Source organism: Shewanella oncorhynchi (assembly GCF_012584455.1).
In the GTDB taxonomy this organism is placed as follows: Bacteria; Pseudomonadota; Gammaproteobacteria; order Enterobacterales; family Shewanellaceae; genus Shewanella; species Shewanella oncorhynchi.
The window spans coordinates 1-45,925 of record NZ_JABAEB010000021.1; the positions used below are offsets into that span (position 1 = coordinate 1).

The window sequence follows — 45,925 nt, forward strand, 5'->3', positions numbered from 1 at the left end:
ACGCATTTCCCGTTTCGCGTCAAGGAGTTTTTGCAAACTTTCTCAACACTCATCAATCAGTAAACTCATCGATGAACTGTCACATCAGGCTGCTTAACGCTGTCTGCCGTGTCAGTGGATGCGCATTATAGGCAGTGAAACTTTTTGTGCAAGGGTTTTTTAAATGAAAAAAGATCGCATGGCGATCTTTTAAACAACGGAGATTATTTTACATGCAAAGTGCCCATTAATTGGGCTTTTTGCTGCCTTTATCGATAAAACCTTGGATTAGCGAGACGGCTTTTACGTCATCCCAATCAACATAGGATCGAACAAAGGCAATTAATTGACCCTGTTGATCAAGAATAAAGGTCGCAGGAATCGTGTCGAGCGGAAAAACGTTCCCAAGACTTTGTGGTTGATCGTAGTAAGAGTTGAAATTCGCCATACCCAATGAACTTAAGAACGGCTGAACCTGCTGCTTACCTTCTGCATCAATAGAGATAGGCAGCACGACAAAATCTTCAGTCTTGAACTTAGTTGCTAACCTTTCTATTGCAGGCAACTCTCTGACACATGGCGGACACCAAGTCGCCCACATGTTAACCATAATGATCTTGCCTTTAAATTGGCTGAAGTCGATAGCTTTACCATCAACATCATTAAAGGCAACAGGCTCAATAGGAAAAGTCTTTGGCAGTACATTGATCAAATCAACCGTTGATTCCATCGGTTTAGCCGTTTGCTGCATACCAGGGTACGCATGCGCGACCCCAGCAACAAATACCGAAAGAATGGATGACAACATGAATGCCGTTATGACTTTATGCTTCATTTTGTATTGCGCTTTAGCAAGGTATCTAACTCGCGCTGATCTTCTGCGCTAATTTCGTTCGGCACATTACCGCCAATACGTTGCTTACGAATGAAGATAAATCCAATCACTAGACCCAGAAGTAATAAACCAATAGGACCTAACCAGAGAATGTAGGTCTTGGTTTCCATCTTAGGTTTATAAAGAACAAACTCACCGTAACGACTGGTCATAAACTCGATGATCTCATCATCCCCTTTTCCTTCATCAACCATCTTGAATACCTCAAGACGCAGATCTCGAGCAACGGGTGAATTGGAGTCGATCAAATTTTGGTTTTGACACTGTGGACAACGTAGTTCATGAGCCAAAGACAAACCGCGCTTTTGATTTTCAGGTGACTTGAATTCGTAAGTATCAACTGGTGTTGCCATGACGGCGGTCGTCATGCTGAACATCAGCACTAGACCACCTATGATTTTTATCAGCGTTCTCATGCTGCGCCATCCTTCGCTGCTTCAGCTTGTAATTGTTGGATCATAGGGTAAAGGGTTTCACTCCATACGCGTTGGTCTATTGGACCTGCATAACGGAAACGGATAATACCGTTATGATCAACAATAAAACTCTCTGGTGCACCATAAACGCCAAGATCTAATCCTAAACGCCCATCTTTATCATAGATATTAACGTTATAGGGATCGCCCTGACGTTTTAACTCTTCTAACGCAGGAACACGCTCATCACGATAGTTGATCCCGTAAATTGGCAGAAGATTTTTACGTTTTAGCATCACTAAGAAAGGATGCTCATATTTACAAGATGGACACCACGTCGCCCATACGTTAAGTAATGATACCTTACCTTTTAATTGCTCATTCGTTATGATCTCAGCCGGTGTTTCTAGGCGTTCCAGTTGGAAAGCCGGAATAGGCTTCCCTTCCAGTGCTGAATCCAATTGCTGCGGATTCAGAAATAACCCTTTATATAGAAACACCCCCATGGCGAGAAATATGACCAATGGGATAAACAGAACCAACTTCTTCATACATTCCCCAATTATTGAGCCGTTGCCAATTTTGCCTTTTCGGCCAAAGGCGCGACGGCTGCAGTGACTTTCGCACGGTAACGTTTATCCGATGCAGCGAAGAATCCACCTATCATCATGAAAATTGCCCCAAACCATAACCAACGCACGAACGGCTTATAGTTTAAACGAACCGCAAATTCAGTGCTGGTAATAGGGTCACCCATAGTCACGTACAAGTCACGGAATAGACCCCAGTCAATACCGGCTTCTGTCATATCCATAGTTCGCACATTATATTGACGACGATCGGGTTTTAGTAATGTCAGTAGCTCATCGCCCTTGTAGATCTCTATCTGTCCCTGCTGTGCAGTGTAGTTAGGACCCACTACGTTTTTGGTCTCGAGATACTTAAAAGTATAACCGGCGAGTTCTTGGCTTACACCAGGCCCCATACGAACACTTTTCTCAATCGAGTAATTTGACACCATAGTGGCACCAATTACAGAAACGGCAATACCAAGATGCGCGAAGATCATACCAAGCTGACTACGGCCCATGCGACTGATGCTGATATCACCTTCTTTCGACTTGACCATGTTATAGGCCGCTCTTGCGGTAGCCAGAATAATCCAAGCCGCGGCTGCAATACCAAAGGTAACCCAAATATTGAATACACCATCGACGATAAAAGGCGTCACAATACCGATAGCAGCAGCAATCATTGCTGGGATCAATAGCTGACGCTTAAGCTCGCCCGCTTTCGACTTTTTCCAACGAATAATTGGACCAATACCCATAAAGCCAAATAGCACTAATACGATAGGCACGAACACCGCATTAAAGTATGGAGGTCCAACAGAGATCTTACCCATGCCAAGTGCATCGATGAGCAATGGATATAATGTACCCAATAGTACCGTACCTGCGGCAACCGTCAGTAGCACGTTACACACTAAGAGCATAGTTTCTTTAGACTTAAGCTCGAAACGGGCTGGACTACTCATTTCACTGGCACGTAAAGCAAACAGTGTTAATGAACCGCCAACAGCTAAACCAAGTAACAACAGGATGAACATACCGCGGCTTGGATCGGCTGCGAATGAATGCACTGAGGTTAATACACCTGAGCGAACAATAAAGGTACCAAGCAAACTTAAAGAGAAAGCAAAAATAGACAGTAATACAGTCCAGTTACGGAAGGCGCCGCGTTTCTCAGTCACAATCAAAGAGTGAACAAGCGCAGTACCCACTAACCAAGGCATAAAAGAGGCGTTCTCAACGGGATCCCAGAACCACCAACCGCCCCAGCCTAATTCATAATAAGCCCACCAAGATCCTAGTGCGATACCGCCCGTAAGGAAGGTCCAAGCAGCCAATGTCCATGGACGAGTCCAACGAGCCCATGCAGAATCAAGACGGCCGCTCATCAGCGCAGCAATCGCAAATGCAAAGCTTACAGAGAAGCCCACATAACCTAAGTACAACATAGGAGGATGGAAGATTAATCCCACGTCCTGCAGCATTGGATTTAAGTCACGACCTTCGGCAGGGATCGGGAATAAACGTTCAAATGGGCTAGATGTGAGTAGCATAAACAAACTAAAGCCAATCACAATAAGAGCCAATACTGCCAGCACACGGGCAGTAAATACTTCTTCTAAACCTTTGCTAAACAAGGCAACCGCAGCCGCCCAAGTTGATAAAGCAAACACCCAAAATAACAGTGACCCTTCATGACCGCCCCATACGGCCGAGATCTTAAAGAAGATAGGTAACTGAGAATTTGAATGATGTGCCACATAGGCGACCGAGAAATCATCGACGGCAAAACTATAAGCCAGCACGACAACAGATAAGGTAATAAAAAAGAACATTCCGTACGTTAATGGCCAAGCGTACCTAACAAGGTATTGGTCTTTTCTGGCAACACCTATTAGGGGGACGCTGATTAATAAGAAGGCAAAAGCCACCCCTATTATCAACGCAAAGTGTCCAAGTTCTGGGATCATGGGTTTTCCTCAGTCTTCAATAATATGTTGATTTAGAAAGACTCTATCTCAACGCACAACATGCTATTCACGCAAATGCACGAAATTTTGCTCATTTTAGTATTTGCTATTGTTCCTGTCTGCCTCTTTCGTACAAAACTGGGTTACTTGTCTCATTCTCAATTTTAGAGGTCGATGAAAGTCACGGAAGAGGCTCAGTTCTGCATGTGACCGACAAATGACACTTAAGTTTCATACAAAATTTACAAGAAGAATCAATTTGTGAACCAGTGCCCAACTATAAGCTTTCAGCACTGGGATTACCTTATATTACTGTTCAATGAACAATCTTTACGTATAATCTTGCTTCCAAGCCTAGCGGTTACTCCGCTTTCTGCAAACTAAAGTGAATATAGAAACAATGACGACATTTTGGATTTTTATTGCGCTTGTTATGTTAGTCGGCCTGATGCTGATTTGGATCCCGCACTTCAGACAGCAAAAATTGCTGAAAACGGAAGAAGCTGGAGTTCGTAAACAAACGAACCTTGAATTGTTCAATGAGCGCTTAGGCGTTCTTGAAAAAGAATTAAGTGAAGAGCTACTCGATCAAGCCGAATTTGATGCATTGAAGAAAGAACTGGAAATCAGTCTACTCCAAGACATCAAACAAGCGAACGACGATTCACTGGTCAACCAAATAAAGCCAAAGACGATTCTGTGGCCGTCGATCATGTCAGTTTGTTTGATTGTCATCTCAGGCTATCTATATCAACACTTAGGTGCCTTCGAGAATATTGATAGTGCTCAACAACCTGCAAATCCACATGCAGGAATGGATACGGCTCAAATCATGATGCAACGCGTGCAGATGATGGAAGCTCAAGTTAAAGCCGAGCCAGAAAACAGCCAACTGTGGTTTAGCTTAGGTCATGCTTATGTATCAGCAAACCAATACGATAAAGCGATTGCGGCTTTCGATAAAGTAATCGAATTAGTCGGAAAGCATGCAGAATTGCTCGGTCCAAAAGCAACGGCGATGTATTACAAAGCGGGTCAACAAATGACACCGCAAATCCAAGCTCTTATCGATGAGTCCTTAGCTATGGATGCCCAAGATCCTTCAACGCTACTGCTCGTGGGTATGGATGCTTTCTTTACTGCTGACTACAAGAAAGCCATCACCTCTTGGCAAACGATTTTAGATAGCGGTCGTGCCGACGTTGATCGTGCTGCTCTTATGAATGCAATCGAAACCGCCAACTTACGCATGCAGTCGGAAACCGCTGGCATGCCAAATGATGATGCACATAAGCAAGTCAAAGCGAGTGCTAAATCGGTCAATGTCACTATATCTATCTCTGCAGAACTTGCGGCTAAAGCCAGTCCAGAAGACACCATTTTCATCTTTGCCCGTGCAACTGAAGGACCTAAAGTTCCATTAGCTGCAACCAAAGTCAGTGCGAAGTCTTTCCCGATTACAGTGACATTAGATGACAGTAGCGGTATGGGTGGTGATGTGAAGTTAAGCGATGCAGCCAATGTGGAAGTGATTGCAGTGCTGTCTAAACAAGGTAATATCAAACCGCAAACGGGTGATATTCAAGGCAAGATCAGTAAAGTCGCCGTAGGCGATACAGCGAACCTAGTACTTGATACTCAAGTGCAATAAATCGCAGTTAATTGCAGATATAAAAAAACCGGCTTTCGCCGGTTTTTTTATATCTGAAAAATTACTTAGCTGTAGACATAAATTTGATAGCAGCTTTGTAATCATCATCAGTACAATCAGTACACATACCGCCTGGTGGCATAGCATTCAGACCGGTTTTCACACTCTTCACTAGAGCGTCAACACCCTTAGCTAAGCGTGGTTCCCATTCTGCAGCGTTGTGTACTTTTGGAGCACCAGCAACACCCATACTGTGGCATACGGTACATGCCTTATTATAAATAGCCTCAGCATCTTGAGCTGAAGCGTTAACTGACATAGTCAAAGCAGCGACAGCAGTCATTGCTAAAAGTTTTTTCATGTTCAATGTTCCTAATGCAAATACGTACAAAGCTCGGCGCCGCCCTTACTTAGGCAGACTCATTATAGCCGACTAAGATTACTACAAACTTCAAGAAATCTCATCTTTTTGTGATTAGAATCTCAACACAAAATGAATCAGGCGACAAGGATGACAAATTCGTTAATATATTAGCAAGTCGTAAAAAAGTTCGATAAATATTGCGGTTATTGGAACCACATCATATTGCTGACATCTAGTGCAAACCAAGAGTAAACCCCCAATAACGTTTGTGTTAGAATGACTTGTGTTTCCTTCCGGCTTGAGATAGAGGGTTCAGTGACAAATATAACTAAAGAAACCACATTAGTGTCAGCCAGCAAGCTGACCTGTATCCGCGAAGAACGTATCCTTTTTGATGAGTTAAGTTTTGATATAAATGCCGGTGACATTGTTCAGATTGAAGGCCCTAACGGCGCAGGAAAGACCAGTTTATTACGCATATTGGCGGGCCTTTCTCGCCCCTATGCCGGACAAACTTTTTACATTAATGAAGACATAAACCGTTGCCGCGATGAATACAATGAAGACCTCTTGTATTTAGGCCATTTAGCTGGCGTGAAATGCGAGCTGACTGCCGAAGAAAACCTTAATTTCAATTTAAGAATCAGTGGTTATGATGACTTTGATACGTCAGAGATTTTAGCCAAAGTCAATTTAACGGGCTTTGAAGAAGCTCTCGCGGGGCATTTATCCGCAGGCCAGCATCGCAGAACAGCGCTATCAAGATTGTGGCATAGCAACTGTAAAATTTGGATCCTTGACGAACCTTTTACTGCAATCGATAAAAAAGGCGTCGAAGAACTGGAGCAGTTATTTATTCAGCATGCGGATAATGGTGGCTGTGTGATCCTCACAACTCACCAAGATATGGGCATTATCACAGATGATAGGCTTCGTAAAATTCGTCTCGATTATCGCTTCATATAAGGTCAGGCTCAATGAAAAGAGGCATCAGTTTTACCCAAGCATTTTTCACCTTGCTGCAGCGAGATCTTAAAATTGCTATTCGCCACCGCGGCGACATTTTTAACCCACTGCTATTTTTTATTATGGTCGTTACCTTGTTTCCGCTGGGAATTGGACCAGAGCCACAAATGTTAGCACGTGTGGCACCGGGGATTATTTGGGTAGCCGCATTATTAGCATCGATGTTGTCACTTGAAAGGCTTTTCAAAGCCGACTTTAGTGATGGTAGCTTAGAACAAATGCTATTAAGTCCACAGCCATTAGCCATTCTCGTATTAGCTAAAGTGTTAGCCCACTGGATTTTAACTGGTGTGCCACTGATTATTATCGCACCACTGTTAGCGGTATTACTCAATCTAGACGGCAACAGCTACGGTGCGTTAATTTCGACGCTTGCGCTAGGCACGCCAGTATTGTCGCTGTTAGGTGCTATCGGTGTGGCATTAACCGTCGGTCTAAGAAAAGGCGGCGTGTTACTCAGCTTACTTATTTTGCCCCTATATATCCCAGTACTCATTTTTGCAACGAGTGCTATAGACGCGGCAGGAATGAATTTACCCTATGATGGTCAGCTCGCTATAATAGGCGCTATGCTGGTCGGATCGTTAACCTTAGCACCTTTTGCAATTGGTGCATCTCTGCGAGTGAGTACTAACTAAAATGTGGAAATGGTTACACCCTTACGCGGATCCTGAACGCGCATATAAATTATCAGGAACGTTATTTCCATGGTTTGCGATCTTAGCCGGTCTATTGATTGCTGTTGGCACTACATGGGGACTCGTCTTCGCGCCGACGGATTACCAGCAGGGTGATAGCTACCGTATTATCTTTATCCATGTTCCTGCCGCGTCTATGTCAATGGCGGCTTATATGGGTATGGCAACAGCGGCCTTTATCGGTCTAGTTTGGCAAATAAAACTTGCCGACTGGGCTGCAGCATCTATTGCTCCCATTGGTGCAGTAATCACCTTTATCGCACTCTTTACTGGAGCGGCATGGGGCAAACCTATGTGGGGTGCTTGGTGGGTATGGGATGCACGCTTAACTTCTGAGCTGGTATTACTATTCCTATATCTAGGTGTGATCTCGCTCTATGCCTCATTTGAGGATAAAGTGCTCGCAGCTCGTGCAGCAGGGATCTTAGCGATCGTCGGTGTGATCAATATTCCTATCATCAAATACTCAGTTGAATGGTGGAGCTCATTACATCAACCGTCGACAATACGCATTACCGAGAAATCGACAATGTCGACGGAAATGCTCTATCCACTGTTAATTAACATACTGGGTTTCGGTCTTATGATTGGCGCCATCACTATTGTTCGTTTTAGAGCAGAAATTTTAGCAAGAAATGGCATGCGCCCTTGGGTCCGTGAACTAGCTAAAGCGGAGGAGGTCAAATGATGCAATTCGATTCAATCAGTGATTTTTTTAATATGGGCGGCTATGCATTCTACGTATGGCTATCCTACGGAGTGACCTTCTTCTGCCTCTCTACGCTCATCATTACCAGCGCACGCCAAAAGCGTAAGGTGTTAATTGATATCGCGAAAAAGATGGATAGAGAAGAACGCTTAAAAGAAACCAGGAGTACTAAATCGTGAACCCAAGACGCAAAAAAAGACTGACATTAGCTGTAGCATTAATCGGTGGCGTTGCTGCGATTACTTCGCTTTTGCTCTATGCGCTGAACTCCAACTTGAACTTATTCTATACTCCGTCTGAAATTGTCCACGGCAAGACAGACACTGGTGTAAAACCTGAAATTGGCCAACGTATTCGTGTCGGCGGAATGGTGACGGTAGGTTCTATGGTGCGAGATCCCAAAAGCTTGCATGTCGAATTTGCAGTACATGACTCCCTCGGCGGTGAAGTACTGGTCACTTATGACGACCTATTGCCCGATCTTTTCCGTGAAGGACAAGGCATTGTTGCTCAGGGTGTACTGGGTGCTGATGGCAAACTAGAAGCAACTGAAGTACTGGCCAAGCATGATGAAAACTACATGCCACCAGAAGTCGCAGAAGCCATGGGCCAAAAGCACGAAAAGTTAGATTATAGCCAGCAAAAGGCACCAGATACTAAGTAGGTTATTGATGGATCAGCAATAGCGTACAAACTAAGCCTCCTAGCTTAATAACTAGTGAGGCTTTTTTATTATCTCAATATGCACAATTAAAGGTGGACTATACTCTAGGCAGCGCCAATACCTAAGACTGTATATGATTCAAATAAGACAACTAAACTCTAGTTTGCAACACATTCTAAGCTTCCTAATTATCTGCTTGGTAGGCCTCTCTCAGGAAGCCAATGCTGCTAAAGTTGTTGTTATCGAAAGCTACCATCATAGCTATCAATGGGACCAAGAATACTATCAAGCGATTTATGACACGCTCAGCCCTCACCACGATGTTAGTTATTTCGAGATGGATACCAAACGCTTACCCGAAGAGCAATTTACTGAACGAGCTGACTTAGCATGGAAATACATTCAACAACAAGCACCTCAATTGGTTATTCTCGCCGATGATAATGCGGTTAATCTCTTACACCAGCGCCTAAATGACAGCCTAATCCCAGTAGTCTATTTAGGGGTGAACATGAATCCTAGAGAATATCATCTCAATGAACACAAACGCTTCACAGGCGTCATTGAGAGACCACTACTACGACGTTCTCTACTGCTCATTCAACGTTTACTACCGCAGACTGTACATAGAAAAATCTTAGTTCTATTCGACCAAGGAGTCACCTCTGACTCAGCGGCTGAATACATCAGTAAACAACACTCAAGCATGTTAGGCGATATCGAAGTTAATTTAGTGCAATTGTCACAGCTAACGGATTGGCAGCGGAATGTATTGACCGCGAAGGAACAGGGTTATAACGCTATAGTCGTGGCGCTATACCACACAGTTAGAGATGCAGATAATCGCTCAGTAGATGCAGATCAGCTCCTAAAATGGATATCTGAACATACTCCGGTACCGAATTTTGGGTTTTGGGGATTTAGTGTCTCTGCTGAAGGTAATATTGGTGGCTATGTTCTCGATGGCTATCATCATGGCAAGATTGCAGCGAATATGGCGACAAAAATACTCGGCGGCGAGAAACCCGAAAATATTTTCCCAGTAACAGATGATCTTGGAAAATACATGTTTAGCCAGAAAGGCTTAGCTAAATGGAATATCGTCCTCCCAAAAGAAATCGAGAAAACCACACTTTGGGTAAAATAGTAAAAAAGGCATAAAAAAGCCGGGCTAATGCCCGGCTTTTTAAAAGTGTAACCTTAATTACTCAGCAGCTTCAACATCAACAGCTTGAGCAGCTTCTGGGCGACCAACTAGCTCGATGTAAGCCATAGGGGCTTTATCACCAGCACGTAAACCGCACTTAAGGATACGGGTATAGCCACCAGGACGTTCCTGGTAACGTGGACCCAACTCAGTAAATAACTTACCAACGACTTCAGCGTCGCGAGTACGTGCAAACGCTAAACGACGGTTTGCAACGCTGTCACTCTTAGCAAGTGTTATCAGAGGCTCAACTACGCGACGCAGTTCTTTCGCTTTAGCCACAGTTGTCTTGATGATCTCATGACGAACTAGTGAACCGGCCATGTTGCGAAACATGGCTTGGCGATGACTGCTGTTACGGTTTAGTTGACGACCACTCTTACGATGGCGCATGACCTAATCCTTATAACCTAAATCTGTACAAACCTGAGACTTATAGGTCGTCTGCTAAACTAGCTGGAGGCCAGTTTTCCAAACGCATACCTAACGACAGTCCGCGAGAAGCTAAAACATCCTTAATTTCAGTAAGAGATTTCTTACCTAAGTTCGGGGTTTTCAGCAACTCAACTTCAGTGCGCTGTACCAGATCTCCGATGTAATGAATCGCTTCGGCTTTCAAGCAGTTAGCCGAACGTACAGTTAGCTCTAAATCGTCGACAGGACGCAGCAGAATCGGATCGAATTCCGGTTTTTCTTCTTTCAGCTCTGGCTCAGTCACGTCACGTAACTCTACAAACGCATCTAGCTGTTCAGCCAGAATAGTTGCAGAACGACGGATAGCTTCCTCAGGATCGATAGTACCGTTTGTGGTCATATCGATAACGAGTTTATCTAAGTCAGTACGCTGTTCTACACGTGCTGCTTCTACATTGTAGGCAATACGTGCAACTGGCGAGAAAGAAGCATCAACCAGCAAGCGGCCGATTGGGCGATCATCGTCTTCGGTCTGTGCACGAGCAGATGCTGGTACATAACCACGACCACGCTCAACGCGAATACGCATGCTGATATCATTGTTACCTGTCAGATGACAGATAATATGATCAGGATTCACGATAGTGACATCACCATCATGCGTGATATCTGCTGCGATGACAGGGCCTGCGCCGGACTTGCTCAACGTAAGCATAGCCTCGTCTTTACCCTCGATGGTCACTGCTAACCCTTTCAGGTTTAACAAGATCTCAAGGATATCTTCTTGAACGCCTTCCTTACTGCTGTATTCGTGCAGTACACCGTCAATCTCGACTTCGGTAACCGCGCAGCCGGGCATAGACGACAATAGGATGCGACGCAACGCGTTACCTAAAGTGTGGCCGAAACCACGCTCAAGTGGTTCCAATGTAACCTTGGCACGTGTTGAGTTAACCTGCTCGATATCAACGAGACGCGGTTTAAGAAATTCTGTAACAGAACCCTGCATTGTGTCCTCTCTTGTTTGTTAGCCTTACTTAGAGTAAAGCTCGACGATCAGCTGTTCGTTAATTTCCGCAGACAAATCGCTACGTTCTGGAACGCGCTTGAAAGCACCTTCCATTTTCGCGTTGTCGACTTCAACCCATGTAGGCTTCTCGCGTTGAGCTGCCACTTCTAAAGCCGCTTTAATACGAGCTTGAGTACGTGACTTCTCGCGGATGCTCACAACATCATTCGCAGACACTTTGAATGATGGAATGTTAACAACACGACCGTTAACCATAATAGATTTATGGCTTACTAGCTGACGTGATTCTGCACGAGTTGCACCGAAGCCCATACGATAAACAACGTTATCAAGACGGGTTTCTAAAAGCTGAAGCAGGTTTTCACCTGTGTTGCCCTTAGTACGTGCAGCATCTTTGTAATAGTTACGGAATTGTTTTTCTAACACACCGTAAATACGACGAACTTTTTGTTTTTCGCGTAACTGAGTACCGTACTCTGACAAACGTGGCTTACGAGCGCCATGTTGTCCAGGTGCAGTTTCCAGTTTACACTTTGAATCGATTGCTCTCACACCGCTTTTTAAGAAAAGGTCAGTACCTTCTCGGCGGCTGAGCTTGAGCTTGGGACCCAAGTATCTTGCCATGATCTTTCTCCAACTATCCTAATGAAACGGCGTTATACACGACGCTTTTTAGGAGGACGACAACCATTATGAGGGATCGGCGTCACATCGGTAATGTTGGTAATTTTATAACCAACAGCGTTCAGCGCACGAATGGCTGACTCACGACCTGGACCTGGACCCTTCACAAACACTTCAAGGTTTTTTAAACCGTAGTCTTGAGCAGCAGCACCTGCACGCTCAGCAGCCACCTGTGCAGCAAATGGAGTAGATTTACGTGAACCACGGAAACCTGAACCACCTGAAGTAGCCCATGACAACGCATTACCTTGACGATCTGTAATGGTGACAATAGTGTTGTTGAAAGAAGCATGGATATGAGCCATGCCATCTGCAACCTGTTTACGTACGCGCTTACGCGGAGAACGTGACGGAACTTTAGCCATTGCTTTACCTTCCCGTTACTTTCTAATAGGTTTACGTGGACCTTTACGCGTACGCGCATTGGTCTTAGTACGTTGCCCACGGAGAGGCAGGCTACGGCGATGGCGGAGACCACGATAACAACCAAGATCCATAAGACGCTTGATGTTCATTGAAATCTCACGACGTAAGTCACCTTCTACTAGGTATTTGGCGACTTCTTCGCGTAGTGTGTCTATTTGAGCTTCGCTCAATTCCTTGATCTTAGCAGTTTCAGCGATTGCTGTAGCCGCGCAGATTGCTCTAGCGCGAGTACGGCCGATGCCGAAAATTGCAGTCAATGCGATGACTGTATGCTTTTGATCAGGAATGTTAATGCCAGCGATACGGGCCACTATGCACTCCTTAAAGTTAAAGGCCAACTGCGAAAAGCCCGAAAGGATACTCGACAGTCGACAGATTTGCAAACAAAATTTTGTTCAGCCCAATTCATGGGCTGAACAAATTACTTTTTAGCCTTGACGCTGTTTGTGTTTTGGTTCAACACAGATAACGCGTACAACGCCACTACGCTTGACGATCTTGCAGTTACGGCAGATCTTCTTCACGGAAGCTCGAACTTTCATTTCATCACTCCGTAAAGCTACTTAGCGACCAAAGCGATCTAAATTCGCTTTGTTAACTAGGTTAGCTTTCTTCATCACAGACTCATACTGATGAGACATCATATGCGTCTGAACCTGAGCCATGAAGTCCATGATTACGACTACCATAATTAGTAGTGAAGTACCGCCGAAATAGAACTGTACTTTCCACGCAATTAACATGAACTCCGGAATTAAGCAGATAAAGGTTATGTATAACGCGCCTGCCAATGTCAAACGGGTCATAACTTTATCAATGTAACGCGAAGTCTGTTCTCCAGGACGGATCCCAGGGATGAATGCACCACTCTTCTTCAAGTTATCTGCTGTTTCACGTGGGTTAAACACCAACGCAGTATAGAAGAAACAGAAAAAGATAATCGCTGTTGCATATAATAATGAGTAAAGCGGTTGTCCAGGTGACACAGCCAGTGAAAAATCACTTAACCATGACATGGACTCATTTTGACCGAACCACTGAGCCAGTGTTCCAGGAAACAAAATGATGCTTGACGCAAAAATTGGCGGAATAACACCTGCCATGTTTATTTTCAGCGGTAGATGGGTACTTTGCGCAGCGAACACCTTACGGCCTTGCTGACGCTTAGCATAGTTAACGACGATACGACGCTGACCACGTTCCACAAACACTACAAAATAAGTCACTGCAAACACAATTACCGCGAGCAACAACAATACTAACACATTCAAGTCACCTTGACGCGCCTGCTCAGCCGTTTGGCCGATAGCGGAAGGTAATCCAGCAACAATACCTGCGAAAATCAAAATCGAGATACCATTACCTATACCACGTTCGGTAATTTGCTCACCTAGCCACATAAGGAACATAGTTCCTGTCACTAAGCTCACAACCGCAACAAAGTAGAATCCAAATCCAATGTTGACCACAAGGCCTGGCACTAAGTTTGGTAACCCGGTTGCAATACCGACCGACTGGAATGTACCCAGCACTAAGGTACCCCATCTGGTATATTGACTGATTTTCTTACGTCCTGATTCGCCTTCTTTTTTCAATTCAGCGAGTGCAGGATGTACGACAGTCAACAGTTGCATGATAATCGATGCCGAAATGTACGGCATAATACCTAATGCAAAGATAGAGGCACGCTCAAGGGCACCACCCGAGAACATGTTAAACATGCCAAGGATGGTTCCACTTTGCTGAGCAAACAGCTCTGCTAATACAGCTGCGTCAATACCAGGAATTGGCACAAACGAACCGGCTCTAAAGACGATAATCGCACCAATCACGAACAGGAGGCGAGCTTTCAATTCAGAAAGTCCACCTTTCGCGCTTTTTAAATCAAGTCCTGGTTTTGCCATCGACGTATTATTCCTCGATCTTACCGCCGGCAGCTTCAATAGCTGCACGTGCACCTTTGGTTACCTTCAGACCTTTAACAGTCACAGGGCGCTCAATGGTACCTGAAAGAACAATTTTCGCAAACTGGATGTTGCGAGTTATTACGTTCGCATCTTTCAGAGCGTTTAAGTCGATAACATCACCGTTAACTTTTGCCAGTTCGAGTACACGAACTTCAGCTGTTACCATAGCGCGACGCGAGGTAAAACCAAATTTAGGTAAACGGATTTTCAGTGGCATTTGACCACCTTCGAATCCTGGGCGTACACCGCCACCAGAGCGAGACTTTTGGCCTTTATGACCACGACCCGCTGTTTTACCTAGACCTGAGCCCATACCACGGCCTACACGCTTTGGTGCATGCTTAGAGCCTGCAGCTGGAGATAGAGTGTTTAAACGCATCTATTAATCCTCCACCTTAACCATGTAGTAGACCTTGTTGATCATACCGCGAACAGAAGGAGTATCTTCTAATTCAACAGTGTGACCAATGCGACGCAAACCAAGACCCGTTAGGGTTGCACGGTGCTTCGGTAAACGACCGATACCGCTTTTAGTTTGAGTAACTTTTACAGTTTTAGTTGCCATGGTGCATTACCCCCGAATTTCGTCAACATTCAGGCCACGCTTAGCTGCGATTTGCGAAGGTGACTTCATGTGCACCAATGCATCGACAGTCGCGCGAACGATGTTGATCGGGTTAGTAGAACCGTATGCTTTTGACAGAACGTTATGCACGCCTGCTACTTCCAATACGGCACGCATTGCGCCACCGGCAATAATACCAGTACCTTGTGATGCAGGTTGCATGTACACAAGTGAACCAGTATGACGACCTTTAACTGGGTGATGCAGAGTACCTGCATTCAACTCAACGGTCACAATGTTACGACGAGCTTTTTCCATCGCTTTTTGAATCGCGGCTGGAACTTCACGTGCTTTGCCATAGCCATAGCCAATCTTACCGTTACCGTCACCCACTACTGTCAGTGCTGTGAAGCTAAAGATACGACCGCCCTTAACTACTTTAGAAACACGATTAACTGCAATTAATTTCTCTTGCAGATCGTCTTTTTGCTGAGCTTCTAATTTAGCCATTTTATAACCCCTTAGAACTTCAGGCCAGCTTCACGAGCTGCATCTGCTAAAGCAGCTACACGACCGTGATACTTGAAACCAGAACGATCGAACGCAACTGAAGTTACGCCTTTTTCGATCGCGCGCTCAGCAACAAATTTACCTACTGCTTTCGCTGCGTCTACGTTACCGGTACTCTTCAGTAGCTCTTTAACCGCTTTTTCTACGGTTGAAGCAGCTGCCAACACCTGAGCTTCAGGATTGATCACCTGAGCATAAATGTGACGCGGTGTACGATGTACAACCAGACGGTTCACGCCCAGCTCTTGGATCTTCTTACGAGCGCGAGTAGCGCGACGTAAGCGAGATGTTTTCTTATCCATATCGCGTTACCTACTTCTTCTTAGCCTCTTTACGGCGTACTACTTCGTCGTCATAGCGAACACCTTTGCCTTTGTATGGCTCTGGTGGACGGTATCCGCGAATCTCAGCAGCGACTTGGCCAATTAACTGTTTATCAACGCCACGTAGGACGATGTCAGTTTGGCTAGGGCACTCTGCAGTAACGCCTGCGGGCAGTTTGTGTACTAACGGATGAGAGAAACCTAAAGTAAGGTCGATATCAGCACCGACGAGTTTCGCACGGTAACCAACACCAACTAACTTTAACTTACGCTCAAAACCTTGAGATACACCAACAACCATGTTGTTTACTAATGCACGAGTTGTACCAGCCTGTGCCCAAGCGTTAACAACGCCTTCAACAGGGAGGAACTTAACTACGCCGGCTTCAATAACAACATTGACCGCATTGTTGATCACTCGAGTCAGACTACCTTTTCCGCCTTTGACGGTAAGGGTCTGTTCGTTCAAGGTCACCTCTACGCCAGCTGGAATAGATACTGGTGCTTTTGCTACACGAGACATTCCTAGCTCCTTAAGCTACGTAGCAGATAACCTCGCCACCCATGCCTGCAAGGCGGGCGGCACGATCAGTCATCAAGCCTTTAGAAGTGGACACAATTGCGACACCCAGACCGCCCATCACCTTTGGAAGTTCGTTTTTACCTTTGTAAATACGAAGACCAGGGCGACTTACACGCTGGATAGTCTCAACGACTGGTTGGCCTTGGAAATACTTTAAAGTAACTTCCAGTTCAGGCTTGGCTTCATCTGCTACGGCGTAATCAGCAATATAACCTTCATCTTTAAGTAGTTTCGCAATTGCGACTTTCAACTTAGCTGAAGGCATCTTCACTGATACGTGGTTAGCAGCTTGGCCGTTACGAATACGGGTTAACATATCCGCAATAGGATCTTGCATGCTCATATTAGCTTACTCCGTGACAAGTGCTTACCAGCTGGCCTTACGCAGGCCAGGAACTTCACCACGCATGGTTGCTTCACGTAATTTGATACGGCTTAAGCCGAATTTACGTAAGAAGCCATGAGGGCGACCAGTTTGATTACAACGATTGCGTTGACGCGCAGCGCTGGAATCACGTGGTAGAGCTTGCAGCTTAAGAACCGCATCCCAACGATCTTCGTCAGAAGAAGCTGGACTTGCAATGATAGTCTTAAGAGCCGCACGCTTTTCAGCGTACTTGGCCACGAGCTGTGCACGTTTAGCTTCACGTGCTTTCATTGATGTTTTTGCCATTACGCTACCCTTATTTCTTGAATGGGAAGTTAAAAGCGTCTAACAAAGCACGACCTTCTTCATCATTCTTCGCAGTAGTAGTGATAACAATATCCATACCACGAATCTTATCGATTTTATCGTAATCGATTTCTGGGAAGATGATCTGCTCACGCACGCCCATTGCGTAGTTACCACGGCCGTCAAACGCTTTAGCGCTTAAGCCACGGAAGTCACGAATACGTGGGATTGCGATATCGACTAAACGCTCTAAGAATTCCCACATACGCTCACCGCGTAGGGTCACTTTACAGCCAATAGGGTAGCCTTCACGGATTTTAAAACCAGCAACTGACTTACGAGCTACAGTCACAACTGGCTTTTGACCAGCGATTGCAGTCATATCACGGACAGCATGGTCCATGATTTTCTTGTCTGCAACAGCTTCGCCAACACCCATATTCAGGGTGATTTTCTCAATCCGAGGGACTTGCATGACACTGGTATAACCGAACTTTTTAGCAAGTTCAGCGACAACAGTCTCTTGGTATTTATCATGCAGTTTCGCCATCGTTTACTCCAATTACTTAACGAGTTCACTGTTCGATTTGAAGAAACGAACTTTTTTGCCGTCTTCAAAGCGGAAACCAACGCGATCAGCTTTGCCAGTGGCAGAGTTGAAAATCGCTACATTTGATGCTTGTATCGGTGCTTCTTTCTCAACAATACCGCCAGCTACGCCCAATTGTGGGTTTGGCTTTTGGTGTTTTTTGACAAGATTGATGCCTTCAACAATCAATTTACCAGTAGGAAGGACTTGAGAAACTTTTGCACGTTTACCCTTGTCTTTACCTGCTAATACAATCACTTCGTCTTCACGACGTATTTTAGCTGCCATTTTGAAGCTCCTTACAGTACTTCTGGTGCCAGCGAGACAATTTTCATAAATTGCTCATTACGCAATTCACGTGTCACTGGTCCAAAGATACGAGTACCAATCGGCTGCAGGTTGTTGTTCAAAAGAACAGCTGCATTCCGATCGAAGCGAATGACAGAACCGTCTGGACGACGTACGCCTTTCTTAGTACGGACTACCACCGCGTTATACACATCGCCTTTCTTCGCTTTAGCGCGAGGAATCGCTTCTTTAACAGAAACTTTGATGATGTCGCCGATACCGGCATAACGACGATGAGAGCCACCCAAGACCTTAATACACTGAACTCTGCGTGCGCCGCTGTTACAAGCAACGTCAAGAGTCGATTGCATTTGGATCATTTTAAGTGCTCCGCTATCGTTACTACACAATTCCCACTATGGGACAATAAAAACACTCATTTTTGCTATTAATTTAGTCAAAAATGGCGCGCAAATATAACACCATAAAAGTGGAATGTATAGTATTAAAAAACAAACGGCCCCACATTCTGGAGCCGTTTACCTAAATACCTAATTAGCTTAGGCCTTTGATACTACTTCAACCAGGGTCCAAGACTTAGTCTTAGACAAAGGACGACATTCGCGAATCGCTACTAAATCGCCTTCATTGCACTGATTCGTTTCGTCATGTGCATGGATCTTTGTCGTACGCTTAATGTATTTCCCATAAATTGGGTGTTTCACTTGGCGTTCGATAGCAACAGTAATGGACTTGTCCATTTTGTTGCTAGTTACACGACCCTGCAAAGTACGGATTTTATCAGACATTATGCACCCGCCTTAGAAGTAATAATGGTCTTAACGCGCGCAATGTTACGGCGCACCAATTTCAGTTGATTAGTCTGAGTCAACTGACCAGTGGCGTGTTGCATACGCAGGTTGAACTGCTCACGCAGCAGACCAAGTAGTTCAGCGTTCAGTTCTTCAACGCTCTTTTCTCTCAGTTCGCTCGCTTTCATTACATCACCGTCTTAGTTACGAAGGTAGTCTTAATTGGAAGCTTGGCAGCAGCCAAAGCAAACGCTTCACGAGCGATCACTTCAGAAACACCATTCATCTCATAAAGAACCTTACCAGGTTGAATCTGACATACCCAGTATTCAACGTTACCTTTACCTTTACCCATACGCACTTCAAGAGGCTTAGAGGTAATCGGCTTGTCCGGGAAAACTCGAATCCAAATTTGTCCCTGACGCTTAATGTGACGTGTCATGGCACGACGTGCAGATTCGATCTGACGTGCAGTTAAACGGCCACGGCCGACTGCTTTCAGACCAAAAGTACCAAAGCTAACTTCGGTACCGTTCGCTAGACCGCGGTTGCGGCCTTTGAACATCTTGCGAAACTTCATACGTTTAGGTTGCAGCATTGCCGGCTCTCCTATTTACCACGAGGCTTGCGCTTAGGTTGCTGCTGCTTCGGCTCTTCAATCTGTGGCAGCATTCCGTCTAGAACTTCACCTTTGAAGATCCAAACTTTAACGCCAATCACACCGTATTGGGTGTGACTTTCAGATGTAGAATAGTCGATATCAGCACGCAAAGTATGTAAAGGTACACGACCTTCACGATACCACTCATCGCGCGCAATCTCAGCTCCGCCTAAACGGCCACTAACTTGTACTTTGATACCTTGAGCACCAATACGCATTGCGTTTTGAACTGCGCGCTTCATAGCACGACGGAACATTACGCGACGCTCTAATTGCTGTGCAATTGAGTCAGCAACTAACTTGGCATCTAGCTCAGGTTTACGGATCTCAGCGATGTTAATTTGAGCAGGAGTGCCAGCAAGTTTTGACACTGCAGCACGCAATACTTCAACGTCTTCACCTTTCTTACCGATCACAACACCTGGACGGGCAGTGTGAATGGTAACGCGGATGCTTTTCGCTGGACGCTCGATAACAATCTTAGATACTGAAGCAGCTTGTAATTTCTCTACAAGAAACTTACGCACTTCCCAGTCGCTGTTCAGGTTACTTGCGTAATCTGATTTATCTGCGTACCAGGTAGAGATCCAAGGCTTGGTGATACCCAGACGGATACCATTAGGATGTACTTTCTGTCCCATTGCTCTCTCCTAGCGATCTGATACAACCACAGTAATGTGGCTGGTACGCTTCATGATACGATCAGCGCGGCCTTTAGCACGTGGCATGATACGCTTCATAGTTGGGCCTTCATCTACGAAGACGGCTCCGACTTTAAGCTCATCAATATCCGCGCCTTCGTTGTGTTCGGCGTTTGCGATAGCTGAGTCAAGTACTTTTTTAACCAGTACGGCGGCTTTCTTGGGGCTGAAAGTCAAAATTTCGAGGGCCTTAGCAACAGGCAATCCACGAATTTGATCAGCAACCAGACGGGCCTTCTGCGCAGACGTACGGGCAAAACGATGTTTAGCTAAAACTTCCATCTTATTCCTCCCGTATTAACGCTTCTTCGCTTTCTTATCTGCAGCATGGCCGCGATAAGTGCGAGTTGGTGAAAATTCACCAAGTTTGTGGCCGATCATTTCGTCAGTTACGAACACAGGAACGTGCTGACGACCATTATGGACAGCGATGGTCAAACCAATCATATTTGGAATGATCATAGAGCGACGTGACCAAGTCTTAATAGGCTTTTTGTCACCGGCTTCCATCGCTTTCTCTACCTTCTTCAGCAAGTGCAGGTCAATGAAGGGACCTTTCTTGAGAGAACGTGGCATGGCGAATCCTCTTACTATTTATTACGACGACGTACGATGTACTTGTCAGTGCGCTTGTTACTACGAGTTTTATAACCCTTAGTTGGCACACCCCATGGAGTCACTGGGTGACGACCACCAGAAGTACGGCCTTCACCACCACCGTGTGGATGGTCTACTGGGTTCATTGCAACACCACGCACTGTAGGACGTATGCCTCTCCAGCGCTTAGCACCTGCTTTACCTAACTGGCGTAGCATGTGTTCGGCATTACCAACTTCACCAAATGTCGCGCGGCAATCAACTGGCACTTTACGCATTTCGCCAGAGCGAAGACGTAGAGTGGCATATGCGCCATCACGAGCAACAACTTGTACATAAGCACCTGCAGAACGAGCGATCTGAGCACCTTTACCAGGCTTCATTTCAACTGCGTGAACTACAGAACCTACTGGGATGTTGCGCAGTGGCATAGCGTTACCGGTTTTGATCTCGGCAGCAACACCAGACTGGATCTTATCGCCAGCTTGCATGCCTTTGGCAGCAAGAATATAACGACGCTCACCATCCGCATACAATACTAACGCGATGTTAGCAGTACGGTTTGGATCGTATTCCAGACGCTCAATCTTTGCAGGGATACCATCTTTATCGCGTTTGAAGTCGATTAGACGATAATGCTGCTTATGACCACCACCTACGTGACGGACAGTGATACGGCCAGTATTGTTACGGCCACCACTTTTAGATTTTTTCGCCAACAAGCCAGCAAAAGGTTTACCCTTGTGCAGGTCAGTGTTCACCACTTTAACTACGTGGCGACGACCTGGAGAGGTTGGCTTACACTTAATAACTGCCATGATAATTCTCCTTTGCTTACTCAGCGCCGCCGACGAAATCGATGTCAGCACCAGCAGCTAGAGTCACATAGGCTTTTTTCCAATCGCTACGACGACCAGTACGGCCACCAGTGCGTTTAGTTTTGCCTTTGCTCACTAAAGTGCGAACTGAATCAACTTCAACTTCAAATAGCTTGGCAACAGCAGCTTTAATTTCAGCTTTAGTTGCATCGATAGCTACGCGGAAAACAACAGTGTTGTGCTTCTCAGCGTTCACAGTGCTCTTTTCAGAGATATGTGGAGCGAGAATAACTTTTAGCAAACGTTCTTCGCGGATCATCATGCTAGCATCTCCTCGATTTGCTTCACTGCGTCAGCAGTCACAAGCACAGTGTTGAAGGCGATCAGACTCACTGGGTCTAGACCCGCTACATCACGAACGTCAACCTTGTACAGGTTACGAGCTGCTAAGAATAAGTTCTCATCAACTTCTGCAGTCACAATCAGAACGTCTTCAAGGTTCATTGCTTTCAATTTAGCTTTCAGCTCTTTAGTTTTAGGAGCTTCAACACCGAAAGATTCAACAATAACCAAACGCTCTTGACGTACCAATTCAGACAGAATGCTTCTCAGCGCGCCGCGGTACATCTTTTTGTTAACTTTTTGGCTGTGATCTTGGGTTTTAGCAGCGAATGTTACGCCACCGCCACGCCAGATTGGGCCTTTAACAGAACCAGCACGAGCACGGCCAGTTCCTTTTTGGCGCCAAGGCTTTTTGCCTGAGCCAGTTACTTCCGCACGAGTCTTTTGAGCACGAGTGCCCTGACGCGCGTTTGCAGCGTATGCTACAACTACCTGATGAACCAGTGCCTCGTTAAAGTCACGGCCGAAGGTAGTTTCGGAAACTTCAAGAGCGCTTTGCGCGTCTTTCAATACCAATTCCATTACTATCTCCTCAGACCTTAAGCTTTAACGGCAGGCTTGATAATCAAGTCGCCATTGGTAGCGCCAGGAACAGCGCCACGGACTAGTAGCAGGTTACGCTCAACATCTACACGAACAACAACTAGATTTTGAGTAGTAACACGCTCGGCACCCATATGGCCTGACATTTTTTTGCCTTTGAATACGCGACCAGGCGTTTGGTTCTGACCGATAGAACCATTCGAGCGGTGCGACAAAGAGTTACCGTGAGTCATATCTTGAGTACGGAAGTTCCAACGCTTAACGCCGCCTTGGAAGCCTTTACCTTTTGATTGACCAGTAACATCAACTTTCGCTACGTCTGCGAAAATATCAACATTTAGCTCAGCACCAACTTCAATGCCCTCGCCTTCACCGTCTACCAAACGCATTTCCCACAAACCACGACCGGCTTCAACGCCGCTCTTGGCAAAGTGACCTGCTTCTGGTTTAGTGATGCGATTGGCTTTTTTGGTGCCAGTTGTAACTTGAAGTGCACGGTAGCCGTCAGTTTCTAAAGTTTTCACTTGAGTAACACGGTTGCCTGCAACTTCAATTACAGTAACTGGTATTGAAACACCATCTTCAGTGAAGATGCGAGTCATACCAACTTTACGACCAATAAGACCGATAGCCATCTCTCAAACCTCTTCTTACTAGGATCTCAATTAACCCAAGCTAATCTGTACGTCGACACCAGCCGCAAGATCTAAACGCATTAACGCGTCAACAGTCTTTTCAGTTGGCTCTACGATGTCAACCAGGCGCTTGTGTGTACGTAATTCGTACTGGTCACGAGCATCTTTATTAACGTGCGGAGAGATCAAAATGGTATAACGCTCTTTGCGAGTAGGTAGTGGAATTGGACCACGAACCTGCGCGCCTGTACGCTTAGCAGTTTCAACGATTTCCGCTGTAGACTGATCAATTAAGCGATGATCAAATCCCTTTAAGCGGATACGGATTCTTTGGTTCTGCATTGACCAGAGCTCCTAAAATGGACATATAAAAAATCACCCTCTAGCTTCTTCAATATAGAAAAGCAGAGCGAGATGATTTAACCGTTCGACTCCCAATCGGAGCCGCTATGATAATGATTAACTTCAGCGACTAATCATTTAATTCGTCAACCTAAGTCGACGAGGGGGCCATTATACCTATCTAAATCCGGATATCAAGCCCGCTGTGTAAATAGTCATCAAATAACTATTTAACTTCAGAGTGGCGAGCATTTTACACAAATTTGTGAATAAAACCAGCCCTCAAACAAAAAAGGAAGCCGAAGCTTCCTTTTCAAACTAATTTCTATCGCAATTAAGCGATGATTTTAGCTACTACACCAGCACCAACTGTACGACCACCTTCACGGATTGCGAAGCGTAAACCTTCATCCATCGCGATTGGGCAAATCAGAGTCACTACCATTTTGATATTGTCGCCAGGCATTACCATCTCTACGCCTTCTGGCAGTTCGATAGTACCGGTTACGTCAGTTGTACGGAAGTAGAACTGTGGACGGTAGCCTTTGAAGAATGGAGTGTGACGTCCGCCTTCTTCTTTTGACAGAACATAAACTTCTGATTCAAAAGTCGTGTGTGGGTTGATTGAACCTGGTTTAGCCAATACTTGACCACGTTCTACGTCATCACGCTTAGTACCACGTAATAACACACCACAGTTCTCGCCTGCACGACCTTCGTCAAGCAGTTTACGGAACATTTCTACACCAGTACACGTTGTTTTAGTCGTTGTGCGAACACCAACGATTTCAACTTCGTCACCCACTTTAACAATACCACGCTCAACACGACCAGTAACTACTGTACCACGGCCTGAAATTGAGAATACGTCTTCGATTGGCAGTAGGAACGGCTTATCGATGTCACGTTGTGGTTCTGGAATGTAAGAATCCAGTGCTGCGGCTAATTCAAGGATCTTAGCTTCCCACTCTGGTTGACCTTCTAGGGCCTTCAGAGCTGAACCTTGGATTACTGGTAAATCATCACCTGGGAAATCGTATTCTGACAGAAGTTCACGCACTTCCATTTCGACCAATTCCAGTAACTCTTCGTCATCTACCATGTCACATTTGTTCATGAACACGATGATGAAAGGTACGCCAACCTGACGAGAAAGCAGGATGTGCTCACGAGTCTGTGGCATTGGACCGTCTGTAGAGGCAACTACTAGAATCGCGCCGTCCATCTGTGCAGCACCAGTGATCATGTTTTTAACATAGTCAGCGTGGCCTGGGCAGTCTACGTGTGCGTAGTGACGTGAAGGCGTGTCATATTCGATGTGAGAGGTATTGATCGTAATACCGCGCTCACGCTCTTCTGGAGCGTTATCGATTTGAGAGAAGTCTTTAGCTTCGCCACCGTAGGTCTTAGCCAGTACGTGAGAGATAGCTGCAGTCAGTGTGGTTTTACCATGGTCAACGTGACCAATGGTGCCCACGTTTACGTGAGGCTTAATACGTTCAAATTTAGCTTTTGCCACGATATATTCCTTTCTTTTCAGAATAGTCCAGTCAGTGCTGGACCATAATAACATTTATGTCGTAACTGGATATTAGCTACGAGATTCAATAATCGCTTTTGCAATGTTTTGCGGTGCATCAGAGTACTTCAAGAACTCCATAGAGTATGAAGCGCGACCCTGTGTAGCAGAGCGCAAATCAGTTGCATAACCAAACATTTCAGAAAGAGGCACTACAGCATGGACTATTTTGATGCCACCAAAGCCATCATCCATCCCTTCAATTAAGCCACGACGACGGTTCAAATCACCAACGACGTCACCCATATAATTTTCAGGGGTAGTTACTTCTACTTTCATGCAAGGTTCGAGCAACGCCGGATTCGCTTCAAGCGCACCCTTTTTGAAGCCCATAGAACCTGCAATTTTGAACGCCATCTCGTTCGAGTCCACATCATGATATGAACCATCGAACAGAGTGACCTTCACGTCCAACACAGGGAAGCCAGCGAGAACGCCATTCTTCATCTGTTCTTGGATACCTTTATCAACCGCAGGAATGAATTCACGAGGAATCACACCTCCCACAACAGCATTGACAAATTCGTAACCAGCGCCTTCTTCATTAGGCTCTAGTTTTAACCAAACGTGACCGAATTGTCCACGACCACCTGATTGGCGTACAAATTTACCTTCAGCTTCTACTGAAGCTCGGATAGTTTCGCGGTAGGCCACTTGTGGCTTACCTACGTTACATTCAACACCGAATTCGCGACGCATACGGTCTACGATGATGTCTAAGTGTAACTCACCCATACCCGAAATCAGAGTTTGTGATGATTCTTCGTCAGTTTCAACTCGGAATGATGGATCTTCCGCTGCAAGTTTTTGCAACGCGATACCCATTTTGTCCTGATCGGCTTTTGACTTAGGCTCAACGGCAATGGTAATTACTGGCTCTGGGAACTCCATACGTTCCAAGATCACTCTATGATCGTTATCACAAAGCGTATCACCCGTAGTCACTTCTTTTAGACCAATCGCCGCTGCGATATCACCAGCACGGACTTCTTTCAGTTCAGTGCGATCGTTTGCGTGCATTTGCACCATGCGACCTACGCGTTCACGCTTCTGTTTGACAGAGTTGTAAACGCCCGAACCTGATTCGAGTACGCCTGAGTACACGCGAATAAAGGTCAAAGTTCCTACGAATGGATCTGTAGCAATCTTAAATGCCAATGCAGCAAAAGGCGCATTGTCATCTGATGGGCGCTCTACTTCTTGGTCGTTCTCATCGATGCCCTTAATTGGAGGCACATCAATTGGCGCTGGCAAGAATTCAATAACCGCATCAAGTACCGCTTGAACGCCTTTGTTCTTAAATGCAGAACCACAAGTCGCTAAAACGATTTCATTATTTATAGTACGCTGACGTAGCGCCTTTTTAATTTCGTCTTCTGATAGCGTGCCTTCTTCAAGGTACTTATCCATCAGTTCATCCGAAGATTCGGCTGCCACTTCAACCAGATACTCATGCATTTCAGCCGCTTTAGCTGCTAACTCTGCAGGGATCTCCTCATAAGTGAAAGTCATACCCTGGTCTGATTCATTCCAGTTAATTGCTTTCATCTTGATTAAGTCGATCACGCCTTTGAAGTTTTCTTCTGCACCAATATTCAATTGAATAGGCACACAAGTGGCTCCAAGACGAGTTCTAATTTGCTTCACTACACGTTCAAAGTCTGCACCTGCACGGTCCATCTTGTTGATAAATACCAAACGTGGAACGCGGTATTTATCAGCTTGACGCCACACTGTTTCTGACTGAGGTTCAACACCAGATGAACCACAGAAAACGACAACAGCACCGTCGAGGACGCGCAGAGACCGTTCAACTTCAATAGTAAAGTCAACGTGACCAGGGGTATCGATGATATTGATGCGGTGTTCAGTGAATTGAGCATCCATACCACGCCAGAATGTGGTTACCGCAGCCGAGGTGATAGTGATACCACGCTCTTGCTCTTGAACCATCCAGTCTGTGGTAGCGGCGCCGTCATGCACCTCACCGATTTTATGAGACAAACCGGTATAGAACAGAACACGTTCTGTTGTGGTGGTTTTACCTGCGTCAACATGAGCACAAATACCGATATTACGATAACGCTCAATTGGGGTTGTACGAGCCACGATTATACCCTCTCCACCAAGACCTAAGCCTTGGCAATATCAACAACTATGGTGTGGGCCTAAGCCCACACCATCATATTACCAACGGTAATGAGCAAAGGCTTTGTTAGCTTCAGCCATGCGATGCACGTCTTCACGCTTCTTAACAGCAGTACCTTTGTTTTCAGACGCATCCAGCATTTCACCTGCCAGACGTAAAGCCATAGATTTTTCACCACGCTTACGAGCAGCTTCAACTAACCAGCGCATCGCCAGTGCGTTACGACGCACAGGACGAACTTCACATGGTACCTGGTACGTAGAACCACCAACGCGACGAGATTTAACTTCGACTGATGGGCGAACGTTGTCCAGGGCTGCTTCAAGGATAACTAAATGGTTTTCGCTTTTCTTTTCAGCGACAACATCTAGTGCCTTGTAAATAATTTTTTCTGCAGTCGACTTTTTGCCGTCTTGCATAATGACGTTGATGAACTTAGCCAGCAACTCACTGTGAAACTTTGGATCTGGTAGGATTTTACGTTGTCCTACAACGCGACGTCTTGGCATAACAATTCTCCGTATGCTTCAGGGATTTCCAAAACTGGAATTCTCAAAATAAAACTAGCTTGGCCTTACTTAACGGATAAGTTAAGACTTAGGACGCTTAGCACCGTATTTAGAACGGCTTTGGCGACGTGAAGTCACGCCTGCACAGTCTAATGCGCCACGAATAGTGTGATAACGCACACCTGGTAAGTCTTTAACACGACCACCACGGATTAAGATCACGCTATGTTCCTGCAGGTTGTGGCCTTCACCGCCGATGTACGAAGTAACTTCGAAACCGTTAGTTAGACGCACACGAGCTACTTTACGTAGTGCAGAGTTAGGTTTTTTAGGGGTAGTAGTGTACACACGTGTACAAACACCACGTTTTTGCGGGCACGCATTCAACGCAGGCACGTTAGTCTTGTCGACTTTTGGCGCGCGTGGCTTACGTACCAACTGGTTTACAGTTGCCATGTATAGCTCCGAGTCAGTTGAATCAAACTCAACGATAAGGTGTGAAAAATCTATATCCCACAATGGTGGGACGCGGAATTTTAGAAAGGTAATGCCTGACTGTCAAGAAATAGCCAACTTTTGCGGCATATTACAAGAAAAAAGGCGCCATAGGCGCCTTTTTATAACAAACTTATTACTTAATCTTGGCTACCAGCCAAGTTTAAGAGATCGGCCAAGTTCTGTTCGGCTTCACTTGCAGTGATCTTGTTCACTACTACAGGTTCGTTTTTCTTCGCACGCGCTTCATTACGAGTCTTGTGATAAGCGTAACCAGTACCGGCTGGGATCAGTCGGCCAACGATAACGTTTTCTTTCAGACCACGTAATTGATCGCTCTTACCACCTACGGCGGCTTCGGTCAGTACGCGCGTGGTTTCTTGGAACGATGCTGCTGAGATAAAAGATTCTGTTGCCAGAGATGCTTTAGTAATACCCAGTAGCTCACGTTCAAAGGTCGCAGGCACTTTACCTTGGGCGATCAGTTCGCGGTTAGCAATCTTCACGCGTGACACTTCAGCTTGTTCCCCTTCGAGGAAGTCAGTGTCACCGGCAGAAGTGATAAGACACTTACGCAGCATCTGACGGATGATCACTTCGATATGCTTATCGTTGATCTTCACGCCTTGCAGACGGTAAACGTCCTGTACTTCGTTCACAATGTAGTTAGCTACGTTGTGGATACCACGAAGACGCAGAATGTCGTGCGCTGCTTCTGGACCGTCAGCGATAACTTCACCACGTTCGACTTTTTCACCTTCGAACACGTTTAAGTTACGCCACTTAGGGATCATCTCTTCATAATGATCGCCGCCATCAGCAGGTGTAATCACCAAACGACGCTTACCTTTGGTCTCTTTACCAAACGAGATGGTACCAGAGATTTCCGCCAGAATAGCAGGCTCTTTTGGCTTACGCGCTTCGAACAAGTCAGCAACGCGTGGCAGACCACCGGTGATGTCGCGAGTTTTAGACGATTCCTGAGGAATACGAGCTAATGCGTCACCCACGTTGATTTGCGCGTTATCTTCTAAGTTAACGATCGCACTACCTGGTAAGAAGTATTGTGCTGGCACTTCAGTACCTGGGATCATCAAGTCAGCACCATTAGCGCCAAGCAGACGGATCATTGGGCGCATTTCTTTACCCGCAGTACCACGCTGACCGACGTCAAGGATCACGATTGATGACAGACCCGTTAGTTCGTCTGTTTGACGTGTCATAGTGACACCGTCAATCATGTCTACGAACTTGATACTACCCGCCACTTCAGAAATGATTGGGTGAGTATGTGGATCCCAGTTAGCGATAACATCGCCCGCTTCAACAGCTGCTTCTTCTAGTTTCTCGAGCACAGTACCGTATGGCACTTTATAACGCTCTTTCTCACGACCCAGCTCGTCAATAACGGCCAGTTCAGAAGAACGAGAAACGATAACCAGTTTGCCGTCACTGTTAGTAACATGCTTAGCATTATGCAGTTTCAATGAACCCGAGTTTTTCACTTGGACATTGTTTTCTGCAGACGCTCGAGATGCCGCACCACCGATGTGGAACGTACGCATCGTTAACTGTGTACCTGGTTCACCGATAGATTGTGCTGCCACAACACCGATGGCTTCACCGTGGTTAATAATATGACCACGAGCCAAGTCACGACCGTAACAAGCTGCACACACCCCGAAATCGGTATCACAAGAAATAACAGAACGTACAATCACTTCGTCGATTGAATGCTCTTCTAACTTGTCACACCATGCTTCGTCGAGTAGCGTGTTACGTGGTGCTAATACGTCTTCAGTGCCGGGATAGAACACATCAATCGCAACCACACGACCCAGTACGCGTTCACGTAACGGCTCAACCACATCACCACCTTCAATCAGCGGTTTCATGGTTAGACCTTCGTGAGTACCACAATCGTCTTCGATAACCACTAAATCTTGTGCAACGTCTACAAGACGACGAGTCAGGTAACCCGAGTTCGCTGTCTTCAATGCCGTATCGGCTAGACCTTTACGCGCACCGTGAGTAGAAATAAAGTACTGGAGTACGTTTAGACCTTCACGGAAGTTAGCGGTAATTGGCGTTTCGATGATTGAACCGTCTGGCTTAGCCATCAGACCACGCATACCAGCCAACTGACGGATCTGTGCGGCACTACCACGAGCGCCTGAGTCAGCCATCATATAGATGCTGTTAAACGAGGCTTGTTTCTCTTCAACACCATCACGGTTAATCACTGTCTCAGTTGACAGGTTTTCCATCATAGCTTTAGAAACTTTTTCGTTGGCACTAGCCCAGATATCGATAACTTTGTTGTAACGCTCACCGGCTGTGACTAGACCAGATTGGAACTGCTCTTGAATTTCAAGAACTTCCGCTTCTGCATCAGCAACTAAGGTGTATTTCTCGTCTGGAATAACCATGTCATCGATACCGACAGAGGCACCAGAGATGGTTGCAAAACGGAAACCGGTATACATCAATTGGTCAGCGAAGATAACAGTATCTTTCAGACCCAGTTGACGATAACAGGTGTTCAACAGTTTAGAGATCTGCTTTTTGCCCATGTTCTGGTTAACCAGATCAAATGACAAACCTGCTGGCAGAATAAGTGACAGCAGAGCACGACCCACAGTCGTATCAACGATACGGCGTTGTTCAGTGCGCTCACCATCGTCACCAATAATGGTTTCAGTGATACGAACTTTAACGCGGGCATGCAGTTCAGCAGCGCCAGTTGCGTAAGCTTTTTCAACTTCAGCAACAGACATAAATGCCATACCTTCACCACGGCCGTTAATACGCTCACGGCTGGTGTAGTACAGACCCAATACCACGTCTTGAGACGGGGTGATAACAGGCTCGCCGTTGGCTGGTGACAGGATGTTGTTGGTAGACATCATCAGGGCACGGGCTTCAAGCTGCGCTTCCAGTGTTAACGGTACGTGTACCGCCATTTGGTCACCGTCGAAGTCGGCGTTGTATGCCGCACAAACGAGTGGGTGTAACTGGATGGCTTTACCTTCAATCAGTACTGGTTCGAACGCTTGGATACCCAGTCTGTGCAGTGTTGGTGCACGGTTGAGCATCACTGGATGTTCACGGATCACTTCATCCAGAACGTCCCATACTTCTGCCACTTCACGCTCAACCATCTTCTTAGCCGCTTTGATGGTAGTCGCTAAGCCACGACCTTCTAGCTTGCCATAGATGAATGGCTTGAACAGTTCCAGTGCCATCTTCTTAGGAAGACCACATTGGTGCAGACGTAGAGTAGGACCTACGGTAATGACCGAACGACCAGAATAGTCAACGCGCTTACCCAACAAGTTCTGACGGAAACGACCTTGCTTACCTTTGATCATATCAGCCAAAGATTTCAGAGGACGCTTGTTAGAACCGGTAATAGCACGACCACGACGACCGTTATCTAATAGCGCATCAACAGACTCTTGTAACATACGCTTTTCGTTGCGTACGATAATGTCTGGCGCAGCTAAATCTAACAGACGCTTCAAACGGTTGTTACGGTTGATCACGCGGCGATACAGGTCGTTAAGATCTGAAGTCGCGAAGCGGCCGCCATCGAGCGGAACCAACGGACGTAAGTCAGGTGGTAACACAGGCAGTACTTTTAAGATCATCCACTCAGGCTTGTTGCCTGAAGTGTAGAATGCTTCCATCAACTTAAGACGTTTAGTCACTTTCTTGCGACGAGTCTCAGAATTGATTGAAGGCAATTCTTCACGCATTTGTTCGATTTCTTTCGCTAAATCGATAGCACGTAACAGTTCAAGTACTGCTTCGGCACCCATTTTAGCTTCGAACTCATCACCGTATTCTTCTAATGCATCCAGATAAGTTTCTTCTGTCAGCATTTGGCCACGTTCAAGGCTGGTCATGCCAGGCTCGATCACGACAAATGATTCAAAATACAGTACGCGTTCGATATCACGCAGCGTCATATCCAGCATTAAGCCAATACGTGACGGCAGTGATTTTAAGAACCAAATGTGCGCAACTGGGCTAGCCAGTTCGATGTGACCCATACGCTCACGACGTACTTTAGTTTGGGTTACTTCAACGCCACACTTTTCACAAATAACACCACGGTGCTTCAAACGTTTGTACTTACCGCACAAACATTCGTAATCTTTGACTGGGCCAAAGATACGCGCACAGAACAGACCTTCACGCTCAGGCTTGAAGGTACGGTAGTTGATGGTTTCTGGCTTCTTAACTTCACCAAAAGACCAAGAACGGATCAGATCAGGCGATGCCAGACCAATTTTGATGCCGTTAAATTCTTCAGTCTTGCTTTGCTGTTTCAGAAACTTTAATAAGTCTTTCACGTTTCTCTCCTGAAGGAGTTAAACCGGGTGCTCCGCTTGCACGGAGCACCATTCTGTTTGCCAAACGCGGCTAAAGGCCTGCGCTTATGCCTGATCCAACTCGATATTAATACCGAGTGAACGGATCTCCTTCAGTAACACGTTGAAGGACTCTGGCATGCCAGGTTGCATCTGATGGTTACCGTCGACGATGTTCTTATACATCTGAGTACGACCGTTAACGTCATCCGATTTAACAGTGAGCATTTCTTGAAGCGTATAAGCGGCACCGTATGCTTCTAGTGCCCACACTTCCATCTCACCGAAACGCTGACCACCGAACTGAGCTTTACCGCCCAGTGGTTGTTGAGTCACTAAGCTGTACGAACCGGTAGAACGGGCGTGCATCTTGTCATCAACTAAGTGGTTCAGTTTGAGCATGTACATGTAACCTACCGTTACTTGACGCTCAAATTCGTTACCGGTACGACCATCAAACAACTTCAACTGACCAGAGGTTGGCAAACCTGCAAGTTCAAGCATCTGCTTGATCTCTTTCTCTTTAGCACCGTCGAATGCAGGAGTTGCAATCGGGATACCGCCTTTCAGGTTAGTCGCAAGACGTAATACTTCATCATCAGTGAATGAATCGATATCGACGCGCTGCTGCACTTCGTCACCTAATTCATAAACTTGCTTGATGTAACCACGAACTTCAGCCAGCTCACGCTGTTCTTCAAGCATCGCAGTGATCTTGTTACCAATACCTTTGGCAGCGGCGCCCATATGGACTTCAAGTACCTGACCAATGTTCATACGTGATGGAACACCTAGCGGGTTCAATACGATGTCTACTGGGTTACCTTTTTCGTCATATGGCATGTCTTCGATTGGGCAAATCTTAGAGATAACACCCTTGTTACCGTGACGACCCGCCATCTTGTCACCAGGTTGGATAGTACGCTTAACCGCTAAGTAAACCTTAACGATCTTGAGTACGCCTGGCGCCAAGTCATCACCTTGGGTGATCTTGCGACGTTTGATTTCAAACTTCTTATCGAAGTCAGCTTTCAGCTCTTCATGCTGTTCAGCTAATTGCTCAAGTTCAGTTTGTTTTGCTTCATCGTCAATGACTTGAACCAATACATCTTTACGTGGCAACGCAGCAATTTGCGCTTCAGTGAAACCAGCACCAATTAACAGGTTACGTGCACGGCTCAATACACCTTCTTCAAGGATCTTGAACTCTTCGCCTAAGTCTTTACGAGCTTGGGCAATATGCATCTCTTCGATTTCAACTGCACGCTTGTCTTTTTCAACGCCGTCACGGGTAAATACCTGCACGTCGATGATAGTGCCCTTAACAGAGTTAGGAACACGCAGTGAACTGTCTTTAACATCAGACGCTTTCTCACCGAAGATAGCACGGAGTAACTTCTCTTCTGGCGTTAGCTGTGTTTCGCCTTTTGGCGTCACTTTACCAACCAGAATATCGCCGCCCTTCACTTCTGCACCAATGTAAACGATACCTGACTCGTCGAGTTTCGACAGAGCAGATTCACCTACGTTTGGAATATCAGCCGTGATTTCTTCGCTACCCAGTTTGGTATCACGAGCAATACAAGACAGCTCCTGAATGTGGATAGTGGTGAAACGGTCTTCTTGCGCTACGCGCTCAGAAATTAAGATCGAGTCTTCGAAGTTGTAACCGTTCCAAGGCATGAATGCGATACGCATGTTCTGGCCAAGGGCTAAGTCACCTAAGTCAGTAGACGGACCGTCTGCTAACACGTCACCACGAACGACTGGCTCACCAACAGCACAACAAGGGCGTTGGTTGATACAAGTGTTTTGGTTAGAACGGGTGTATTTAGTCAGGTTATAAATGTCGATACCGGCTTCGCCTGGACGCAGCTCATCTTCATTTACTTTAACAACGATGCGGCTCGCATCAACGTAGTCTACAAAACCACCACGTTTAGCAACAACCACAACACCAGAGTCAACAGCCAAAGTACGCTCAATACCAGTACCTACTAGCGGCTTTTCAGAGCGCAGTGTGGGTACGGCTTGACGTTGCATGTTCGCACCCATCAAGGCACGGTTAGCATCGTCGTGTTCTAAGAACGGGATCAGCGACGCAGCAACAGAAATAATCTGTTGTGGCGAAACGTCCATATACTGGATGTCAGCAGCGCGCATAAAGGTCGATTCACCTTTATGACGACAAGCAATTTGCTCTTCTGCCATACGACCGCTAGCGTCAACTTCGATGTTCGCCTGTGCAATCACATAACGACCTTCTTCGATTGCTGACAAATATTCCACTTCGTCAGTAATCACGCCGTCGATAACCTTGCGGTATGGCGTTTCTAGGAAGCCGTAAGAGTTAGTACGGGCAAAACTTGCTAATGAGTTGATTAGACCAATGTTTGGACCTTCAGGGGTCTCAATTGGACATAAACGACCATAATGCGTTGGATGTACGTCGCGGACTTCGAAGCCTGCACGTTCACGAGTCAAACCACCAGGGCCAAGAGCAGAAATACGACGCTTATGCGTTACTTCTGACAGCGGGTTGTTTTGGTCCATGAATTGTGACAGCTGAGAAGAACCGAAGAACTCTTTCACTGCAGCAGAAATTGGCTTAGCGTTGATCAAGTCTTGTGGCATCAGCTCGTTCAGATCGCCTAAAGACAGACGTTCCCGCACGGCGCGCTCAACACGGACTAAACCTACGCGGAATTGGTTTTCAGCCATTTCACCGACGCTACGAATACGACGGTTGCCCAAGTGATCGATATCATCGACTTCGTCGAAACCGTTACGGATATGAATGATGTTCTTCATTACCGCGACGATGTCTTCTTTAGACAATACACCGCTACCTTCGTCATCAGGAATGCTGAGACGACGGTTGAACTTCATACGACCTACTTTAGACAGGTCATAACGCTCTTCACTGAAGAACAAGTTCTGGAATAGTGCTTCGGCAGCATCTTTGGTTGGTGGCTCGCCAGGACGCATCATACGATAGATCTCAACCAGCGCTTCTAAGCGGTTAGTGGTTGAATCGATACGCAGCGTATCTGAAATATAAGCACCATGATCTAACTCGTTGATATACAACGTGCTGATGTCTTTAATACCGGCCAATGATAGTTTAGCCAGATCTTCTAAGCTAATTTCACTGTTGGCAGAGACTAAAACTTCACCCGTGTCCGGATCGATATAATCTTGAGCAGCATATTTGCCCACGATATATTCAACTGGCACTTCAAGCTCAGTGGTATTGGTCTTTTCTAACTGACGAATGTGACGCGCAGTAATACGACGTCCCGCTTCAACCAGTACAGAGCCTTCAGCATCCTTGATGTCATAGCTGGCAGTTTCGCCACGCAGACGTTCAGGCACCAAAGACATGACCAGAGTATCTTTCTTGATCTTGAACTCAACGCGTTCGAAGAACAGATCGAGGATCTCTTGAGTAGAATATTCTAATGCACGTAACATGATGGTCGCAGGCAGTTTGCGGCGACGGTCAATACGCACAAATAGTGCATCTTTAGGATCGAATTCAAAGTCAAGCCATGAACCACGGTAAGGAATAATACGTGCGTTATACAGCACCTTACCTGATGAGTGGGTTTTACCACGGTCATGATCAAAGAACACGCCTGGAGAACGGTGTAATTGAGATACGATTACACGCTCAGTACCGTTGATAACAAAAGTACCGTTATCCGTCATCAATGGGATATCACCCATGTAGACTTCTTGTTCTTTAATATCTTTTACTGTGCCCGCCGCTGCTTCACGGTCATACAACACCATGCGTAATTTAACGCGTAGTGGAGCTGAATACGTAACACCACGGATCTGACACTCTTTCACATCAAAAACAGGCTCGCCAAGCTTATAGCTGACGTATTGCAGTTCTGAGTTACCAGAAAAGCTCTTGATGGGAAAAACGCTACGGAAGGCGGCTTCTAAACCGCGCTCACCGGTAGGATCTTGATCGGTGAACTTCTTAAAAGAGTCTAGCTGGATAGACAATAAATAAGGGATATCCAAAACTTTTGGACGCTTACCAAAGTCTTTGCGAATACGCTTCTTTTCAGAATAGGAGTAAACCATGGGTTTCCTCTGCTTACGAGATGTGACCAAGACTGAATAAATAACTTAAGTTATTAAAATTCAGCACGTTTGCCCATCACCGTTGATGGCAAGAACCTAACCAGTAATCTCTGCTAGGGACTGCAAAATTTGGCGACAAACGGTGAAAAAAAATCGCCAGCGCATATAGCGCAAAAAAGGCCGACGGTTAAAAAACCGCCAGCCTCCACCCAAGTGGCTTGGGTGAGCAAGCTAAATAATAGCTTACTTAATTTCTACAGAAGCACCAGCTTCAGTAAGTTCTTTCTTCAGAGCTTCAGCTTCTTCTTTAGAAACGCCTTCTTTAACTGCTACTGGAGCAGCTTCAGACATAGCTTTAGCTTCTTTCAGGCCTAAACCAGTTGCACCACGGATGGCTTTAATAACTGCAACTTTGTTGTCGCCGTGAGCAGTCAGAACTACGTTGAATTCTGTTTGTTCTTCAACAACAACTGCTTCTGCACCGCCAGAAACAACAGCAGCAGCAGCAGAAACGCCGAACTTCTCTTCCATAGCTTCGATCAGTTCAACAACTTCCATTACAGACATAGCTGCAAAGGCTTCTAAGATTTGGTCTTTAGTGATAGACATAACAAATGTTTCCTATTGTTCTGAATTCAATTTTATTAAGCAGCCAGCTTGAAATTAAGCGGCTTCTTGTTTTTGATCGCGCAGGGCGGCCAGTGTACGAACGAACTTGCCAGCAGATGCTTCTTTCATAGTCATCATTAACTGAGCTAGTGCTTCTTCGTATGTTGGCAGTTTCGCCAAACGATCAATTTCAGCTGCAGGGATGAAATTCCCTTCAAAGGCTGCGCCTTTAACTTCGAAGTTAGCTTGTTCTTTAGCAAAGTCTTTTAACAGACGTGCTGCAGCACCTGGGTGCTCTAAAGAAAAAGCAATCAAAGTTGGGCCAGTGAACGTTTCTGCTAGGCACTCAAAAGCAGTACCTTCAACAGCACGACGAGCTAGCGTGTTACGTACTACACGTACATATACACCAGCTTCGCGAGCTTTTTTACGCAGACCGGTCATAGCACCTACAGTCACACCGCGAGAATCAGCGGCAACTGCAGATAGCGCACCTTTGGCAGCTTCGTTGACTTCAGCAACAATCGCTTTTTTGTCTTCGAGTCTTAATGCCATTGGCTTTACTCCTGGATTCTACCTAGGGTATTCCCTAGTATTTACCATACTAAATACTTATGTATTTAGTGACTTACGGTGCAGATTATCCAGTAAAAAATTTTAGCTGGGGCCTGACACCGTCTACGCAGGAAATTAAGTTATTTTTACAAAAAACACCTGCGGTCTTGGACGGAAACCTGAGTTAAACTCCGCCTAAACGGAAGATAAAACAGGCTTCAACCCACAAAGTGCGCGCATTATAGACTAATGCACCCGCTTTGTAAAATTATAGAGTTGTTTCAAGCGTAGCTTGATCAACTGCAACACCTGCACCCATAGTGGTAGAGATGCTGATCTTTTTCACGAAAATGCCTTTAGCAACTGCAGGCTTAGCCTTTTTCAGTGCTGACACTAACGCTTCCAAGTTTTCTTTCAATTGAACTGGTGTGAAATCCACTTTACCGATAGTAGTGTGGATAATACCGTTCTTGTCGTTACGGTAACGAACTTGACCCGCTTTGGCGTTCTTAACAGCTTCAGCAACGTTTGGCGTTACTGTACCTGTTTTAGGGTTAGGCATTAAACCACGTGGGCCTAAGATTTGACCTAACATACCAACAACGCGCATTGCATCTGGAGATGCGATAACTACGTCAAAGTTCATTTCACCGGCTTTGATTTTCTCAGCCAGATCATCCATACCAACTAGCTCAGCGCCAGCAGCTTTAGCAGCTTCAGCATTTGCACCTTGTGTAAATACTGCAACGCGAACGTCACGACCAGTACCGTGTGGCAACACTGTTGCACCACGAACGTTTTGGTCAGATTTACGTGGGTCAATACCCAAGTTAACTGCTACGTCTACACTTTCAACGAATTTTGCAGTTGCTAATTCTTTTAACAGAGCAACAGCTTCGTTGATATCGTAGCTTTTAGTACCGTCAACTTTTTCGCGAATTACGCGCATGCGTTTAGTTAGCTTTGCCATTATATTAATCCTCTACAACCAAACCCATTGAACGCGCAGTACCTTCGATTGAGCGAGTCATCGCTTCAATGTCAGCACCAGTCATATCGGCAGCTTTCAGTTCAGCAATTTCTTGAACTTTAGCGCGAGCGATAGTACCCACTTTCTGAGTGTTTGGACGTGGAGAACCTGATTTCAGGCCTGCAGCAGTCTTCAGTAAGTAAGACGCTGGAGAAGTCTTAGTTTCAAAAGTGAATGAACGGTCACTGTAAACAGTGATCACGACTGGAATAGGCATGCCTTTTTCCATTTTTTCTGTACGGGCGTTAAACGCTTTACAGAATTCCATGATGTTCACACCTTTTTGACCCAAAGCTGGACCAACTGGTGGTGATGGGTTCGCAGAACCGGATTTTACTTGTAGCTTAATATAAGCATCAATCTTCTTTGCCATCTGACATTTCCTCAGTTTGGGTTCAAACGCGCATCAGCGACATGCTGACATGCTCCCCCGAAAACAACGGGTGCGAATTATATAGAAATTCGCACCCGTTGCCAAACGGATTTTGTAGTTTATTTAATCAGCCTTTTTCAACTTGACTAAAGTCAAGTTCAACAGGCGTAGAACGACCAAAGATCATCACTGATACTTTCACGCGGCTCTTGTCATAATCCACTTCTTCAACGGTGCCGTTAAAGTCAGCAAATGGACCATCACACACACGTACCACTTCACCAGGCTCAAATATAGTTCTATGAGTCGGTGACGCTGTCGTTTCTTGTAAGCGACGCAGAATTGCATCAGCTTCTTTATCTGAAATTGGGGCAGGACGATCAGACGTTCCGCCAATAAAGCCTAAAACACGCGGGATGCTTTTGACTAAATGCCAGCTGTCATCGTTCATTTCCATCTGGACTAACACATAGCCAGGGAAAAACTTACGTTCGCTCTTGCGACGCTGACCTGCACGCATTTCGATGACTTCTTCAGTCGGAACCAATACTTCACCGAAGTATGCTTCCATGCCATGCATTTTAATATATTCAATCAGTGACTTACAAACTCGGCCTTCATAGCCTGAGAATGCCTGCACTACATACCATCTTTTTTTAGCTTCTTTAGCTTCAGTCATTCGAGGTGCCTATACGCCAGTGATAAAATTGACAATTCGCATTAACACAGCATCCATACCCCAAAGGATAAGAGCTAAGATACCTGTTGCAGCAAGGACAATAAAAGTGGTGTTTAGCGCTTCTTGACGCGTCGGCCATACAACCTTGCGCACTTCGATATGCGCTTCACGGGCAAAAGCTAACGCTTTTTTACCTTTTACAGTCTGAAGCGCAATAAAACCAGCAATAGCGAATGCAACGATAACACTAAGCGCACGTATGACGGCACTGGCTTCGCTATACATTTGATTGCCAATAACAGCAGCGGCTAGCAATACAATCACTAAACCCCACTTCACGATATCCAGAGAATTGTTCTGGTTTTCAGTATTTGTTGTCATCGGTTTTTCCGTTACTCAATACGGCCTGAGCTTAGAGCACATTAATTGACGGGCATAATCCCACATCACTCTGCATTTCCGAACACCCTTAGAAACGCAAAATAGCATAAGCTCAGGGTCAAAAATCGGCCATAGATTGTATTCTTATTCGACTTTGTAAGCAAGGATGCGAATCCCATGCAAACCACAAAACCTATGAAATAATCCACTTAAACAAAAAAGGAAGCCGAAGCTTCCTTTTCAAACTAATTTCTATCGCAATTAAGCGATGATTTTAGCTACTACACCAGCACCAACTGTACGACCACCTTCACGGATTGCGAAGCGTAAACCTTCGTCCATCGCGATTGGGCAAATCAGAGTCACTACCATTTTGATGTTGTCGCCAGGCATTACCATCTCTACGCCTTCTGGCAGTTCGATAGTACCGGTTACGTCAGTTGTACGGAAGTAGAACTGTGGACGGTAGCCTTTGAAGAATGGAGTGTGACGTCCGCCTTCTTCTTTTGACAGAACATAAACTTCTGATTCAAAAGTGGTGTGTGGGTTGATTGAACCTGGTTTAGCCAATACTTGACCACGTTCTACGTCATCACGCTTAGTACCACGTAATAACACACCACAGTTCTCACCTGCACGACCTTCGTCAAGCAGTTTACGGAACATTTCTACACCAGTACACGTTGTTTTAGTCGTTGTGCGAACACCAACGATTTCAACTTCGTCACCCACTTTAACAATACCACGCTCAACACGACCAGTGACTACTGTACCACGGCCTGAAATTGAGAATACGTCTTCGATTGGCAGTAGGAACGGCTTATCGATGTCACGTTGTGGTTCTGGAATGTAAGAATCCAGTGCTGCGGCTAATTCAAGGATCTTAGCTTCCCACTCTGGTTGACCTTCTAGGGCCTTCAGAGCTGAACCTTGGATTACTGGTAAATCATCACCTGGGAAATCGTATTCTGACAGAAGTTCACGCACTTCCATCTCAACCAATTCCAGTAACTCTTCGTCATCTACCATGTCACATTTGTTCATGAACACGATGATGAAAGGTACGCCAACCTGACGAGAAAGCAGGATGTGCTCACGAGTCTGTGGCATTGGACCGTCTGTAGAGGCAACTACTAGAATCGCGCCGTCCATCTGTGCAGCACCAGTGATCATGTTTTTAACATAGTCAGCGTGGCCTGGGCAGTCTACGTGTGCGTAGTGACGTGAAGGCGTGTCATATTCGATGTGAGAGGTATTGATCGTAATACCGCGCTCACGCTCTTCTGGAGCGTTATCGATTTGAGAGAAGTCTTTAGCTTCGCCACCGTAGGTCTTAGCCAGTACGTGAGAGATAGCTGCAGTCAGTGTGGTTTTACCATGGTCAACGTGACCAATGGTGCCCACGTTTACATGGGGCTTAATACGTTCAAATTTAGCTTTAGCCATGGTAATGCCTCAGTCCAAGATTCTTGGTGATGAAAACTAACATATAGAAAAAATCCGATGCATTAAAATGACATCGAACCGATTATGTTTAGGCGTAGGAGCTAAATTTAGAGAGGCTGGTGCTGATAGGCAGATTCGAACTGCCGACCTCACCCTTACCAAGGGTGTGCTCTACCAACTGAGCCATATCAGCAACTAATTTGGAGCGGACAGCGGGAATCGAACCCGCGTTATCAGCTTGGAAGGCTGGAGTAATACCATTATACGATGTCCGCGCAACCTAACTAAGGCTACCTAACTACCTAGAAAAAAGTGGTGGAGGGAGAAGGATTCGAACCTTCGAAGGCTGAGCCGTCAGATTTACAGTCTGATCCCTTTGGCCACTCGGGAACCCCTCCACATAAAATGGTGCCGGCACCAAGAGTCGAACTCGGGACCTACTGATTACAAGTCAGTTGCTCTACCAACTGAGCTATGCCGGCATTATCATTTCGGAACGGGATATTAGGTAAATGCGCTCCCAAGTGCAAGTAAAAAACGCCTATTTACGTAAAAAAAGCGCTTGAACGGTGTTTTTTTACACGTTATCCAACTTTGACGGCCAATTAAACAGCGAATACATCAAACGGTAACGGAAACACGACTGCAATCACCCATTTAGTATTGTTCCAAATATTCTCATAGTGTACTGTGCCTTTCCTAAGCTGAGGAAAGCCAATGACTTCTAAAAATTCAATTCAAAAAGCACTCTATCTCGCCTTCGAGCGCCTGCAATGGTCTGAGTTACGAGATTCAGTGCCGTTGACACTGAGTGAGCAAGACTTGGAGAACCTTAGAGGCATAAATGAAAAGATTTCCTTATCGGAAGTGACTGATATTTATCTTCCCCTTAGCCGACTACTGAATTTGATCGTTAAAGCTAAGCAACAACGAGGCTTAGTGGTTGATGAATTCCTCGGTCAAAAACCATCAAAAAGTCCTTACATCATTAGTATTGCTGGTAGTGTCGCCGTCGGGAAAAGCACCACAGCACGTATTTTGCAAGCTTTACTACGGCACTGGCCTGAACACCCAAAAGTTGATTTGGTGACAACAGATGGTTTTTTGTATCCTCTGGCGGACTTAAAACGTAAAGGACTATTACAGCGTAAAGGATTTCCAGAAAGTTACGATATGAAAATGCTGGTTGAGTTTATCTCCGCCGTGAAATCCGGTCAGCCACATGTGAAAGCCCCTATCTATTCACACGTCACCTATGACCGCGTTAAGAATCAGCATCAAACCGTTTCTCAGCCAGACATCTTAATTTTAGAAGGCTTGAATGTACTACAAACAGGACTCGACTCCCCCGTTGATACCCGTCGTCCTTTTGTCTCCGATTTTGTCGACTTTTCTATTTATGTCGATGCAGAAGAACCTTTGCTAAAACAATGGTATAAAGAACGATTTTTGCAGTTCCGCTCTGGTGCATTCAGTGACAAAAAATCTTATTTTCATCACTATTCGACGCTAACCGATGATGAGGCCAATACGATTGCCGCCAATATTTGGGACACAATCAATGGTCCAAACCTACAACTTAACATTCAACCGACCCGTGAGAGAGCCCATTTGATCCTGCAGAAAGGTCAGGATCATTTGATGTCCCACGTGCTGATGCGCAAGTAAAATTGGCTCTTGGGTACTTAGCGTGCCCTTAAGCTAATTTCACCGCCGATAAATGCTTGAACACCGTCGGCGGTTTCGAGCAATACTGCACCTTGCTCATCAACGCCTCGACAAATTCCTTCGACAGACTTTTCCCCCATAAGCAAACGTATTTCACGACCATAAAATAAGTCCGCAGCTTGCCAACGAGTCTTGAATGCAGCTAATCCTTCACGCTCAAATAACTGAATATCACGCTTAAGCTGCTTCTGTAATGCAATAACAAGCGCCGTCTTGTCAGGCATGTCGACCAACTCTGACAAATCACTCCAAGGCTGATCGATACCTTTACCTTGTTCCTCTGACATAGCCATATTGACACCAACACCTATGATAAGCTGGCACAGGCTATCAGCCTGACCCGACATCTCAATCAAGATCCCGGCAAGCTTCTTGTTATCCAAATAGATGTCATTGGGCCACTTAACACCAATATTCTCGACGCCAAAAGATTTAAGCACTTCAACCAATGTACAGGCCACCACTAAACTTAATCCCATTGCCTGCGCCATTCCCTGCGGGAAAGTCCAAAACAGCGAGAAATATAAGTGATGCCCATAGGGCGACACCCAAGTCCTGCCTCGACGACCACGACCTGCGGATTGATACTCTGCCACACACACATCACCATTCTTCAATTCAGTAGTATGGTCCAGCATAAAGCCGTTGGTGCTTGCTATCTCATCAAAGTAAAAGCAACGATTATCAATTGATTGCACTAAACGTGAAGCATCAATCAAAGAAATAGGATTCGCTAACTTATAGCCGCGACCTTTGACGCTATAAATTGCCACACCATAGGTTTCTAGCGCATCGATGTGCTTATTCACTGCGGCACGCGAAATCCCAAGTTCAGTGGCTAACTGCTCGCCAGAAACAAATTGCCCGCTAGATAATAAAGCTAATATCTGGCGTTTTCTTCCCCAATGATCAGACATGCAAATCTCCTTCGCCATTAGCCCCGATGATTCTAGGCTCGGCTTCTAGCACAACACCAAATTTATCCTGTACTTGCGCAATAACATGCAGCGCTAGGCGGCAAATATCATGCCCCGTTGCTCCGCCTCGATTCACTAACACTAAGGCTTGCTTGTCATGCACTGCCACATTGCCGAGCACAAAACCTTTCAGTCCCGCTTGCTCAATCAACCAGCCTGCAGCCAATTTCACTGTTGCATCCGCTTGTGCGTAGCCCACTATCGTCGGAAAACGCTGTGCTAAATCTAGATAACAGGCTGCGCTTACAATGGGATTTTTAAAGAAACTGCCTGCATTGCCGAGCACAGCGGGATCAGGAAGCTTTTCACTTCGTACTTGGCATACGCGCTCAAAAATCTCATGCGCTGTAACGGTTGCAGGATCAAACGATTGCAATGGACCATAGACTAAACGCGGTTGCCAACGTTTAGCTAAGCGCAGCCCAACAGCTGTGACTACAGCGAGATTGCGCAATTTGTCTTTGAAAATAGACTCACGGTAAGCAAATTGACACTCAGCTGTGCTGATGCGCACAAACTCACCTGAGGGTAAATCAAGATACTCAACCCAATCACACACATCACATAGTTCAACACCATAAGCGCCAATATTCTGAATAGGTGCTGCACCAACCGTCCCAGGAATTAATGCCATATTCTCCAGCCCAAACATGCCATGCTCGAGCGTAAACTGAATTAACTCGTGCCAATTCTCACCCGCCTCAACATCGAGATAAAACGCTTCTGTGTCTTCAGATACTTTTATCCCTTTCGATAAAATCCTGACAACTGTGCCGTTAAAGTCCTCCGTAAAGACCAGATTGCTACCACCACCAAGCACCAACATAGGCAATTGTTGTTGCCATAGTGGCAGACAGATCGCCTTAACAGCTTCTTTTGAGTGCGCCTCAACAAGATCCGCGCAAGACTGGGCCAAACCAAAGGAATTAAATGATTGAAGGCTATGAGATAGAGACATGTGTTTGTTCAATGACGACAAATACGTATTGTAACTGCTAAAAGCGAGGATTGCAGCTCATGCTAGAGAAGATGACTGAATGAAGAACAGAGAAAAAAGCAGGAAAATCACTCCAATTAACAAATTGCGAATGCAAAAAAGCCAGCTTATTCAGCTGGCTTCGTTGCATCTCAATGAGATAATTAGGCGCTTGGCGATGACCTACTCTC

Annotated in this window: 56 protein-coding genes and 4 tRNA genes; 8 read left to right on the forward strand and 52 right to left on the reverse strand. The window is 45.7% G+C overall.

The features are described from left to right. Window positions 1-226: 226 nt before the first annotated feature. Genes HGO26_RS21425 through HGO26_RS21440 form a run of 4 tightly spaced genes read right to left on the reverse strand, consistent with a single transcriptional unit; the run spans window position 227 to window position 3,832 of the window. Window positions 227-814 (reverse strand): TlpA family protein disulfide reductase, encoded by a 588-nt coding sequence (locus HGO26_RS21425; RefSeq protein ID WP_113941593.1) that lies wholly within the window; start codon window positions 812-814, stop codon window positions 227-229. Next, window positions 811-1,290 (reverse strand): heme lyase NrfEFG subunit NrfF, encoded by a 480-nt coding sequence (gene nrfF / locus HGO26_RS21430; protein WP_105251045.1) that lies wholly within the window; start codon window positions 1,288-1,290, stop codon window positions 811-813. Before nrfF ends, HGO26_RS21425 begins: the two co-directional genes overlap by 4 nt. Continuing rightward, on the reverse strand, window positions 1,287-1,841 hold the full coding sequence (locus tag HGO26_RS21435; protein ID WP_105251044.1) for a DsbE family thiol:disulfide interchange protein: 555 nt from the start codon (window positions 1,839-1,841) through the stop codon (window positions 1,287-1,289). Before HGO26_RS21435 ends, nrfF begins: the two co-directional genes overlap by 4 nt. An 11-nt stretch (window positions 1,842-1,852) precedes the next feature. Continuing rightward, window positions 1,853-3,832, reverse strand: coding sequence for a heme lyase CcmF/NrfE family subunit (locus HGO26_RS21440; protein WP_105251043.1), 1,980 nt, complete (start codon window positions 3,830-3,832; stop codon window positions 1,853-1,855). Between the two features lie 400 nt (window positions 3,833-4,232). On the opposite strand from HGO26_RS21440, the gene ccmI reads away from it, so the two are divergent. After that, window positions 4,233-5,483, forward strand: coding sequence for a c-type cytochrome biogenesis protein CcmI (gene ccmI / locus HGO26_RS21445; RefSeq protein WP_168827730.1), 1,251 nt, complete (start codon window positions 4,233-4,235; stop codon window positions 5,481-5,483). 61 nt (window positions 5,484-5,544) lie between these two features. Here the strand turns inward: ccmI and HGO26_RS21450 are convergent, their stop codons facing one another. Further along, on the reverse strand, window positions 5,545-5,844 hold the full coding sequence (locus HGO26_RS21450; RefSeq protein WP_105251041.1) for a c-type cytochrome: 300 nt from the start codon (window positions 5,842-5,844) through the stop codon (window positions 5,545-5,547). A 318-nt stretch (window positions 5,845-6,162) separates the two neighbouring features. Here HGO26_RS21450 and ccmA point away from each other — a divergent pair, with 318 nt between their 5' ends. The 6 genes from ccmA to HGO26_RS21480 all read left to right on the forward strand — a co-directional run bounded on the left by ccmA (window position 6,163) and on the right by HGO26_RS21480 (window position 10,091). Further along, window positions 6,163-6,813 carry a cytochrome c biogenesis heme-transporting ATPase CcmA gene (ccmA, locus tag HGO26_RS21455; protein WP_131525727.1) on the forward strand — a complete coding sequence of 217 codons (651 nt, stop codon included), beginning with the start codon at window positions 6,163-6,165 and terminating at the stop codon, window positions 6,811-6,813. An 11-nt stretch (window positions 6,814-6,824) separates the two neighbouring features. Beyond that, window positions 6,825-7,511: a heme exporter protein CcmB gene (gene ccmB / locus HGO26_RS21460; RefSeq protein ID WP_006079706.1), complete on the forward strand. Its 687-nt coding sequence runs from the start codon at window positions 6,825-6,827 to the stop codon at window positions 7,509-7,511. 1 nt (window position 7,512) lies between these two features. Further along, a complete protein-coding gene (locus tag HGO26_RS21465) occupies window positions 7,513-8,259 on the forward strand; it encodes a heme ABC transporter permease (RefSeq protein ID WP_105251039.1) in 747 nt (248 codons plus the stop codon). Beyond that, window positions 8,259-8,459 carry a heme exporter protein CcmD gene (gene ccmD / locus HGO26_RS21470; RefSeq protein ID WP_105253042.1) on the forward strand — a complete coding sequence of 67 codons (201 nt, stop codon included), beginning with the start codon at window positions 8,259-8,261 and terminating at the stop codon, window positions 8,457-8,459. The genes HGO26_RS21465 and ccmD overlap by 1 nt, the downstream gene beginning before the upstream one ends. Continuing rightward, complete coding sequence (gene ccmE, locus HGO26_RS21475; RefSeq protein WP_105251038.1) at window positions 8,456-8,944, forward strand: cytochrome c maturation protein CcmE; 489 nt, start codon at window positions 8,456-8,458, stop codon at window positions 8,942-8,944. Before ccmD ends, ccmE begins: the two co-directional genes overlap by 4 nt. 196 nt (window positions 8,945-9,140) lie before the next feature. Then, window positions 9,141-10,091, forward strand: coding sequence for an ABC transporter substrate-binding protein (locus HGO26_RS21480; RefSeq protein ID WP_247651603.1), 951 nt, complete (start codon window positions 9,141-9,143; stop codon window positions 10,089-10,091). Between the two features lie 57 nt (window positions 10,092-10,148). Here HGO26_RS21480 and rplQ read toward each other — a convergent pair whose 3' ends face one another. The 45 genes from rplQ to HGO26_RS21705 all read right to left on the reverse strand — a co-directional run bounded on the left by rplQ (window position 10,149) and on the right by HGO26_RS21705 (window position 42,535). Beyond that, complete coding sequence (gene rplQ / locus HGO26_RS21485; RefSeq protein WP_006083573.1) at window positions 10,149-10,544, reverse strand: 50S ribosomal protein L17; 396 nt, start codon at window positions 10,542-10,544, stop codon at window positions 10,149-10,151. 40 nt (window positions 10,545-10,584) lie between these two features. Continuing rightward, window positions 10,585-11,574, reverse strand: a complete 990-nt coding sequence (locus tag HGO26_RS21490) for a DNA-directed RNA polymerase subunit alpha (protein ID WP_006083574.1) — start codon at window positions 11,572-11,574, stop codon at window positions 10,585-10,587. A 24-nt stretch (window positions 11,575-11,598) separates the two neighbouring features. Beyond that, window positions 11,599-12,219, reverse strand: a complete 621-nt coding sequence (rpsD, locus tag HGO26_RS21495; protein ID WP_006083575.1) for a 30S ribosomal protein S4 — start codon at window positions 12,217-12,219, stop codon at window positions 11,599-11,601. A gap of 32 nt (window positions 12,220-12,251) precedes the next feature. Continuing rightward, a complete protein-coding gene (gene rpsK / locus HGO26_RS21500; RefSeq protein ID WP_006083577.1) occupies window positions 12,252-12,644 on the reverse strand; it encodes a 30S ribosomal protein S11 in 393 nt (130 codons plus the stop codon). A 15-nt stretch (window positions 12,645-12,659) separates the two neighbouring features. Next, window positions 12,660-13,016 carry a 30S ribosomal protein S13 gene (gene rpsM / locus HGO26_RS21505; protein ID WP_011787581.1) on the reverse strand — a complete coding sequence of 119 codons (357 nt, stop codon included), beginning with the start codon at window positions 13,014-13,016 and terminating at the stop codon, window positions 12,660-12,662. A gap of 117 nt (window positions 13,017-13,133) precedes the next feature. After that, window positions 13,134-13,247 (reverse strand): 50S ribosomal protein L36, encoded by a 114-nt coding sequence (gene rpmJ / locus HGO26_RS21510; RefSeq protein WP_006083579.1) that lies wholly within the window; start codon window positions 13,245-13,247, stop codon window positions 13,134-13,136. Window positions 13,248-13,268: 21 nt separating this feature from the next. Beyond that, entirely contained in the window at window positions 13,269-14,609 is a 1,341-nt protein-coding gene (gene secY, locus HGO26_RS21515) for a preprotein translocase subunit SecY (protein WP_007644459.1), read from the reverse strand. A gap of 7 nt (window positions 14,610-14,616) precedes the next feature. Beyond that, window positions 14,617-15,051 (reverse strand): 50S ribosomal protein L15, encoded by a 435-nt coding sequence (rplO, locus tag HGO26_RS21520; RefSeq protein ID WP_006083581.1) that lies wholly within the window; start codon window positions 15,049-15,051, stop codon window positions 14,617-14,619. A gap of 3 nt (window positions 15,052-15,054) precedes the next feature. Continuing rightward, window positions 15,055-15,237 carry a 50S ribosomal protein L30 gene (rpmD, locus tag HGO26_RS21525; protein WP_006083582.1) on the reverse strand — a complete coding sequence of 61 codons (183 nt, stop codon included), beginning with the start codon at window positions 15,235-15,237 and terminating at the stop codon, window positions 15,055-15,057. A 6-nt stretch (window positions 15,238-15,243) separates the two neighbouring features. Further along, entirely contained in the window at window positions 15,244-15,747 is a 504-nt protein-coding gene (gene rpsE / locus HGO26_RS21530) for a 30S ribosomal protein S5 (protein ID WP_006083583.1), read from the reverse strand. 11 nt (window positions 15,748-15,758) lie between these two features. Continuing rightward, on the reverse strand, window positions 15,759-16,109 hold the full coding sequence (rplR, locus tag HGO26_RS21535) for a 50S ribosomal protein L18 (RefSeq protein WP_006083584.1): 351 nt from the start codon (window positions 16,107-16,109) through the stop codon (window positions 15,759-15,761). Window positions 16,110-16,119: 10 nt separating this feature from the next. Next, window positions 16,120-16,653, reverse strand: coding sequence for a 50S ribosomal protein L6 (gene rplF, locus HGO26_RS21540; RefSeq protein WP_105251036.1), 534 nt, complete (start codon window positions 16,651-16,653; stop codon window positions 16,120-16,122). Between the two features lie 10 nt (window positions 16,654-16,663). Then, window positions 16,664-17,056, reverse strand: a complete 393-nt coding sequence (rpsH, locus tag HGO26_RS21545; RefSeq protein WP_006083586.1) for a 30S ribosomal protein S8 — start codon at window positions 17,054-17,056, stop codon at window positions 16,664-16,666. 24 nt (window positions 17,057-17,080) lie between these two features. Then, window positions 17,081-17,386 carry a 30S ribosomal protein S14 gene (rpsN, locus tag HGO26_RS21550; protein ID WP_006083587.1) on the reverse strand — a complete coding sequence of 102 codons (306 nt, stop codon included), beginning with the start codon at window positions 17,384-17,386 and terminating at the stop codon, window positions 17,081-17,083. 10 nt (window positions 17,387-17,396) lie between these two features. Then, on the reverse strand, window positions 17,397-17,936 hold the full coding sequence (gene rplE / locus HGO26_RS21555) for a 50S ribosomal protein L5 (RefSeq protein WP_006083588.1): 540 nt from the start codon (window positions 17,934-17,936) through the stop codon (window positions 17,397-17,399). Between the two features lie 12 nt (window positions 17,937-17,948). Next, window positions 17,949-18,263, reverse strand: coding sequence for a 50S ribosomal protein L24 (gene rplX, locus HGO26_RS21560; protein WP_006083589.1), 315 nt, complete (start codon window positions 18,261-18,263; stop codon window positions 17,949-17,951). Between the two features lie 11 nt (window positions 18,264-18,274). Beyond that, a complete protein-coding gene (gene rplN / locus HGO26_RS21565) occupies window positions 18,275-18,643 on the reverse strand; it encodes a 50S ribosomal protein L14 (protein WP_006083590.1) in 369 nt (122 codons plus the stop codon). A 180-nt stretch (window positions 18,644-18,823) separates the two neighbouring features. Beyond that, window positions 18,824-19,072 carry a 30S ribosomal protein S17 gene (rpsQ, locus tag HGO26_RS21570; protein WP_006083591.1) on the reverse strand — a complete coding sequence of 83 codons (249 nt, stop codon included), beginning with the start codon at window positions 19,070-19,072 and terminating at the stop codon, window positions 18,824-18,826. Further along, window positions 19,072-19,263, reverse strand: coding sequence for a 50S ribosomal protein L29 (rpmC, locus tag HGO26_RS21575; protein WP_006083592.1), 192 nt, complete (start codon window positions 19,261-19,263; stop codon window positions 19,072-19,074). The genes rpsQ and rpmC overlap by 1 nt, the downstream gene beginning before the upstream one ends. Further along, window positions 19,263-19,673, reverse strand: a complete 411-nt coding sequence (gene rplP / locus HGO26_RS21580; RefSeq protein WP_006083593.1) for a 50S ribosomal protein L16 — start codon at window positions 19,671-19,673, stop codon at window positions 19,263-19,265. The genes rpmC and rplP overlap by 1 nt, the downstream gene beginning before the upstream one ends. 11 nt (window positions 19,674-19,684) lie before the next feature. Continuing rightward, on the reverse strand, window positions 19,685-20,377 hold the full coding sequence (rpsC, locus tag HGO26_RS21585; RefSeq protein ID WP_006083594.1) for a 30S ribosomal protein S3: 693 nt from the start codon (window positions 20,375-20,377) through the stop codon (window positions 19,685-19,687). Between the two features lie 9 nt (window positions 20,378-20,386). Then, window positions 20,387-20,719, reverse strand: a complete 333-nt coding sequence (gene rplV / locus HGO26_RS21590; RefSeq protein WP_006083595.1) for a 50S ribosomal protein L22 — start codon at window positions 20,717-20,719, stop codon at window positions 20,387-20,389. A 15-nt stretch (window positions 20,720-20,734) separates the two neighbouring features. Then, entirely contained in the window at window positions 20,735-21,013 is a 279-nt protein-coding gene (rpsS, locus tag HGO26_RS21595; protein ID WP_006083596.1) for a 30S ribosomal protein S19, read from the reverse strand. A 14-nt stretch (window positions 21,014-21,027) separates the two neighbouring features. Beyond that, window positions 21,028-21,852, reverse strand: a complete 825-nt coding sequence (gene rplB / locus HGO26_RS21600; RefSeq protein WP_006083597.1) for a 50S ribosomal protein L2 — start codon at window positions 21,850-21,852, stop codon at window positions 21,028-21,030. 16 nt (window positions 21,853-21,868) lie between these two features. Continuing rightward, complete coding sequence (gene rplW, locus HGO26_RS21605) at window positions 21,869-22,171, reverse strand: 50S ribosomal protein L23 (RefSeq protein WP_025008843.1); 303 nt, start codon at window positions 22,169-22,171, stop codon at window positions 21,869-21,871. Continuing rightward, window positions 22,171-22,776: a 50S ribosomal protein L4 gene (rplD, locus tag HGO26_RS21610; RefSeq protein ID WP_113941598.1), complete on the reverse strand. Its 606-nt coding sequence runs from the start codon at window positions 22,774-22,776 to the stop codon at window positions 22,171-22,173. The genes rplW and rplD overlap by 1 nt, the downstream gene beginning before the upstream one ends. A 17-nt stretch (window positions 22,777-22,793) precedes the next feature. Beyond that, a complete protein-coding gene (gene rplC, locus HGO26_RS21615; RefSeq protein ID WP_006083600.1) occupies window positions 22,794-23,432 on the reverse strand; it encodes a 50S ribosomal protein L3 in 639 nt (212 codons plus the stop codon). 30 nt (window positions 23,433-23,462) lie between these two features. Continuing rightward, complete coding sequence (rpsJ, locus tag HGO26_RS21620; protein ID WP_006083601.1) at window positions 23,463-23,774, reverse strand: 30S ribosomal protein S10; 312 nt, start codon at window positions 23,772-23,774, stop codon at window positions 23,463-23,465. A gap of 334 nt (window positions 23,775-24,108) precedes the next feature. Then, entirely contained in the window at window positions 24,109-25,293 is a 1,185-nt protein-coding gene (gene tuf, locus HGO26_RS21625; protein WP_105251028.1) for an elongation factor Tu, read from the reverse strand. 72 nt (window positions 25,294-25,365) lie between these two features. Further along, on the reverse strand, window positions 25,366-27,462 hold the full coding sequence (fusA, locus tag HGO26_RS21630) for an elongation factor G (protein WP_006083603.1): 2,097 nt from the start codon (window positions 27,460-27,462) through the stop codon (window positions 25,366-25,368). Between the two features lie 78 nt (window positions 27,463-27,540). After that, complete coding sequence (gene rpsG, locus HGO26_RS21635; protein ID WP_011787570.1) at window positions 27,541-28,011, reverse strand: 30S ribosomal protein S7; 471 nt, start codon at window positions 28,009-28,011, stop codon at window positions 27,541-27,543. Window positions 28,012-28,092: 81 nt separating this feature from the next. Further along, window positions 28,093-28,467, reverse strand: coding sequence for a 30S ribosomal protein S12 (gene rpsL, locus HGO26_RS21640; RefSeq protein WP_006083605.1), 375 nt, complete (start codon window positions 28,465-28,467; stop codon window positions 28,093-28,095). A gap of 179 nt (window positions 28,468-28,646) precedes the next feature. Beyond that, entirely contained in the window at window positions 28,647-32,864 is a 4,218-nt protein-coding gene (gene rpoC / locus HGO26_RS21645) for a DNA-directed RNA polymerase subunit beta' (RefSeq protein WP_105251033.1), read from the reverse strand. An 84-nt stretch (window positions 32,865-32,948) separates the two neighbouring features. Continuing rightward, complete coding sequence (rpoB, locus tag HGO26_RS21650) at window positions 32,949-36,980, reverse strand: DNA-directed RNA polymerase subunit beta (protein WP_168827727.1); 4,032 nt, start codon at window positions 36,978-36,980, stop codon at window positions 32,949-32,951. A gap of 243 nt (window positions 36,981-37,223) precedes the next feature. Beyond that, window positions 37,224-37,589, reverse strand: a complete 366-nt coding sequence (gene rplL, locus HGO26_RS21655; RefSeq protein WP_105251031.1) for a 50S ribosomal protein L7/L12 — start codon at window positions 37,587-37,589, stop codon at window positions 37,224-37,226. 54 nt (window positions 37,590-37,643) lie between these two features. Continuing rightward, a complete protein-coding gene (gene rplJ / locus HGO26_RS21660; RefSeq protein WP_006083609.1) occupies window positions 37,644-38,144 on the reverse strand; it encodes a 50S ribosomal protein L10 in 501 nt (166 codons plus the stop codon). A gap of 268 nt (window positions 38,145-38,412) precedes the next feature. Continuing rightward, window positions 38,413-39,114, reverse strand: a complete 702-nt coding sequence (gene rplA / locus HGO26_RS21665; RefSeq protein ID WP_105251030.1) for a 50S ribosomal protein L1 — start codon at window positions 39,112-39,114, stop codon at window positions 38,413-38,415. 4 nt (window positions 39,115-39,118) lie between these two features. Then, on the reverse strand, window positions 39,119-39,547 hold the full coding sequence (rplK, locus tag HGO26_RS21670; protein WP_006083611.1) for a 50S ribosomal protein L11: 429 nt from the start codon (window positions 39,545-39,547) through the stop codon (window positions 39,119-39,121). A gap of 127 nt (window positions 39,548-39,674) precedes the next feature. Continuing rightward, a complete protein-coding gene (nusG, locus tag HGO26_RS21675) occupies window positions 39,675-40,226 on the reverse strand; it encodes a transcription termination/antitermination protein NusG (protein ID WP_105251029.1) in 552 nt (183 codons plus the stop codon). Window positions 40,227-40,235: 9 nt separating this feature from the next. Beyond that, the gene (secE, locus tag HGO26_RS21680; protein ID WP_006083613.1) at window positions 40,236-40,607 is read right to left on the reverse strand and encodes a preprotein translocase subunit SecE; all 372 of its coding nucleotides are present in this window, start codon (window positions 40,605-40,607) and stop codon (window positions 40,236-40,238) included. Between the two features lie 261 nt (window positions 40,608-40,868). Next, window positions 40,869-42,053, reverse strand: coding sequence for an elongation factor Tu (tuf, locus tag HGO26_RS21685; protein ID WP_105251028.1), 1,185 nt, complete (start codon window positions 42,051-42,053; stop codon window positions 40,869-40,871). A 117-nt stretch (window positions 42,054-42,170) separates the two neighbouring features. Continuing rightward, window positions 42,171-42,246: transfer RNA gene (locus HGO26_RS21690), tRNA-Thr, on the reverse strand. 8 nt (window positions 42,247-42,254) lie between these two features. Then, window positions 42,255-42,328 (reverse strand) — tRNA-Gly (locus HGO26_RS21695). Window positions 42,329-42,366: 38 nt separating this feature from the next. Further along, window positions 42,367-42,451: transfer RNA gene (locus tag HGO26_RS21700), tRNA-Tyr, on the reverse strand. 8 nt (window positions 42,452-42,459) lie between these two features. Continuing rightward, a tRNA-Thr gene (locus tag HGO26_RS21705) sits at window positions 42,460-42,535 on the reverse strand. Window positions 42,536-42,770: 235 nt separating this feature from the next. On the opposite strand from HGO26_RS21705, the gene coaA reads away from it, so the two are divergent. Continuing rightward, a complete protein-coding gene (coaA, locus tag HGO26_RS21710; RefSeq protein ID WP_105251027.1) occupies window positions 42,771-43,721 on the forward strand; it encodes a type I pantothenate kinase in 951 nt (316 codons plus the stop codon). Between the two features lie 17 nt (window positions 43,722-43,738). Here the strand turns inward: coaA and birA are convergent, their stop codons facing one another. Both birA and murB read right to left on the reverse strand, forming a co-directional pair. Continuing rightward, window positions 43,739-44,698: a bifunctional biotin--[acetyl-CoA-carboxylase] ligase/biotin operon repressor BirA gene (gene birA / locus HGO26_RS21715; protein WP_168827728.1), complete on the reverse strand. Its 960-nt coding sequence runs from the start codon at window positions 44,696-44,698 to the stop codon at window positions 43,739-43,741. After that, window positions 44,691-45,716, reverse strand: a complete 1,026-nt coding sequence (murB, locus tag HGO26_RS21720; RefSeq protein WP_168827729.1) for a UDP-N-acetylmuramate dehydrogenase — start codon at window positions 45,714-45,716, stop codon at window positions 44,691-44,693. The genes birA and murB overlap by 8 nt, the downstream gene beginning before the upstream one ends. Window positions 45,717-45,925 lie beyond the last annotated feature (209 nt).

What these genes read in the sequence shown, in the direction of transcription:
- coaA (WP_105251027.1), top strand. Translation starts at nt 42,771, where the DNA reads ATGACTTCTAAAAATTCAATTCAAAAAGCACTCTATCTCGCCTTCGAG.
- rpsK (WP_006083577.1), bottom strand. Translation starts at nt 12,644, where the DNA reads ATGGCTAAAGTTCCGTCACGTTCTCCGCGTAAGCGCGTACGTAAACAG.
- rplW (WP_025008843.1), bottom strand. Translation starts at nt 22,171, where the DNA reads ATGATCCGCGAAGAACGTTTGCTAAAAGTTATTCTCGCTCCACATATC.
- rpsH (WP_006083586.1), bottom strand. Translation starts at nt 17,056, where the DNA reads ATGAGCATGCAAGATCCTATTGCGGATATGTTAACCCGTATTCGTAAC.
- ccmD (WP_105253042.1), top strand. Translation starts at nt 8,259, where the DNA reads ATGCAATTCGATTCAATCAGTGATTTTTTTAATATGGGCGGCTATGCA.
- rpmJ (WP_006083579.1), bottom strand. Translation starts at nt 13,247, where the DNA reads ATGAAAGTTCGAGCTTCCGTGAAGAAGATCTGCCGTAACTGCAAGATC.
- rplQ (WP_006083573.1), bottom strand. Translation starts at nt 10,544, where the DNA reads ATGCGCCATCGTAAGAGTGGTCGTCAACTAAACCGTAACAGCAGTCAT.
- HGO26_RS21440 (WP_105251043.1), bottom strand. Translation starts at nt 3,832, where the DNA reads ATGATCCCAGAACTTGGACACTTTGCGTTGATAATAGGGGTGGCTTTT.
- HGO26_RS21435 (WP_105251044.1), bottom strand. Translation starts at nt 1,841, where the DNA reads ATGAAGAAGTTGGTTCTGTTTATCCCATTGGTCATATTTCTCGCCATG.
- rpmC (WP_006083592.1), bottom strand. Translation starts at nt 19,263, where the DNA reads ATGAAAGCGAGCGAACTGAGAGAAAAGAGCGTTGAAGAACTGAACGCT.
- rplO (WP_006083581.1), bottom strand. Translation starts at nt 15,051, where the DNA reads ATGCGTTTAAACACTCTATCTCCAGCTGCAGGCTCTAAGCATGCACCA.
- rplJ (WP_006083609.1), bottom strand. Translation starts at nt 38,144, where the DNA reads ATGGCATTAAGACTCGAAGACAAAAAAGCGATTGTTGCTGAAGTCAAC.
- secY (WP_007644459.1), bottom strand. Translation starts at nt 14,609, where the DNA reads ATGGCAAAACCAGGACTTGATTTAAAAAGCGCGAAAGGTGGACTTTCT.
- murB (WP_168827729.1), bottom strand. Translation starts at nt 45,716, where the DNA reads ATGTCTCTATCTCATAGCCTTCAATCATTTAATTCCTTTGGTTTGGCC.
- rplN (WP_006083590.1), bottom strand. Translation starts at nt 18,643, where the DNA reads ATGATCCAAATGCAATCGACTCTTGACGTTGCTTGTAACAGCGGCGCA.
- rplK (WP_006083611.1), bottom strand. Translation starts at nt 39,547, where the DNA reads ATGGCAAAGAAGATTGATGCTTATATTAAGCTACAAGTAAAATCCGGT.
- rpsC (WP_006083594.1), bottom strand. Translation starts at nt 20,377, where the DNA reads ATGGGACAGAAAGTACATCCTAATGGTATCCGTCTGGGTATCACCAAG.
- rplA (WP_105251030.1), bottom strand. Translation starts at nt 39,114, where the DNA reads ATGGCAAAGCTAACTAAACGCATGCGCGTAATTCGCGAAAAAGTTGAC.
- rpsS (WP_006083596.1), bottom strand. Translation starts at nt 21,013, where the DNA reads ATGCCACGTTCTCTCAAGAAAGGTCCCTTCATTGACCTGCACTTGCTG.
- HGO26_RS21465 (WP_105251039.1), top strand. Translation starts at nt 7,513, where the DNA reads ATGTGGAAATGGTTACACCCTTACGCGGATCCTGAACGCGCATATAAA.
- tuf (WP_105251028.1), bottom strand. Translation starts at nt 42,053, where the DNA reads ATGGCTAAAGCTAAATTTGAACGTATTAAGCCCCATGTAAACGTGGGC.
- rpsN (WP_006083587.1), bottom strand. Translation starts at nt 17,386, where the DNA reads ATGGCAAAAACATCAATGAAAGCACGTGAAGCTAAACGTGCACAGCTC.
- rplX (WP_006083589.1), bottom strand. Translation starts at nt 18,263, where the DNA reads ATGGCAGCTAAAATACGTCGTGAAGACGAAGTGATTGTATTAGCAGGT.
- rplB (WP_006083597.1), bottom strand. Translation starts at nt 21,852, where the DNA reads ATGGCAGTTATTAAGTGTAAGCCAACCTCTCCAGGTCGTCGCCACGTA.
- rplD (WP_113941598.1), bottom strand. Translation starts at nt 22,776, where the DNA reads ATGGAATTGGTATTGAAAGACGCGCAAAGCGCTCTTGAAGTTTCCGAA.
- rplV (WP_006083595.1), bottom strand. Translation starts at nt 20,719, where the DNA reads ATGGAAGTTTTAGCTAAACATCGTTTTGCCCGTACGTCTGCGCAGAAG.
- rplC (WP_006083600.1), bottom strand. Translation starts at nt 23,432, where the DNA reads ATGGCTATCGGTCTTATTGGTCGTAAAGTTGGTATGACTCGCATCTTC.
- rpoB (WP_168827727.1), bottom strand. Translation starts at nt 36,980, where the DNA reads ATGGTTTACTCCTATTCTGAAAAGAAGCGTATTCGCAAAGACTTTGGT.
- HGO26_RS21450 (WP_105251041.1), bottom strand. Translation starts at nt 5,844, where the DNA reads ATGAAAAAACTTTTAGCAATGACTGCTGTCGCTGCTTTGACTATGTCA.
- rpsD (WP_006083575.1), bottom strand. Translation starts at nt 12,219, where the DNA reads ATGGCAAGATACTTGGGTCCCAAGCTCAAGCTCAGCCGCCGAGAAGGT.
- ccmB (WP_006079706.1), top strand. Translation starts at nt 6,825, where the DNA reads ATGAAAAGAGGCATCAGTTTTACCCAAGCATTTTTCACCTTGCTGCAG.
- HGO26_RS21425 (WP_113941593.1), bottom strand. Translation starts at nt 814, where the DNA reads ATGAAGCATAAAGTCATAACGGCATTCATGTTGTCATCCATTCTTTCG.
- nrfF (WP_105251045.1), bottom strand. Translation starts at nt 1,290, where the DNA reads ATGAGAACGCTGATAAAAATCATAGGTGGTCTAGTGCTGATGTTCAGC.
- rplR (WP_006083584.1), bottom strand. Translation starts at nt 16,109, where the DNA reads ATGGATAAGAAAACATCTCGCTTACGTCGCGCTACTCGCGCTCGTAAG.
- rpmD (WP_006083582.1), bottom strand. Translation starts at nt 15,237, where the DNA reads ATGGCAACTAAAACTGTAAAAGTTACTCAAACTAAAAGCGGTATCGGT.
- rplL (WP_105251031.1), bottom strand. Translation starts at nt 37,589, where the DNA reads ATGTCTATCACTAAAGACCAAATCTTAGAAGCCTTTGCAGCTATGTCT.
- rpsQ (WP_006083591.1), bottom strand. Translation starts at nt 19,072, where the DNA reads ATGTCTGATAAAATCCGTACTTTGCAGGGTCGTGTAACTAGCAACAAA.
- birA (WP_168827728.1), bottom strand. Translation starts at nt 44,698, where the DNA reads ATGTCTGATCATTGGGGAAGAAAACGCCAGATATTAGCTTTATTATCT.
- secE (WP_006083613.1), bottom strand. Translation starts at nt 40,607, where the DNA reads ATGACAACAAATACTGAAAACCAGAACAATTCTCTGGATATCGTGAAG.
- rpsL (WP_006083605.1), bottom strand. Translation starts at nt 28,467, where the DNA reads ATGGCAACTGTAAACCAGTTGGTACGTAAGCCACGCGCGCCAAAAGTC.
- rpsE (WP_006083583.1), bottom strand. Translation starts at nt 15,747, where the DNA reads ATGGCTAAATTAGAAGCTCAGCAAAAAGACGATCTGCAAGAGAAATTA.
- rpsG (WP_011787570.1), bottom strand. Translation starts at nt 28,011, where the DNA reads ATGCCAAGACGTCGCGTTGTAGGACAACGTAAAATCCTACCAGATCCA.
- HGO26_RS21490 (WP_006083574.1), bottom strand. Translation starts at nt 11,574, where the DNA reads ATGCAGGGTTCTGTTACAGAATTTCTTAAACCGCGTCTCGTTGATATC.
- rplP (WP_006083593.1), bottom strand. Translation starts at nt 19,673, where the DNA reads ATGCTGCAACCTAAACGTATGAAGTTTCGCAAGATGTTCAAAGGCCGC.
- rpsJ (WP_006083601.1), bottom strand. Translation starts at nt 23,774, where the DNA reads ATGCAGAACCAAAGAATCCGTATCCGCTTAAAGGGATTTGATCATCGC.
- rplF (WP_105251036.1), bottom strand. Translation starts at nt 16,653, where the DNA reads ATGTCTCGTGTAGCAAAAGCACCAGTATCTATTCCAGCTGGCGTAGAG.
- nusG (WP_105251029.1), bottom strand. Translation starts at nt 40,226, where the DNA reads ATGACTGAAGCTAAAGAAGCTAAAAAAAGATGGTATGTAGTGCAGGCA.
- rplE (WP_006083588.1), bottom strand. Translation starts at nt 17,936, where the DNA reads ATGGCGAAACTGCATGATAAATACCAAGAGACTGTTGTCGCTGAACTT.
- ccmI (WP_168827730.1), top strand. Translation starts at nt 4,233, where the DNA reads ATGACGACATTTTGGATTTTTATTGCGCTTGTTATGTTAGTCGGCCTG.